Genomic DNA, 56,709 nt, shown 5'->3' on the forward strand with positions numbered 1-56,709 from the left:
GCGCGGAGCGTCTGGGTCTCGGGCGGACGGCCGTGGACGGAACCGGACTACCGGCCCACCCTCACCACCGCGGACACCGCGTCCGCCATCCGGCGGGTGACCAGCACCTGAGCCCGGCCAGAGCCCGGCCATGACCAGCGGCCGACGCCAACGCTGCTCGTGCCGGACGAGCCGGTACCGGCACCGTCCCCCTGCGCGGACATCCGTGGCGCGCAGGGGGTCGGGGCGCGGAGCGTCTGGGTCTCGGGCGGACGGCCGTGGACGGAACCGGACTACCGGCCCACCCTCACCACCGCGGACACCGCGTCCGCCATCCGGCGGCTGACCAGCACCTGAGCCCGGCCATGACCAGCGGCCGACGCCAACGCTGCTCGTGCCGGACGAGCCGGTACCGGCGCCGTCCCCCTCCGTCCGGGCCGGCGTCCTCACCCTGCTCGCCGACCGAGGTGCGTCGGCGCCGTGTCACGCGCGCGTGGCGGCCTCGATGACCTGCCGCAGGCCCTCCGTGAGGGTGTCCGCGTCGGGCGCGCTCTTCGGGTCGAAGCCCCACTGGCCGATGAGTCCGGTCATCAGCGCCAGGTAGAACCGGCCGAGGGTGTCGGCGGTCTCGTCCGTCACCTCCTCCTCCGGCACGCCCATGAGGATGGACACCAGACCACGCCCGCCCTCCCGCTGGGCACGGACCAACTGGTCGCGCACCTCGGGCAGCTGGTCACCCATGCCCATGACCTCCAGGCTGAGCCGCCAGATCGAGCCGGGCTCGCGCATGGTGTCGACGATGGTGGCCCACACCTCCCGGAACCGCTCCAGCGAGCCGGGCGCACCGGTGAATCCGTCGCCCCCCTCGAAGGGCACCTCCTCCACCAACGCGATGTACGCCTGGCCCAGAAGGGCGTCTTTCGAGCCGTAGTGATACCCGATGGACGCCAGGTTCGTCCCGGACTCCCTGACGATGTCCCGCGCGGTGGTGCGCAGGAACCCCTTCTCCAGCAGGCAGCGCTTGGCGCCTTCGAGCAGATCCTCGCGATGTCCCATGCCCTCAGCCTATCTAGACAAGCGATTTATACAAGCGTCATAGACAAGCGTTTAAGACGCTCGTATAGTCACCGGCATGACGAACCCGAATCCCGCCCATGCCCTGGCCGGCCGCCGCGAATGGACCGCCCTCGGCGTCCTGATGCTTCCGCTGCTCCTGGTCTCGATGGACGTCTCCGTCCTCTACTTCGCGATCCCCGCGATCAGCGCCGACCTGAAGCCGAGCGGCACCCAGCAGCTGTGGATCTTCGACATCTACGCCTTCGTCCTGGCCGGCCTGCTGATGACGATGGGCTCCCTGGGCGACCGCATCGGCCGCCGCAAGCTGCTGCTGATCGGCGCGGTGGCGTTCAGCGCGGCTTCCCTGGCGGCGGCGTACGCGAACAGCGCCGAGATGCTCATCGCCGCCCGCGCGGTGCTCGGCATCGGCGGCGCGACCCTGATGCCGTCGACGATGGCGCTGGTGCGCACGATGTTCACCGACTCCGGCCAACGCGCGAAGGCGATCGGCATCTGGTCCGGCGTGATGACGGCCGGCATCGCCCTCGGCTCGGTGATGAGCGGTGTGCTGGTCGAGTACTTCTGGTGGGGCTCGGTCTTCCTGGTCAACCTGCCCGCGATGGTGCTCCTGCTGGTCCTCGGCCCGATCCTGCTGCCCGAGTCCAGGGCCTCCGCGCCCGGCCGCTTCGACCGGCTGAGCGTCCCGCTGTCGATGGCCGCGGTGCTGCCCGTCGTCTACGGCCTGAAGGAGATCCCCTCCGACGGCTGGAACGTCCGTTACGTCGTCTCGATCACCGTCGGCCTGCTCTTCGCGGCTCTGTTCGTCCACCGCCAGCGCACGACCGCGAACCCGATGATCTCCCCGGCCCTGTTCCGGGGCCGCGGTTTCGGGCCGTCCGTCGCCCTGAACCTCATCTCCTCGTTCGCGATGATGGGCTCGGCCTACTTCACCACGCAGTACCTGCAGTCGGTGCTCGGCAAGAGCGCGCTGGAAGCGGCCCTGTGGGCGCTGCTGCCCTCGGTGCCGATCGGCGCCGCGGCCCCGTTCGCCACTTCCCTGGTCCAGAAGGGTGTCGACCGCGCCCACGTCATCACCGCGGGCTTCGCGATCGGCGCGGTGGGCTACGCGCTGCTGGCCTTCAGCGGCACGGACTCGATGTGGCTGGTCCTGACCGCGTGCGGCATCCTCGCCGTCGGCATCGTCACCGTGATCTCCCAGGTCACCGACCTCGCGATGGGCAGCGCCCCGGTGGAGCGGGCCGGCTCGGCGTCCTCCCTGATGGAGACCGGCGCGGAGTTCGGCGGCGCCCTCGGGATGGCGGTCCTCGGCTCCATCGGTACGGCGGTCTACCGCCACGAGATGCCGGGTTCGGCGCCGGACGCGGCCCGCGAGACCCTGGGCGGGGCGCTGGCGGTGGCCGACCGCTTCCCGGGCCTGGCGACGACGGCCAGGGAGGCGTTCACCAGCGGGATGCAGGGGGCGGCGATCGCGGGGGCGGTACTGCTCGCGGGGGCGGCGGTGCTGGCGGCGGTGACGCTGCGAGGAGTCGACGTGCGCAAGGAGACACCGGAGCCGGAATCTGAGCAGTCACTCGCATGAGAAGAGGCTGGGCGGACCGGGAGTCCCGGTCCGCCCAGCCTCTTGTCGTGACGCCTCAGACCAGGTTCACCGCGCGCGCCGACGTCGCCCCGATCTCCTCGGCCACCTCGGTCAGCACCCCGGCCGGAACCGTGTCGTCCACGGTGAGGACCGCCAGCGCCTCGCCACCGGCGATCGCCCGCGAGACCTGCATACCGGCGATGTTGATACCGGCCTCGCCGAAGATCCGGCCGACCGTGCCGACGACACCGGGACGGTCCTCGTACTTGAGGACGACCATGTGGTCGGCGAGGGCCAGATCGACGTCGTACTCGCCGACCGCGACGATCTTCTGGAGGTGCTTCGGCCCGGCCAGCGTGCCGGAGACCGACACCTCCTCGCCGCTGCCGAGCGTGCCGCGCACGGTGACCACGTTGCGGTGGTCGGCCGACTCGGAGCTGGTCGTCAACCGCACCTCGACACCGCGCTCCTGCGCGAACAGCGGGGCGTTGACGTACGACACCGTCTCGGCGACGACGTCCTCGAAGACACCCTTGAGGGCGGACAGCTCCAGCACCTTCACGTCGTGCTGGGTGATCTCGCCGTACACCTCGACGTCGAGGCGGACCGCGACCTCACCGGCGAGCGCGGTGAAGATGCGGCCGAGGCGCTCGGCGAGCGGCAGGCCCGGCTTGACGTCCTCGGCGATGACACCGCCCTGGACGTTCACCGCGTCGGGCACCAGCTCACCGGCGAGCGCGAGGCGCACGGAGCGGGCGACCGCGATACCGGCCTTCTCCTGGGCCTCGTCGGTGGAGGCACCGAGGTGCGGGGTGGCGACGACCTGGTCGAACTCGAACAGCGGGGAGTCCGTGCAGGGCTCCTTCGCGTACACGTCGAGCCCGGCACCGGCGACCCGGCCCTCCTTGAGGGCGGAGTACAGCGCCTCCTCGTCGACGATCCCGCCACGCGCCGCGTTGACGATCCGCACGCTCGGCTTGACCTTGCGCAGCGCCTCGTCGCCGATGAGACCCACGGTCTCGGGGGTCTTGGGCAGGTGGACGGTGATGAAGTCGGAGACCTCGAGCAGCTCGTCCAGCGACAGCACCTTGACGCCCATCTGGGCGGCGCGGGCGGGCTGGATGTAGGGGTCGTACGCGACGACCTTCATGCCGAAGCCGGACATGCGCTGGGCGACCAGCGCACCGATCCGGCCCAGACCCACGACACCGAGGGTCTTCTCGGCCAGCTCCACGCCCGTGTACTTGCTGCGCTTCCACTCGCCGTTCTTCAGCGCGGCGTTGGCCTGCGGGATGTGGCGGGCGGTGGCGACGATGAGCCCGCAGGCGAGCTCGGCGGCGGTCACGATGTTGGAGGTGGGGGCGTTGACGACCATCACGCCGGCCTTGGTGGCGGCGGAGACGTCCACGTTGTCCAGGCCGACGCCGGCTCGTGCGACGACCTTCAGCTTGTTCGCGGCGGCGATGGCCTCGGCGTCCACCTTGGTGGCGGAGCGGATCAGGATCGCGTCGACGTCGGCGATGGCGGGGAGCAGTTCGGCTCGGTCCGCTCCGTTGCAGTGCCGGATCTCGAAGTCCGGGCCAAGCGCGTCCACGGTCGCGGGCGACAGCTCTTCAGCGATGAGTACGACGGGTTTCGAGCTCACGTGAGTCCTCACAAGTCCATTGCGTGCGGACGGCCGTCCCGACGGCCGCAGGCGGTGGAGGGTACTGGCCGCGTGGAAGACGCACGACGCTGTGGGCCTGACGCGTATGTTGTGCGCCAGTGTAGTGGCGCGGCAGGGGTCGTCTTACGCCTCTGCGGAAGGATCACCCGTCCGTGCTGCGACGGGTTGGACAACGGGGCCGGAGCTGTCCGCTCCGGCCCCGTGGCCTGAGGCTTACGCCTCCTCGTCGACCCAGCTCATCAGCTTGCGCAGCTGCTTGCCGGTGGTCTCAAGGAGGTGCTCGGAGTCCTGCTGCTTGTACTCGTTGTACTTCTTCAGGCCGCCGTGGTACTCGGCCATCCACTCACGGGCGAAGGTGCCGTCCTGGATCTCGGCGAGGACCTTCTTCATCTCGGCCTTGGTGGCGTCGGTGATGATCCGCGGGCCGGTGACGTAGTCGCCCCACTCGGCGGTCTCGGAGATCGACCAGCGCATCTTCTCCAGGCCGCCCTCGTACATGAGGTCGACGATGAGCTTCAGCTCGTGCAGGCACTCGAAGTACGCGATCTCCGGCTGGTAGCCGGCCTCGGTCAGCGTCTCGAAACCGGCCTTGACCAGCGCGGCCGTACCACCGCAGAGAACGGCCTGCTCACCGAAGAGGTCGGTCTCGGTCTCCTCGGTGAAGGTGGTCTTGATGACGCCCGCGCGGGTGCCGCCGATGCCCTTGGCGTACGACAGCGCGAGCGCGAAGGCGTTGCCCGACGCGTCCTGCTCGACGGCCGCGATACACGGAACGCCGCGGCCCTCCTCGTACTGGCGGCGGACCAGGTGGCCCGGGCCCTTGGGGGCGACCATGCAGACGTCGACGCCCGCCGGCGGCTTGATGAAGTCGAAGCGGATGTTCAGGCCGTGGCCGAAGAACAGCGCGTCGCCGTCGTTCAGGTTGTCCTTGATGGACTCCTCGTAGACCTGGGCCTGGATCGGGTCCGGGACCAGGATCATGATGACGTCGGCCTCGGCGGCGGCCTCGGACGGCGTCACCACGCGCAGGCCCTGCTCCTCGGCCTTGGCCTTGGACTTGGAGCCCTCGTGCAGACCGACACGCACGTCGACACCCGAGTCACGGAGCGACAGCGCGTGGGCGTGGCCCTGGCTGCCGTAACCGATGACCGCGACCTTGCGGCCCTGGATGATGGACAGGTCGGCGTCGGCGTCGTAGAACAGCTCGGCCACTTTGGGTTCTCTCCTTGTGTGCAGGTGTTGCGTCCCACCGTATGACGGCGGGCTGAGATGAAGTTTCGGGGTCTCGGTATACGGGCGGCCCGGGCCGCCCGCACCCGGTGTCAGGCGCTGCGGTCGAGTGCGCGCAGCGAGCGGTCCGTGATCGAACGGGCGCCGCGGCCGATCGCGATGGTGCCGGACTGGACCAGCTCCTTGATGCCGAAGGGCTCCAGCATCTTGAGCATGGCGGACAGCTTGTCGCTGGAGCCGGTGGCCTCGATGGTGACGGCCTCCGGGGAGACGTCGACGGTCTTGGCGCGGAACAGCTGGACGATCTCGACGATCTGGGAGCGCGTCTCGTTGTCGGCGCGCACCTTCACCAGAACGAGTTCCCGCTGAACGGCCGAGCCGGGTTCCAGTTCGACGATCTTCAGCACGTTGACGAGCTTGTTGAGCTGCTTGGTCACCTGCTCCAGCGGCAGTTCCTCGACCACGGTCACCACGATGGTGATCCGGGAGATCTCGGGGTGCTCGGTGACACCGACCGCGAGCGAGTCGATGTTGAACCCGCGGCGGGAGAAGAGGGCGGCGATCCGGGCGAGGATGCCCGGGGTGTTCTCCACCAGGACGGAGAGCGTGTGCTTGGACATGATCTGCTTCCTTTACGGCTCTCAGTCGTCTTCGTTGTCGCCGAAGTCGGGGCGGACGTCCCGGGCGGCCATGATCTCGTCGTTGGAGGTGCCGGCGGCGACCATCGGCCACACCATCGCGTCCTCGTGGACGATGAAGTCCACGACGACGGGGCGGTCGTTGATGGAGTTGGCCTCCGCGATGACCTTGTCCAGGTCCTCCGGGCGCTCGCAGCGCAGACCCACGCAGCCCATCGCCTCGGACAGCTTCACGAAGTCCGGCACGCGCGTGCCCTTGGCGTCCGGGTTGATGTCCTCGGGGCCGCTGTGCAGCACGGTGTTGGAGTAGCGCTGGTTGTAGAAGAGGGTCTGCCACTGGCGGACCATCCCGAGGGCGCCGTTGTTGATGATGGCGACCTTGATCGGGATGTTGTTCAGGGCGCAGGTGGTCAGTTCCTGGTTGGTCATCTGGAAGCAGCCGTCGCCGTCGATCGCCCAGACGGTGTTGCCCGGCATGCCGGCCTTGGCGCCCATGGCGGCCGGGACCGCGTAGCCCATGGTTCCGGCGCCGCCGGAGTTCAGCCAGGTGGCGGGCTTCTCGTACTGGATGAAGTGCGCGGACCACATCTGGTGCTGGCCGACGCCCGCCGCGAAGATCGTGCCCTCGGGGGCGAGCTGTCCGATCCGCTCGATGACCTGCTGCGGGGAGAGCGAGCCGTCGGCGGGCAGGTCGTAGCCGAGCGGGTAGGTCTCGCGCCAGCGGTTCAGGTCCTTCCACCAGGCGCTGTAGTCGCCCTGGTGGCCCTCGCTGTGCTCCTTCTGGACGGCCTGGACCAGGTCGGCGATGACCTCGCGGGCGTCACCGACGATCGGCACGTCGGCGGCGCGGTTCTTGCCGATCTCGGCCGGGTCGATGTCGGCGTGGACGATCTTGGCGTGCGGGGCGAAGCTGTCCAGCTTGCCGGTGACGCGGTCGTCGAATCGGGTACCGAGGGCGACGATCAGGTCGGCCTTCTGCAGCGCGGTGACGGCGGTGACCGAACCGTGCATGCCCGGCATTCCCACGTGCAGCGGGTGGCTGTCGGGGAATGCGCCGAGCCCCATCAGGGTGGTGGTGACGGGGGCTCCGGTGAGTTCCGCGAGGACCTTCAGCTCGGCGGTGGCGCCGGACTTGATGACTCCGCCGCCGACGTAGAGGACGGGCCGCTTCGCCTGGGTGATCAGCTTGGCGCCCTCGCGGATCTGCTTGGCGTGCGGCTTGGTCACCGGGCGGTAGCCGGGCAGGTCCATGACGGGCGGCCAGGAGAACGTCGTCTTCGCCTGGAGCGCGTCCTTGGCGATGTCGACCAGGACCGGGCCCGGACGGCCGGTGGAGGCGATGTGGAAGGCCTGGGCGATGACCCGTGGGATGTCCTCGGCCTTGGTGACGAGGAAGTTGTGCTTGGTGATGGGCATGGTGATGCCGACGATGTCCGCCTCCTGGAAGGCGTCCGTGCCGATCGCCTTGGAGGCCACCTGCCCGGTGATCGCCACGAGCGGCACCGAGTCCATGTGGGCGTCCGCGATCGGGGTGACCAGGTTGGTGGCACCGGGTCCCGAGGTCGCCATGCAGACGCCGACCTTGCCGGTGGCCTGCGCGTATCCGGTGGCCGCGTGCCCCGCGCCCTGCTCATGACGGACCAGGACGTGCCGCACCCGGGTGGAGTCCATCAGCGGGTCGTACGCCGGAAGGATGGCACCGCCGGGGATACCGAATACCGTCTCGGCGCCGACCTCCTCGAGAGAGCGGATGAGGGACTGCGCGCCCGTGACGTGCTCGGGGGCGGACTGCTGTCCTCCGGATCGGGGCCGCGGCTGCGGATGGGCCCCGGTGGCCTGCTCGGTCATCGTCATTCTCTTCTCGATGCTGAGGGTGTGAAGCTGGGGTGGGGAGGCTGGGCAACAAAAAACCCCTCGTGCCGTAAGGCAAGCGAGGGGAGCGCGCCGGGTGGGGATCGCTGAGCGGTCAGTGGCTCAGCGTCAGCCGACGCGCTTTCCAAGTACGAGAATTCGGGTGCGCATGAGACTGACCCTCCCCCCGGCACGCACCCACTGTCAAGTGGGTGGGACGGGAGTCTCATTATGTGAGCGGAGGGTCGTCCCACCACCGAGGACCGCCGTCATGCTTCCGGTGTACACCCCCGAACCGCCCCCCGCGAACGCGGGCTCCGCGGGGCCGTGCGGCACCGGATAGTGCCCCGAGGCCAGCGCCCTGCGCAGCCGGTACTCGTCCAGCGGCCCCGAGAACGCCATGCCCTGCCCGTGCGTACAGCCCATCGCGCGCAGGGCGACCACCTGTTCGGGAAGGTCCACGCCGTCGGCCACGGACTGGAGTCCGAGGTCTCCGGCGATACGGAGCAGCCCGTTGGTGATCTTGTGCAGCCGGGCGGACTCCACGACGCCCTCGACCAGGCTGCGGTCGAGCTTCAGGACGTCCACGGGGAGTTTGCGCAGCGCGGTGATCGCCGCGTAGCCGCTGCCGAAGCCGTCCAGGGCGATGCGGACCCCGAGGCGCCGGATCGCGGTCAGCCGGCGCTCCAGCTCGTCCAGGGAGACCCGGGGGTCCGCGTCGGAGAGCTCGATGACCAGGGAGCCCGACGGCAGCCCGTGCCGGGTCAGCAGTGCCTCGACGGACCCCAGGGGCAGCGAGCGGTCCAGCAGCCGCTGGGCACTCATCCGGACGGCCACGGGCACGGTCAGCCCGTTCACCGCCCGCTCGGCGGCCTGCTCCACCGCCTCCTCCAGGATCCAGCGGCCCAGCTCCTGTGTCCGGTCGCTGTCCTCGGCCACGCGCAGGAACTCGGCGGGCGTGAACAGCACCCCCTGGGAGGAACGCCAGCGCGCCTGGGCGGAGACCGAGGTGATCCGGCCGTCGTCCAGACGGACGACGGGCTGGTGCAGCAGGGCGAACTCGCCGTCGTGCAGCGCGGCACGCAGGCGTGTGGCCAGTTCCGCCTTGCGTACGACGTCCTGCTGCATCTGGGGCGCGTACAGCTCGACCCGGCCCTTGCCGCCCGCCTTGGCGCGGTACATCGCGAGGTCCGCGTTGCGCAGGATCTCGCCCGCTCCGAGGCCGGGCTCGGCGAAGGCGACGCCGATGGAGGCGGCGACCCGGACATCGTTGCCGTCGATGAGGTACGGCTGCGAGAGCGTGACCCTGAGGCGGTCGGCGAGCTCCAGGATGTTGCCCTCGCGCGCGGTACGGTCCCGGGTGCCGTCCCCGACGATCAGCGCGGCGAACTCGTCCCCGCCGAGCCGGGAGGCGGTGTCCCCGTACCGGACCGCGTCCTGCAGTCTGCGGGCGGCCTGGACGAGCAGTTCGTCCCCGGCCTGGTGCCCGATCGTGTCGTTGACGGCCTTGAAGCCGTCCAGGTCGATGAAGAGGACGGCCGTGCCGCGGTCGGAGGAGCGGCGGCCGGACAGGGCCTGCTGGACGCGCCGGGTGAACAGGGCGCGGTTGGGCAGGTCGGTCAGCGGGTCGTGCTCCGCGTTGTGCTGGAGCTGCGCCTGCAGGCGCACTCTCTCGGTCACGTCCCGGCTGTTGAAGATGAGGCCGCCGTGATGGCGGTTGACGGTGGACTCGACGTTGAGCCAGCCGCCGTCGCCGGACCGGAAGCGGCACTCGATGCGGGTGGTGGGTTCTTCGAGCGGGTTGGCGGCGAGGAAGCGGCGCACCTCGTGCACCACGCAGCCCAGGTCCTCCGGGTGGATGAGACCGGCCAGTTCCGTGCCCACGAGGTCTTCGGCGGGGCGTCCGTAGACCCCGGCGGCGGCCGGGGAGACGTAGCGGAGGATGCCGTTGGGCGCGGCGATCATGATGACGTCGCTGGAGCCCTGCACCAGGGAGCGGAAGTGGTTCTCCTTCTGCGCGAGTTCCTGGGTGAGGGTGATGTTGTCGAGCAGCATGATGCCCTGGCGCACCACGAGGGCGAGCACCACGGTGCCGCCGGTGAGGAGCACCACGCGGTCCACGCTGCGGCCGTTGAGGACGTTGTAGAGGATCCCCAGGGTGCAGACGGCGGCGGCGAGATACGGGGTGAGCGCGGCCAGCGACCCGGTGATGGGGCGGGTGACCGGATACCGGCCGTGGTCACCGCCCTGCGCCCCCTGCGCGGACGGGTGGTGCTGGATCCCGAAGCGCTGCCTGGGCAGGTGTTCGTGCACCACACGCGTCTGCCCTGCCGGTCGCTGCCGGTCGGCGTCCGGCTGCCGGGGCGCGGCCCAGGGGGCGTAGGCGAGGAGCAGGGAGCCGGCGAACCAGCCGGCGTCCAGCAACTGGCCGGAGCGGTAGTTGTTGTGCAGCAGCGGCGAGGTGAACAGGGCGTCGCACATCACGGTCAGGGCGAGCGCGCCGATCGCGGTGTTCACCGCGGTGCGGTTGACCGCCGAGCGCCGGAAGTGCAGTGCGAGGACCATGCTGACGAGGGCGATGTCAAGGAGCGGGTACGCCAGGGACAGCGCGGTGTGCGCGACGCTCGGCCCCTCGGACTTCGCCGCCTGGGCGAGGGCGAGGCTCCACGCGAGCGTCAGCAGCGAACCGCCGATCAGCCAGGCGTCGAGGCCCAGGCAGACCCAGCCCGCCTTCGTCACCGGCCGCTTGGCGAGGACCAGCAGGCCCACGATGGCGGGCGGCGCGAAGCACAGGAAGAACAGGTCGGCGTAGCTCGGGTCGGGGACGTCCCGGCCCAGGACGACCTCGTACCACCCCCAGATCAGGTTGCCGAGCGACGCCATCGTCGAGGACAACGCGAAGAGCAGCCACGCGGGTCGAAAGCGGACCCGGCGGTTGCGGGCGTAGACGAAGCACGACACGGCGGCGGTGCCCGCCGCGGCGCTCAGCCCGAAGTCACCCATGATCAGGGCGGCTTCGCGGGTGCCCCAGCCGAACGCGGAACCGACGGCGTATCCCGCGCACACCAGGGCGAGGACGAGTTGGTGGACCAGGTTCGGCCGGCCACGGGAGGCCGGCGGCCGGGAGGGCAGCAGCGCCCCCCGTGCGGGCCGGGCCCGCAGCGCTCCGTCGAGCGTGGTCGTGGGAGACGGGGGCGAGCTCACCGGGTCCTCCCGGTCCGCGCCGCTCCGGGGTCCCGGGGGTCCGGGTGCGCCGGGTGCGCATGCCTCCTGCGGCTGTTGTGCCTGCGGTGATGATGGCTGTGGTGACCGCCGTGACCGGCGTGGTGGCCGCGTCTGCGCGCGGCTGTGTGCCAGGGTCGGAGCCGGCGGCCCCGCCGCGTCGGATCGTTGGTCCATAGGCCGTGCATCGCCCGTCGCCCCCCTCACAGTCTGCAATGTCCATCCCCGGCGCCGAACGGTGCGCGGCGCAGCCCCTGTCGGGACGATACACCAGTCTCGTCACTCAGGGACATAGTTCCTCTACGCTCCGTGACGACCAGCGGCGATGCGGGTACGGACCGCGTCCGAAAGATTGCGGAGGGTACCGGAAACGGATTACACGCCTGTTGCGCGCCCGCGCCCGGCAGCGCGCTTCGTACGCGTCACGCGCCGTCTGGTCCCGTCGTAAGGATCACGTTGCGCAGCGGCTCCTGGTTCACATAACGGTTCAACTGGTCCGCCAACAGGCGCTTGGCGCGCGGCATGAACGCGGACGTGGGTCCACCCACATGGGGACTGATGAGTACGCCCGGCGCCTGCCACAAGGGGTGACCCTGGGGCAGCGGCTCGGGATCGGTGACGTCGAGGGCGGCGGTGATGCGGCCGGTCTCCAGTTCGGCGAGCAGGGCCTTGGTGTCGACGACCGGCCCTCGGGCGACGTTGACCAGCAGGGCGCCGTCCTTCATACGGGACAGGAACTCCGCGTTCACCAGGCCGCGGGTGGTGTCGTTCAGCGGGGTGGAGAGGATGACGACGTCCGCCTCGGGGAGCAGGGCGGGGAGTTCGGCGAGCGGGTGCACGGGGCCGCGCTCCGTGGTGCGCGCGGAGCGCGCGACGCGCACCACCCGCGCGACCTCGAAGGGTACGAGCCGGTCCTCGATGGCGGCACCGATGGAGCCGTAGCCGACGATGAGGACGCTCTTGTCGGCGAGGGCGGGGCGGAACGCGCCCTGCCAGAGCTCCTGTTGCTGGGCGCGGACGAACTGGGGGATGCCGCGCAGCGAGGCCAGTGTCAGCGTGAGCGCGAGCTCGGCGGTGCTCGCCTCGTGGACACCGCGCGCGTTGCACAGCACCACTCCCGGCACGATGTCCGACAAACGCGCCAGGACGTCGTCGACCCCGGCCGTGAGCGTCTGGACCAGCTTGAGGCTCCGCATCTGCGGCAGCGGCCGGACCTTGACCGGCTGCCGCTTCATGTACGGCACGACGTAGATCTCGCAGTCCGCGGGATCGCCGGGGTACTCCTGGTCGCCGTCGTCACCCCCGTCCCAGAACAGGTAATTGGGCCCTTCGGGGAGCCCGGTGATCTCGTCCGGCGGGATGGGGAGCCACACGTCAGCAGTCATGCCTGGAGGCTATGTCAGGCGCCCGGGAGCCCAGAGGTTAGGTTGGGGGCCGGAAGAGGGAGGGTCACGAGCAGGTGGAGCGCAGGACGATCGGCGCGGCGGCGCTCGCGGTGGGAGCCGTCGGACTCGGGTGCATGCCGATGAGCTGGGCCTACAGCGGTTCGCGGCAACGGGGCGACGAGTCGGTCAGGGCCGTGCACCGGGCGCTCGATCTGGGCTCGACGCTGCTGGACACGGCCGACATGTACGGCCCGTTCACCAACGAGCTGCTGTTGGGGCGGGTGTTGAAGGAGCGGCGCGAGGACGCGTTCGTGTCGACCAAGGTCGGTCTGCTGGTGGGCGAGCAGCACATCGTGGCCAACGGCCGCCCCGGCTATGTGAGACGGGCCTGCGACGCGTCCCTCCGGCGGCTCCAGACCGATGTGATCGACCTCTACCAGCTGCACCGCGAGGACCCCGAGGTCCCGGTCGAGGAGACCTGGGGCGCGATGGCGGAGCTCGTACAGGCGGGAAAGGTACGGTCGTTGGGGCTGTGCGCGATGGGGGCGCGGGGCGGGCGCCGCTCCGGGACCCGGCTGTACGACGCGACGATCCGGCAGTTGCGGCGGGTCCAGCAGGTCTTCCCGGTCAGTGCGGTGCAGGCGGAGCTGTCGGTGTGGTCGCCGGAGGCTCTGGAGACGCTGGTGCCGTGGTGCGCCGCGCGTGGCATCGGCTTCCTGGCGGCGATGCCGCTCGGCAACGGCTTCCTGACCGGCACCCTCACCCCGGGCGAGGGCTTCGAACCGGATGACGTCCGTGCCCGCCATCCCCGCTTCACCGCCGAGATGATGGCCGCGAACCAGCCGATCGTCTCCGGCCTGCGCCGCATCGCGGCCCGCCACGGGGACGCCGTCACCCCGGCCCAGGTGGCACTGGCCTGGGTCCTGGCGCAGGGCGGCCACGTGGTCCCGGTACCGGGCACCAAACAGGAGCGCTGGGTGACCGAGAACGCGACGGCAGCCACCCTGCGCCTCACTGCACAGGACCTCACGGAGGTGGCGGAACTGCCGGCGGCGCAGGGGTCCTGGGACTAGCGGTTCCACGGAAGCCGGGGCCACGGACCGGCAGGCCTGCGGCTGAGCAGGGGGCCGGGACCGGCAAGCCCGAGGCTGGGCAGGGGCGTTGAGCCTTCGGCCGCCCCCGGCGCACGCCGCAGCCCCCGCGAGCCTGCCCGCCACGCACGGCGCGTGAACCACCGGCCTGCCCGACCAGGGACGGCCGCAGATCAACAAACCTGCATGGGATGAGCGGGCCCGCCCCCGGCACGCACCCCAGACCCCAGCGGCGCGCCGACCGGCCGCGGACAGCAAGCCCGCCGCCGGCACACCGGCGCGCACACGCACCGCGAGGCCCGCGGGAGCGGGTGTGCGCATCGGGTCCCGGAGATCGGGAACCTGTGAGGCGCGAGCGGTGTATGACAGGTAGAACCCGCCGCTGCGAAGGGACCATGATCGTGCATCGTCGAGCTGTGACGGCCGTGCTGGCCGCGACCACGCTCCTGCTGACGGCCGGCTGCTCCTCCGACGGCGGAGGTGGGGACGGCCCGCCGGGCGGCGGCGACAGCGCCTCATCGAGCACTGCGGCCCCGGGGTCCTCCCCCACCCGGCAGGCCGCGGAGGCGACCCCGCCGGCGAAGGGCTCCGTGAAGGTGGTGCGTACGGTCGCCCAGGGTCTGAAGACCCCCTGGGGCCTCGCCCCGCTCCCGGACGGCGACCTGCTCGTCTCCTCACGGGACGAGGGCACGATCACCCGGGTCGACGGGCAGTCGGGCAAGAAGACGGAGCTGGGCCGGGTCTCCGGGGTGTCCGCGGCCGGCGAGGGCGGCCTCCTGGGCATCGCCCTGTCCCCGGACTACGCGTCGGACCACATGGTCTACGCCTACTTCACCTCCGACTCGGACAACCGCGTCGTGCGGATGGTCTACGACGAGCGGAAAGCGTCCGGCGAGCAGTTGGGCGCCCCCGACACCGTCTTCAAGGGCATCCCGAAGGGCTTCATCCACAACGGCGGCCGGATCGCGTTCGGCCCGGACGGCATGCTGTACGCGGGCACGGGTGAGAGCGGCAACACCGGCCTGTCCCAGGACCGTGAGTCCCTGGGCGGCAAGATCCTGCGCCTGACCCCGGAGGGCGACCCGGCGCCGGGCGACCCGTTCCCGGACTCCCCCATGTATTCCTACGGCCACCGCAATGTGCAGGGCCTCGCCTGGGACCCCGAACAGCGGCTGTTCGCCTCGGAGTTCGGCCAGGACACCTGGGACGAGCTGAACGCGATCAAGCCGGGCGACAACTACGGCTGGCCGACCGTCGAGGGCAAGTCGGACGACAAGAGGTTCCACAATCCGATAGCGCAGTGGCACACCGACGACGCCTCCCCCAGCGGTCTCGCCTACGCCGAGGGCTCCCTCTGGATGGCCGGTCTGAAGGGTCAGCGCCTGTGGCGCGTCCCGTTGAAGGGCACGGCGGCCTCGGCCGACCCGCAGGCGTTCCTGAAGGGCGAGTACGGCCGGCTGCGCACAGTGGTCTCCGCGGGCGGGGACAAGCTGTGGCTCGTCACCAGCAACACCGACGGCCGGGGCAGCCCCAAGGCGGGGGACGACAGGATCCTGGAGCTACAGGTCAGCTAGCCGGACGCTCGCCCGAGTCCGAGTCCGAGCCCGAGCCCGAGTTCTCGCCGCCGCCCTCGTCCGGCCTGGGCCGGCGGACGACGACCTTTCCGGACGTGAGATCTATCGGTCCGCGTCCCGGGTCGCCGTCGCCGACGTCCTCACGGGTCAGTTCGAGCCGCTTCTGCTCGTCATGGCTGTGCTTGCGGCCGGGCGCGAACAGTTCCTCGAACATGTTGAACATGCGGCCTCCCTGCCGGTTCCCTACACCGTACGCCTCACTCTGTGACCGGCGCGTGGAGAGCCTCCGCCGGGAACAGCCCCCGCCGGTGCGCCACCGCCGCCGCTGCTCCCCTTCCGGAGACGCCGAGCTTGGCGAGGATGTTGGAGACGTGGACGCTGGCCGTCTTCGGGGAGATGAACAGTTCCTCGGCGATCTGCCGGTTGGTGCGGCCGAGGGCGACCAGGCGCAGGACGTCGCGCTCGCGGCCGGTGAGACCCAGCGAGCGGACCGGGTCGCCGCGGTGGGGCGCGGGGGCCGCGGTCAGGGTGAGGCGGGCGCGCTGGGCGAGGAGGGTGACCGCGTCGGCCAGGGGCCGGGCGCCGAGGTGGTCGGCCGCGGCGTGAGCCAGGCGCAGGAGTTCGGTGGCCCGGTCCCGTTCGGACTGCTCGGTGGCGCCGGGTGCCGACAGGAGGGCCTGGGCGAGCCGGTGGCGGACGCGGGCGAGGGCGTAGGGGCGTTCCAGGGGCTCGAAGGCGGTGAGGGCCTCGCACCAGTGGTCGGGGGTGTCGGCGCTCTCGGCGCGCAGCAGTTCGGCGCGCAGCCAGCGGTCGTGGGCCAGCCAGACCGGCGCGTTGGCGGCGAGGGGCCTGGCGGCCTCCCGGATGCGGTCCAGGATCTTCGTGCGGTCCTGTTCGGCGACGGGCAGACCGAGGCTGTCGGCCTCCATGGCGGCGGCGGCGAGGAGCAGGGGCCAGGCGTAGCGCTGGGTGCCGGGCGGGAAGCCGGCGTCCAGGACGCGTTCGAGTTCGGCGCGGGCGTCCAGGAGGCGGCCTTCGGCGGCGGCGATGCCGATGGCCAGTTCACGGAGGGGGAGGTCGTGTTGCGGAGCCAGGTCGTACGGGCCGAAGTGGGCGCGGGCTGCGGTGAGTTGACGTGCTGCCTCGGTCAGTTCGCCGCGGGCGAGGGCGAGTTGGGAGCGGGTGGCGGCGTGGAAGCCGCGGGCTTTGGCGCTCTGGCCGACGAGTTCGGCCTTGGTGGCGGCTTCCGCGGCCCGGTCCCAGTGCCCCAGGGAGCAGAGGGATTCGGCGAGGTTGCCCCAGATCCACGCCTCCTTGTCGGACAGGCCGAACTTCCGGGCGTAGTCGATGCCTTCTTCCAGGACGGACACGGCTTCCCGGGAACGCCCGATGGCTTCGAGGGCGTTCGGCAGATTCACGTAGACCCGGCTGGCGACGGCGGAGACACCGTCCTGGAGTGTCTGCCGCAGGATCTCGACCATCTCGTCGAGTCCGCTGTCGACGCCACCGGACTCGACGAACAGGCCCGCGTGGGTGAGGCGGGCGTTCATCTCGATCTCGTGGGCCCCCACCATGCGGGCGTACTCCACGGCGCGCTCGGCGGCCGAGATCGCGTCGGGGCCGGGGATATGGATCATGGACCAGTGGGCCACGTCGGCCAGCACCTCGGCGTGCACCTCGGACGGGGGCAGACCGCGGACCAGGTCCTCCGCGGTGGCCAGCTCGGTCCAGCCGTCGCCGCGGGCCAGCCCCTGGACGAGATGGGAGCGCTGGACCCAGAACCAGGCCGCGCGCAGGGGGTCCTCGTCGTCCTCCAGGATGTTCAGCGCGCGCTTGGTGATCTTCAGGGCGCGTTCGCGTTCCCCGCCCAGCCGGCCGGCGACGGCGGCCTCGGCCATCAGGTCGAGGTAGCGCAGCGGGGTGGTGGCCGGGTCGCAGCCGCTGGGGGTCCCCCCACGTCGTTCAGACAGTGACGGAGGGTAGACCTCGGTGTAGTCGACCGGGCGCAGGGCGGCCCTGACGTCCTCGGGGGCGGTGTCCCACAGCTCCATCGCGCGTTCCAGGAGCCGGAGTTGCTCGGAGTAGGCGTGCCGGCGGCGGGCGGTCACGGAGGCGTCGAGGACGGCGGGCAGGGCCTTGGCGGCGTCGTGGGCGTGGTACCAGTAGCTGGCCAGCCGCATGACCCGTTCGTCGGCCGGGACGAGCGTGGGGTCGGCCTCCAGGGCTTCGGCGTAGCGGCGGTTGAGGCGGGAGCGTTCGCCCGGCAGCAGGTCGTCGGCGACGGCCTCGCGGACCAGGGAGTGCCGGAAGCGGTAGCCGTCACCGTCGGGCGCCGGGATGAGGATGTTGGCGTTGACGGCGACCCGCAGCGCTTCGATGAGGTCGTCCTCGGCGAGCCGGGTGACGGCGGCGAGCAGCCGGTACTCCACGGTGGAGCCGCCCTCGGCGGCGACCCGGGCGACCCGCTGGGTGCTCTCGGGCAGCCCCTCGACGCGGACCAGGAGGAGGTCGCGGAGCGAGTCGGTGAGGCCGGTGCCGCAGCCCTCGGTGGCGCAGACGGCGAGTTCCTCGACGAAGAAGGCGTTGCCGTCGGAGCGTTCGAAGATGGCGTCGACCTGGGCGGGGTTCGGTTCGGTGGCGAGGATGCCGGCTATCTGGCGGCTGACCTCGTCCCGGTTGAAGCGGCCGAGTTCGATGCGGCGGACGGTGCGCAGCCTGTCGAGTTCGGCGAGCAGGGGGCGCAGCGGGTGGCGGCGGTGGATGTCGTCGGAGCGGTAGGTGGCGAGGACGACCAGGCGGCCGGTGCGCAGGGTGCGGAAGAGGTAGGCCAGGAGGTGGCGGGTGGAGGCGTCGGCCCAGTGGAGGTCCTCCAGGGCGACGACGACGGTGCGGTCGGCGGCGACGCGCTCCAGGAGGCGGGCGGTGAGTTCGAAGAGGCGGGCCAGGCTCTCCTCGTCGTGCCGGCCGGTCCCGCGGGCGGGGTGCGCCTCGCCGACCTCGGGCAGCAGCCTGGCCAGTTCCTCCTCCTGGCCCGCGGCCGCGACGGCCAGTTCGTCGGGCAGGGCGCGGCGCAGGGCGCGCAGGGCGGTGGAGAAGGGTGCGAAGGGCAGTCCGTCGGCGCCGATCTCGACGCAGCCGCCGAGGGCGACGACCGCGCCCTGCCGGCAGGCGGCGGTGGCGAACTCCTCGACGAGCCGGGTCTTGCCGACGCCGGCCTCACCACCGAGCAGCAACGCCTGCGGCTCTCCCGCGGCGGCGCGGGAGAGCGCTTCGTTCAGGCTGTTCAGCTCTTCGGCTCGGCCGACGAACACGGGACTGACGGACCTGGTCTCCACGGGCCCGAGCATGACACGCGGGTCCGACAGGACGGCACTCGTTTTCGGGGCGGGCCCGGGCTCTCCACTCGCCCCGGTCACGGGGAGGACGGCCGCGGTGGTGACCGCGGGGACGGGCAGAGCCGTACGGCCGTCCTCCCTCCCCCCGGCGCTCACGCCGTGCGCAGGAACCGGTGCCGCCGGGGGCGGCCGGTATGCGAGTCGGTCTCCGCGGTGCGTTCGGCGGCTTCGCGACGGGCGGCGCGGCGGCCGCGCAGGGTCTCGCGGACGAGCCGCTCGTGCTCGGCCTGGCGGATGAGTTCGGTGGAGCGGTACTGGGAGATCTCGTACTCGGGATACATGGCGTCGTCCTTGTCGGAGTCGGTTTCGGGCTTCGCTTTCCGCGATGCCTCTACCTTCGTCTCCGAGGCGGGTCCGCCACATCGGGAGAGTTCCGCATCTTCGGGGCCCGCGGGGGCCTTAGACGCGCAGGAGGGGCCTCAGGGGCTCCGTAAGGTACCTACGGATGTCCTGAGACCCCTTGGGTTCTGCGGTTACTCAACCGGCCGACGGCACGCTGACCAGCACATCGACGTACTTGAGGACGGCGATCAGCAGCCCGATGACACCGAGCGAGACGCCCGCCCAGGAAACCGACTTGATCCAGCCGGCCTGCGGCTTGCCGGGCGCCCCGAAGGCGGGCCGGATCAGCACGAACACGCCGACGAGCAGGGCGACGAGGGCGAAGATGCCGGCGTAGACGGCCTGGGTGTTCCAGACGTCGCCGTAGCCCTCCTTCAGCAGGGTGTCGACGTTCGACGTCTGGGAGTTGTGCATCTGGCTCAGAAGGCTCTCCTTCTGAGCGGCCAAGGTGCCGATCCAGCTGCCGGTCAGCGAGACGAAGCCGAGTGCCGCGGAGACGACGGCGCCCGCGCCCTGGCCTACGCCGGTGGGGCCCTGCTCCGGGGCGGCCTCGGACAGGTCGTCCTCGTCGTCGATCTCGTCGGCAGCGGTCTCGTCGGCCGGGGTGGCCTCCGCCTCCGTCACCTCGTCGGTCGTGGCGACGCTCTCCTTCTTCTCTTCGGTCGTGGCCTCGGCGCCCGTCTCGGCGCCGGTCTCGTCAGCTGTCTTCGTTCCCATGTCGGGCACCGTACGGATCCTGTCTGAGAGGGTTCTTAATGATCGTTCCGGGCTGCACGCGCGCGTGCCTCACGCCACTCGGGGGCGAGAATCGACCACACCTCGAGGTCGTGCCGTACGCCACGATAGGGGTGCGCCTCACGGCGGACTCCGTCGCGGGTCATCCCGAGGCGCCGGGCGACGTTGATGCTGGGCGTGTTTCCGGCCGCGGCGACCCATTCGACCCGGTGGATTCCGCGTGCCTCGACCACCCAGTCGATCAGCACCCGCATGGCCCGGGTGACCAGTCCGCGGCCGGTCGCGGCGGGCTCCAGCCAGCAGCCGACCTCGCAGTTGCCCTGCGCGGCGTCGAAGTTCAGGGTGAGGACTCCGCCGACGAGCTTTCCGTCCAGCCAGATGCCGTGGTAGCCGCCGGTGTCGTCGGCGCGCATCCGGGCGTACCGCTGGAGTGTCTCGCGCGCGGAGGCCACGTCGACGGCCTGGGAGCCGAAGGGGATGAACCGTCCGATGAACTCACGGCCCCGTTCCAGGTTGGCCAGGAACTCCTCCGCGTGCCACGGCTCCAGGGGCCGCATTTCGGCTCCGTCGTCACCCAGGGATGTCGCGTACATCCTCGTCCCGCTCCCTCTCCATCTGCTGCACGACGTCCTGCTCCAGGACGTCGGTGAGCCTCTCATGCGCGGCGCGGCGCTCGGGAGGTTCGATGCTGATGCGGGGCATCCGGCGGTCCAGCCAGCCCGGCAGCCACCAGTTGGCGCCGCCGAGCAGATGCATGAGGGCGGGGACGAGGAGCGTGCGCAGGACGAAGGCGTCGAGGGCGACGGCGGCGGCGAGCGCGATACCGAACATGGCGATCACGCGGTCGCCGCTGAGGACGAAGGCGAGGAAGACGGAGATCATGATGACCGCGGCGGAGTTGATCACCCGGCTGGTCTCGGCGAGGCCGACGCGGACGGCCCGCCGGTTGTCGCCGGTCTCCAGCCACTCCTCGTACATGCGGCTGACCAGGAAGACCTGGTAGTCCATGGAGAGCCCGAAGAGGACCGAGACCATGATCACGGGCAGGAAGGGCTCGATGGGCCCGGCGCGGCCGAGTCCCAGCAGCTCGCTCCCCCAGCCCCACTGGAAGATCGCCACGACCACTCCGAAGGCGGCGGCGACGGCGGCCACGTTCATCGCGGCGGCCTTCAGCGGGATGCCGACGGAGCGGAACGCGAGCAGGAGCAGCAGACAGCCCAGGCCGATGACGACACCGACGAACAGGGGCAGCTTGCCGACGATGACGTCCGCGAAGTCGTCGTAGGAGGCGGTCATCCCGCCGACGTGGATGTCGAGGGAGGTGCCGTGCTCGGCGCGTGGCAGCACCTCGGTGCGCAGCCGGTCCACGAGGTCGCTGGTCTGCCGGGACTGCGGGGCGGAGTCGGGGACGACCGTGAAGTAGGCGAGATCGCCACCGGTGTCGTAGGTCACCGGGGTGGTGGACGCGATGCCCTCGGTGGTGCGCAGGGTGGCGTCGAGGTTGTCGAGGAGGAGCTTGTCCTCGGCGCCGTCGACACGGGTCACCAGGGTGAGCGGGCCGTTGACTCCGGGGCCGAAGCCTTCGGCGAGGAGGTCGTAGGCCTGCCGGGTGGTCGCGGACCGCGGGTCGTTGCCCTGGTCGGAGGTGCCGAGGCGCAGGCCCAGGGTGGGCAGGGCGAGGACGGTGATCACCACCAGGGCGATCGCGCCGAGCAGCTTGGGGTGCCGTTCCACGAACGCGGACCAGCGGTGGGCGAACCCGGTCGGCAGTTCCGGCTCGGGCCCGTGCTCGGCGAGGCGGCGCCGCTCGCGCCGGCTCAGGGCGCGCATGCCGATGAGGGAGAGCAGGGCGGGCAGCAGGGTGACGGACGCGGCGACCGTGAGGACGACGGTCAGGGAGGCGGCGATCGCGACGCCGTTGAGGAAGCCGAGCCGGAGGATCAGCATGCCGAGCAGGGCGATGCAAACGGTGGCACCGGCGAAGACGACCGCGCGCCCGGTGGTGCTGACGGCGTTCTCCACGGACTCGGCGACGCTCAGCCCGCGTTTCAGGCCGCGCCGGTGTCTGGTGACGATGAAGAGCGCGTAGTCGATGCCGACGCCGAGCCCGATCAGCATGCCGAGCATGGGCGCGAAGTCGGCGACGGTCATGGCGTGCCCGAGCAGCACGATCCCGGCGTACGCGGTGCCCACGCCGACCAGGGCGGTGGCGATGGGCAGCAGCGAGGCGGCGAGCGAGCCGAAGGCGAGGAACAGCACGAGGGCGGCCACGAGCACGCCGACGATCTCGGCGACATGCCCGCCCGAGGACTCGGTGAGGGCGACGGCGCTGCCGCCCAGCTCCACCTGGAGCCCGTCGGCCTCGGCGTCCTTGGCGGTGTCCACCACGGCCCGCGCCTCGGACGGGTCGATGTCCTCGGCGGAGTGGGCGAAGGTGACGGTGGCGTACGCGGTGTGCCCGTCGGGGCTGACCAGGCCGCCGCGGGCGTCGTCGTACGGGCCGACCACGGCGGTCACCCCGGGCAGGTCCGCGATCTTGTCCAGGGTCGCGGTCATCGTCTGCTCGACGTCGGCGTCGCGGACCGAACCCGAGCTGACGTGCCAGACGACCGTGTCGCTGTCACCGCCGAGGTCCGGGAAGCCGTCCTGGAGCAGCTGGGTGGCGCGGCCCGACTCGGTGCCGGGGACCTCGTAGTCGTTCGAGTACGCGGACCCGACGACGGCGGCGGCCGTGCTCACGCCGCCGAGGGCGAGGAGCCACAGGAGGACGACGATGAGGCGTCGTCGGACACACCAGCGTGCGAGGGCTGCCACGAACGTGCTCCCAGGGTGGTGAATTGTGGATCTTTGACCGGGAACAGTCGTTCATGACCTTCATGAGGTGAACGGCCCGCAAAGAACGCATGAGCAATGCGTAGTCCACTCTCGCAGGCAAAAGTGATCGTTTATCGCGATCGTGCCCTTATTCACAGGAGTGGGAGACAGATCACAGGACAGTAACGGTCACTCTGTCACGCCCGCCGCGCCTCAGTCGAACTGGTCGCCCAACGCCATCACCATCACACCGACGATCAGCAGCCACAGCGCTCTGCGGGTGCGCCCGCGGGAGCCCAGGAAGGCCGCGAGCGCGCACACGACGGCGCCCAGGGCGTAGGCCGCCGGCACCAGCGCGGGGGCGGAGCCGGCCGCGCGCAGCGTGGCCGCGGCCAGGCCGGCGAGGGCCAGCAGCACGCCCGTGCCGGAGGCCGTCCAGCGGGCCCGCCGGGCGTCCAGCACCTGACCGTCGTACTCCTCCTGTATGTCGGATGGCTCGGAATTCGCAGGACCGTTCATGGCGGGCGAGCGTAGCGTGTTCCGCCGAGCGACTCCGGGCCCGTCCGGCCCCCGACCGAAGCAGGTGCGTTGTTTGAGCGTCCGACCGAGCTCCGCCGTATCCCCTTCCGCCTCCCAGGACTCAAGGAGCCCGTTCACCGATGCCAGACGACATCACCCCGAGGACATCGAAGACCTCGAAGACCTCGAATGAGGACCTCGCCCGGCGCCTGACCCAGGCCCGCTACCCGCGCAGCAACAGCTACGACGTCCGCTGGGTCATCGAGAACCAGATGGGCCCGAACGCGCTGTGGCTGCTGGAGTGGCTCGCGCCCGCCCTGGGCCTGGACACCCTGCGGCCCTGTGCCCGTGTGCTCGACCTGGGCTGCGGCCGGGCGATGACCTCGGTCTTCCTGGCCAGGGAGTACGACGTCCAGGTCACCGCGGCCGACCTGTGGGTCAAGCCCGACGACAACGCGCGGCGCATCGCCGAGGCCGGTTTCGCCGACCGGGTGCTGCCCGTGCACACCGAGGCGCACGACCTGCCGTTCGCCGAGGCGAGCTTCGACGCGATCGTGAGCATCGACGCGTACCAGTACTTCGGCACGAACGACCTGTATCTGCCCACGCTGACCCGGCTGTTGAAGCCGGGCGGGCGGATCGGGATCGTCGTACCGGCACTGCGCGAGGAGATCGACGGCGTGGAGCCGCCGGAGCACCTCGCGCAGTGGTGGCAGCCCGACTTCTGGTGCTGGCACACCGCCGACTGGTGGCGGCGCCACTGGACCCGCGGCGGGGCCGTCGAGGTCGAGACGGCCGACTGGCAGCCGGACGGCTGGCGGGACTGGCTGCTGTGGTGCGAGGTGATCGCCGAGGAGAGCCCCGAGGAGTTCCACCGCACGATGGCCCGCGAGGTCGGCGAGATGGTCCGGGCCGACGAGGGCCGGGCGCTGGGTTTCGTACGGCTCGTAGGACGCCGTAAGTAGCCGTACGGCCCCGGAGGACATGTCCTCCGGGGCCGTACTCGGCGCTCTGGCTCAGCCCTCGCTGACGCCCAGCTTCTCCAGGATCAGCTCCTTGACGCGGGCCGCGTCCGCCTGACCGCGGGTGGCCTTCATGACCGCGCCGACCAGGGCGCCGGCCGCGGCGACCTTGCCGGAACGGATCTTGTCGGCGATGCCCGGGTTGCCGGCGATGGCCTCGTCGACGGCGGTGCCGAGGGCGCCCTCGTCGGAGACGACCTTCAGACCGCGCTTGTCGACGACCTCGTCCGGGGTGCCTTCGCCCGCGAGGACGCCTTCGATGACCTGGCGGGCCAGCTTGTCGTTCAGGTCGCCCTTCGAGACCAGCTCGGTGACCCGGGCGACCTGCGCCGGGGTGATCGAAAGCTCGTCGAGCGACTTGCCCGACTCGTTGGCGCTGCGGGCGAGTTCGCCCATCCACCACTTGCGGGCGGAGGCCGCGTCCGCGCCGGCGTCGATGGTGGCGACGATCAGGTCCAGGGCACCGGCGTTCAGGATCGCCTGCATGTCCAGGGCCGTGATGCCCCACTCCGCGACGAGCCGGTTGCGGCGCACCAGCGGCAGCTCGGGCAGAGCGGCCCGGATCTCCTCGACCCACTCGCGCGAGGGGGCCACCGGGACGAGGTCCGGCTCGGGGAAGTACCGGTAGTCCTCGGCCTCCTCCTTCACGCGGCCCGAGGTCGTCGACCCGGTGTCCTCGTGGAAGTGCCGGGTCTCCTGGATGATCGTCCCGCCGGACGACAGGACGGCCGCGTGCCGCTGGATCTCGAAGCGGGCCGCGCGCTCCACGGACCGCAGCGAGTTGACGTTCTTGGTCTCCGAACGGGTGCCGAACTTCTCGGTGCCGTGCGGGCGCAGCGACAGGTTCACGTCGCAGCGCATCTGGCCCATCTCCATGCGGGCCTCGGAGACGCCGAGCGCCTTGATGACCTCGCGCAGCTCACGGACGTACGCCCGCGCGACCTCGGGAGCGCGCTCGCCGGCGCCCTCGATCGGCTTGGTGACGATCTCGATGAGCGGGATGCCGGCGCGGTTGTAGTCGAGGAGCGAGTGCGAGGCGCCGTGGATACGGCCCGTCGCGCCGCCCACGTGGGTCGACTTGCCGGTGTCCTCCTCCATGTGGGCGCGCTCGATCTCCACGCGGAAGGTCTCGCCGTCCTCCAGCTGGACGTCGAGGTAGCCGTTGAAGGCGATCGGCTCGTCGTACTGGGAGGTCTGGAAGTTCTTCGGCATGTCCGGATAGAAGTAGTTCTTCCGGGCGAAGCGGCACCACTCGGCGATCTCGCAGTTCAGCGCGAGACCGATCTTGATGGCCGACTCGATGCCGATCGCGTTGACGACCGGGAGCGCGCCGGGCAGGCCGAGGCAGGTGGGGCAGGTCTGCGTGTTGGCGTCCTGACCGAGCTCGGTCGAACAGCCGCAGAACATCTTGGTCTTGGTGCCGAGTTCGACATGGACCTCGAGGCCCATGACGGGGTCGTACGACGCCAGAGCGTCCTCGTACGACACCAGGTCGGTCGTGATGGTCACGGTGTTACTTCCCTCTCAGCCCAGCAGGACGTCGTCGTCGCCCAGCCGCTTCAGCTCGCGGTACAGGACGGCGAGGCCGGTGACGACGGCGACGGCGGCCACGGTGGCGTCGACCAGAACGAGCGTGTCGTTCTCCGCGCGCGCCTTCTTGAGTCGCTTGGCGACACCGATGGCGCCGAACGCCGTGGTGGCGATGGACAGGTACGTGCCGGACTTGGACTTCTTGAAGTCCTTCGCCTTGGTCAGCTTGCTCACAGCGACGGTGCCTCCTCCAGGAGCGGGTGGCCCCACCTTTCCACGAAGGCGGCCTCGACGGCGGCGCCGACCTTGTAGAGCCGGTCGTCCTTCAGGGCCGGGGCGATGATCTGCAGACCGACCGGGAGGTTGTCCTCCGGGGCCAGACCGCAGGGCAGCGACATGGCCGAGTTGCCCGCCAGGTTGGTCGGGATGGTGCACAGGTCGGCCAGGTACATCGCCATCGGGTCGTCGGCGCGCTCGCCGATCGGGAAGGCGGTGGTCGGGGTCGTCGGGGAGACGATCACGTCGACCTGCTCGAAGGCCTTCTCGAAGTCGCGCGTGATGAGCGTGCGGACCTTCTGCGCGGAGCCGTAGTAGGCGTCGTAGTACCCGCTGGAGAGGGCGTACGTACCGAGCATGATCCGGCGCTTGACCTCGGGGCCGAAGCCCGCCTCACGGGTGAGGGAGGTGACCTCCTCGGCGGAGTGCGTGCCGTCGTCGCCGGTCCGCAGGCCGTAGCGCAGGCCGTCGAAGCGGGCGAGGTTGGAGGAGCACTCCGAGGGCGCGATCAGGTAGTACGCGGACAGCGCCAGGTCGAAGGACGGGCAGTCCAGCTCGACGATCTCGGCGCCCAGTTCCTTGAGGAGGGCGACCGACTCGTCGAAGCGCTGGATGACACCGGCCTGGTAGCCCTCGCCGCGGAACTGCTTGACGACACCCACGCGCATGCCCTCGACGCTGCCGTTGCGGGCGGCCTCGACGACCGGCGGGACCGGGGCGTCGATGGAGGTGGAGTCCAGCGGGTCGTGCCCGGCGATGACCTCGTGGAGCAGGGCCGCGTCCAGGACCGTACGGGCGCAGGGACCGCCCTGGTCGAGGGAGGAGGAGAAGGCGACCATGCCGTAGCGGGAGACCGCGCCGTACGTCGGCTTCACACCGACCGTGCCGGTGACGGCGGCCGGCTGGCGGATGGAGCCGCCGGTGTCGGTGCCGATGGCGAGCGGGGCCATGTGCGCGGCCAGCGCGGCGGAGGAGCCGCCGCCGGAGCCGCCCGGGATCCGGGTGAGGTCCCAGGGGTTGCCGGTCGGGCCGTAGGCGCTGTTCTCGGTCGACGACCCCATGGCGAACTCGTCCATGTTGGTCTTGCCGAGAATGACCACGTCGGCGGCCTTGAGCCGCTTGGTGAGGGTCGCGTCGTACGGCGGGATCCAGCCCTCGAGGATCTTCGAACCGACGGTCGTCGGGATGCCCTCGGTGGTGAAGATGTCCTTCAGCGCGAGCGGGACGCCGGCGAGCGGGCCGAGCTTCTCGCCCCGCTCCCGCTTCTCGTCGACGGCGCGGGCCTGCGCGAGGGCGCCCTCGCGGTCGACGTGCAGGAAGGCGTGCACCTTCTCGTCGACGGCCTCGATCCGGGCCAGGTGGGCCTCGGCGACCTGCACGGCCGTGAGCTCACCGGACGCGATTTTCGCGGCGGTCTCGGCGGCGGTCAGCTTGATGATGTTGACGTTGTCCGTCATGGCGGTTAGTCCTCCCCCAGGATCTGCGGCACCTTGAAACGCTGCTGCTCCTGGGCCGGGGCGCCGGAGAGCGCCTGCTCGGGGGTGAGCGACGGACGGACCTCGTCCGCCCGCATGACGTTCGTCAGCGGGAGCGGGTGCGAGGTCGGCGGTACGTCTTGGTCGGCGACCTCACTGACGCGTGCGACCGCGCCGATGATGTCGTCCAGCTGTCCCGCGAAGTGCTCGAGCTCTTCGGGCTTCAGCTCCAGACGCGCCAGCCGTGCGAGGTGGGCGACCTCCTCGCGCGTGATGCCAGGCATGCAGCGATCCTCTGGGGTGAGTGCGTGTGGTTTGGGGCGGGGCTGGCCGTCACATTCCCGTCGTCCGTCCGAAGGGCGGGTCGCGCGGCGTCTGGTGCGTGCGATCGCAAGGCGCCGGAGCGGCTTCGTGGCGGAGCCACGTGGCCGGTTCGGCAACGCGGCGAGCGTGCGTGCCAGGCGTCGCGCGACAGACGGGAATGTGACGGCTAGCCCCAATCCTATGGGTCCCGGCCGGATGGCCGTTAAACGGTTTCCCGCAGCCGGCGGCAACGGGCGGTGCCCATACCGCGCCAAAGGATGCCTGGACGGGTCACTCCGCCGCGGGCAGCGCCGCCCTCGGCCGCTGCCAGCCGCGCGACCCGCGCGCCAGGAGCCACGCCGTCGTCTCCTCCGGCGGCATCGCCGCCGCGACCAGCCAGCCCTGTACGGCGTCGCAGCCCATGTCGCGCAGCCGCTCCCAGGTCTCGTCGTCCTCGACGCCCTCGGCCACGACCAGGAGGCCCAGGGAGTGGGCGAGGTCGACCGTGCAGCGGACGATCTCCGCGTCCTCGGTGTCGACGGCCAGCTTGGCCACGAAGGAGCGGTCGATCTTCAGTTCGCTGACGGGGAGGCGGCGCAGGTGGACCAGGGAGGAGTAGCCGGTGCCGAAGTCGTCCAGGGACATCTTCACGCCGTGCCCGGTCAGCGCGGCGAGGGTGTCCGCGGCCCGCGAGGGGTCCTCGAGCAGGACGTGCTCGGTGATCTCCAGCTGGAGGGCGCCCGCAGGGACGCCGTGCCGGGCGAGGCGCGCGGCGACCGAGCCGGCGAAGCCCGGGGTGTGGACGTCACGCGGGGAGACGTTGACCGCGACCGGGACGTGCAGGCCCTGGGCCCGCCACTCGGCGACCTGGGCGAGGGCCGTGTCGAGGACGTACTCGGTGAGGTGGGGCATCAGCCCGGACGACTCGGCGATGGCGATGAACTCGTCCGGCGGGACCTTCCCGCGCTCCGGGTGCACCCAGCGCACCAGGGCCTCGAGTCCCGCGACCTGGCCGTCGAAGCGGACCTTGGGCTGGTAGTGCAGCTGCACGTCGTGCGCGTCCAGCGCCCGGCGCAGATCGCCGAGGAGGCCGAGCCGGTCGGGGGTGTTGGAGTCCCGCTTGGACTCGTAGACCTCTACGCCCGTACGGTCCCGCTTGGCCTGGTACATCGCCACGTCCGCCCGCCGCAGCAGCCCCTCGGCGTCCAGGGCGTGGTCGGGGAAGACGGCGACGCCGGCGCTGGCCTCCAGGACGAGGGTGAGGCCGTCGAGGTCGAGCGGGGAGCTGAGGGCGGCGACCAGGTTGCGGGCGACCCGGGACGCGGAGGTCGTGGAGTCGGCGACCGGCAGTAAGACGGCGAACTCGTCGCCGCCGAGCCGTGCCGCCTCCGCCCCGCGCGGCAGGGCGATCCGCAGCCGGTCGGCGATCTGGAGGAGCAGCCGGTCACCGGCGAGGTGGCCCAGGGTGTCGTTGACCGAGCGGAAGCGGTCGAGGTCGATGAGCATCAGGGCGGACCGGGCGCCGATGCGCTCGGCGTCGTCCAGTGCGGTCCAGATGCGCTCCAGGAGCCACTGCCGGTTGGGCAGTCCGGTCAGCGGGTCGCGCAGCTGCTCCTCGGCGCGGGCCCGGGCCATCCACAGGGTGGAGTCGAGGGCGATGAGGGGGATCGCGAACAGCGGGAGCAGCAGGGGCTTGGCGGCGGCGACCACGCAGACCAGCGGGGCGATGCCGAGCAGTGCGACCGCGACCAGGCCCTGTCTGACGAGGGCGGTGCGGGCCACGGTGGGCAGGCCGTGGCGGGAGGAGTGCAGGTACCAGCCCAGGGCCCGGGTGACCGCGAGGTAGGCCATGGCGACCAGGACCACCTCGGGGCCGGTGTAGAAGGACCAGGTGTCGGGGTTCCAGGGGGTCTCGACGGACGGCGACTGACCGAACGCGGCGAGGACCAGGGCGCCGGTGCCTATGCCGAGGATGTCCACCGCGCCGTGCAGGATGCCCTGCCGCCAGCGGTGGCGCCTGGCTATGCCGACCAGCAGGACGACGGTGAGGCTGACCATGCCGGCGGGCACCCAGCCGTACAGCAGCAGGACCGCGAGGGTCAGGGCGGCGCCCGAGCCGGTGCCGCCCCACCAGCGGGCCCGTCCGAGGGCGACGAGGTGGCCGACGATGACGCCGGTCAGCACGGCCAGCGACCAGCCGACGGTGCCGGACGGGAAGAGGGCGTGGCCGCCGGTGAACGCCCGGTAGAAGCCCGCGCCCAGGACGAATCCGGCCGCCGCGACGAGGGCCGTGGGCAGTGCGGGCCAGGAGAGCTGCCGGTCGGGTTCGGCGTCCGGGCCGCCGGGGGCGCGCTCGGCGGTGAGCTGTGCGGCACCGGGGCCGCCGGCCGCGGTGTACTGTCCGGCGACCCGTCCCTCCGCGCCCGGACGCTCCGAAGGCCGCCCGGCCCACCGGCTCGCCCATGCGCCGGTGAGCCGGCGCAGCCGTGAGTCCGGGGCGGCGCTCTCGGTCGGTTCCATTCCCGTCCCTCTCACAGCCGGCGGTGCCCACGCCACGCGGCTCGTTCGCCCGACAAAACCCTCGACGGCGCCGCGTTGGAAAACCCTTCCCCTTGCTCTTCAGGAGCAAGGGAATGCCCCGACCGCAGCTGGGCACGGCAGGCGCACATCTCAACATTAGGCCGCAGAAGGCTTCCACGGGCAGCGGTCGTCGACGGTTGCCCGAATGCGCCCCGGCCACCCGTATGCATCTGGTATGCGCCGATCGGGTGGCGTTCAACCGCCGCTTTCCGCTACTCCTCCGTGGGAAGCGCCACATCGGTGGCTGCTTCCGGACCCTGTTCCAGCAGGACGTCGAAGCCGTCCTCGTTCAGAACTGGCACCTTGAGTTGCATCGCCTTGTCGTACTTGGAACCAGGATTGTCACCTACGACGACGAATGACGTCTTCTTAGAAACCGAACCGGTTACTTTCGCCCCTCTGGTCTGCAGGGCCTCCTTGGCGCCGTCGCGGGTGAAGCGCTCCAGGGTGCCGGTGACGACGACGGTGAGCCCTTCGAGGGGACGCGGGCCCTCGTCCTCCCCCGAGCCCTCCTCCTCCATGCGCACACCCGCGGCCTTCCACTTGCGCAGGATCTCCTGGTGCCAGTCCTCCGCGAACCACTCCTTGAGGGACTTCGCGATGATCGAGCCGACGCCGTCGGTGTTCGCCAGCTCCTCCTCGCTCGCCTGCTCGATGCGGTCGATGGAGCGGAAGTTGCGCGCGAGGGCCTCGGCGGCGACCGGGCCGACGTGGCGGATGGACAGGCCGGTCAGGACGCGGGCGAGCGGGCGGTCCTTGGCGGCCGCGATGTTGTCCAGCATGGCCACCGCGTTCTTCTTGGGCTCGCCCTGCTGGTTGGCGAAGACCGTGGCGACCTTCTCCTCGCCGGTCTTCGGATCCCGCTTGGGCAGACCGCTGTCCTGGTCGAGGACGTACGCCTTGATGGGCAGCAGCTGTTCGATGGTGAGGTCGAACAGGTCGCCCTCGTCGGCCAGCGGCGGGTCCGAGGGCTCCAGCGGCTTGGTGAGCGCGGCCGCGGCCACGTACCCGAAGTGCTCGATGTCCAGCGACTTGCGGCCCGCCAGGTAGAACAGGCGTTCACGCAGCTGGGCGGGGCAGGTGCGGGCGTTGGGGCAGCGCAGGTCGACGTCGCCCTCCTTCATGGGCCGCAGCGCGGTGCCGCACTCGGGGCACTCGGCCGGCATCACGAACTCGCGCTCGCTGCCGTCGCGCAGGTCGACGACCGGGCCGAGGATCTCGGGGATGACGTCACCGGCCTTGCGCAGCACCACGGTGTCGCCGATGAGGACGCCCTTGAGCTTGACGACGTCCTGGTTGTGCAGGGTGGCGAACTCGACCTCGGAGCCGGCCACCGTCACCGGCTCCACCTGGGCGTACGGCGTGACCCGGCCCGTACGGCCCACGCCCACGCGGATGTTGATCAGCTTGGTGTTGACCTCCTCCGGCGCGTACTTGTACGCGATCGCCCAGCGCGGGGCGCGGGAGGTCGAGCCGAGGCGGCCCTGGAGCGGGATCTCGTCCAGCTTGACGACGGCCCCGTCGATCTCGTGCTCCACGGAGTGCCGGTTCTCGCCGAAGTACGCGATGAACTCCCGGACGCCGTCGAGGCCGTCGACCACCTTGTTGTGCTTGGCGGTGGGCAGGCCCCAGGACTTGAGGAGGTCGTACGCCTGGGAGAGACGGGTCATGCCGTCGAAGCCCTCCAGGGCGCCGATGCCGTGCACGACCATGTGGAGGGGGCGCGTGGCGGTGACGCGCGGGTCCTTCTGGCGCAGCGAACCGGCCGCCGCGTTGCGCGGGTTGGCGAAGGGCTTGTCGCCGGCCTCGACGAGACGGGCGTTGAGCTCCTCGAACTTCTCCATCGGGAAGTAGACCTCGCCGCGGATCTCCACGAGGTCGGGGACCTTGTCGCCGGTGAGGCGGTCCGGGATCTCGGTGATGGTGCGGACGTTGGGCGTGATGTCCTCGCCGGTGCGGCCGTCGCCGCGGGTCGCCGCGCGGGTGAGGCGGCCGTGCTCGTAGGTGAGGTTGACGGCAAGCCCGTCGACCTTGAGCTCGCACAGCAGGTGGTAGTCGGTGGTGCCGACGTCCTTGGCCACCCGCTCCGCCCAGGCCGCCAGCTCCTCGTCACTGAAAGCGTTGTCCAGGGAGAGCATCCGGGAGCGGTGCTGGACGGACGTGAACTCGGTCTCGTACGCCCCCGCGACCTTCTGAGTCGGCGAGTCGGGGGTGCGCAGCTCGGGGTACTCCTCCTCCAGCGCCTCCAGGGAGCGCAGGAGCTTGTCGAAGTCGGCGTCGCTGATGACCGGCGCGTCGTTCACGTAGTACCGGAAGCGGTGCTCCTCGATCTGCTCAGCGAGCTGCGCGTGCTTCTCCCGTGCCTCCGAGGGCACCGTCGTCTCCGCTTGCTTGTCGCCGGCCACCGTGTTGTCCTCCCGTTACTCTGGGTTGTCCGCGAGGGATCTCGCCGCCTGGACGCAGTGGGCGAGAGCCTTGCGCGCGTACTCGGGGGAGGCCCCCGCGAGTCCGCACGACGGAGTGACCGTGACCGCCTCCGCGAGAAGTCCCGGATGCAGCCCCAGCCTGCGCCACAGCGTCCTGACACCCATGACGCTACCGGCAGGGTCTGACAATGCCGTGTCCGTGCCGGGCACGACACCGGCGAAGAGCCTCGTCCCCCCTTCCACCGCCTCCCCGATCGCGTCGTCGTCACGCTCGGTGAGGAGCGAGAAGTCGAAGGAGACCGCCGCCGCGCCCGCCCTCCGCAGCAGGGCGAAGGGGACATCCGGTGCGCACGAGTGGACCACGACGGGGCCGCCCGCGTGAACCCCGACGACATCGCGCAGGCCGGCCTCGACGACCTGCCGGTCGACGGCCCGGTGGGTCCGGTAGCCACTGGCGGACCTCACGTGCCCCCGCAGCACGGCGATGAGGGAGGGCTCGTCGAGCTGGAGCACGATCTGCGCGCCGGGGATCCTCTTGCGGACCTCCTCCAGGTGCAGCCGCAGCCCCTCCGCGAGTGAGGCGGCGAGGTCCCGGCAGGCGCCGGGGTCGGAGAGGGCGACCTCGCCGTTGCGCAGTTCCAGCGCGGCGGCGAGCGTCCAGGGCCCGACGGCCTGCACCTTCACCTGTCCCTCGTACCCCTGGGTGAACTCCTCCAGCGCGTCGAGGTCCTCCCCCAGCCAGGACCGGGCCCGCTTGGTGTCCCGGCCTGGCCGGTCCCCGAGCCGCCAGCCGCTGGGCTCCACGCGCGCGTACAGCTCGACGAGCATGCCGGCGGTACGGCCGATCATGTCGGCGCCGGGGCCGCGGGCGGGCAGTTCGGGCAGGAACGGGAAGTCCTCGAAGGAGCCGGTGGCGGCCTTGGCGGCCTCTCTGGCGTCGCCGCCGGGGAGGGAGCCGATGCCGGTGGCGGGGGCGAAGCGGATGTCTGCGGTCACGTGTGAAGCCTACGTAGGTGACCGGACGGTTCTCGCCCCCGTGGGGGCCGTCAGCGACCGGGCCTGACCGTCAGGTCGTTGATCTCCGCGTCCCTCGGCAAATCGATCGCCGTCACGATCGCCGTCGCCACCGACTCCGGGTCGATCCACCGGGAGGCGTCGTACTCCTTGCCCTCCTGCTGGTGGACCTTGGCCTGCATCGGGCTCGCCGTGCGGCCGGGGTAGACCGAGGTGACGCGGACGCCGTTCTCGTGCTCCTCGTGGCGCAGGGAGTCCGCCAGGGCCTTCAGGCCGTGCTTGGAGGCGGCGTACGCGGACCAGTCGGCGTGCGCGTTCAGTCCCGCGCCCGAGTTCACGAACACCACATGGCCACGGGTCGCCCGGAGTGGGGGCAGGAAGTGGCGGGTCAGCTCGGCGGGGGCGATCAGGTTGACGTTCAGCTGGTGGCGCCAGGACTTCGGGGTGAGGTCGCCGACCGGGCCGAGGTCGACCACGCCGGCGACGTGCAGCAGGGAGTCCACCCGGTCCGGCAGCGTCTGGTGCGAGAAGGCCCAGCTCAGCTTGTCCGGATCGGCCAGGTCACCGACCAGCGTCCGCGCCCCGGGGAACTGCGCCGCCAGCTCCTTCGCTCGGCCCGCGTCCCGCGCGTGCAGGACGAGTTCGTCCCCGCGGGCGTGCAGACGCTGGGCCACCGCCGCGCCGATGCCGGAGCCCGCTCCGGTGATCACATGTGTAGCCATGCCGCCATGCTCGCATCACGGCGTCACCGGGTACCGAGCGACTCCTCCAGGTAAGCCAGCGCCCCCACCGGCTCCTCCGCGAAGAACACCAGGTCGGTGAGCGGGCGGGGCAGGAAGCCCTCGTCCTCCATGCGCCGGAACTGCTCCTTCAGCCCGTCGTAGAAGCCGGCGGTGTTCAGCAGCACGACGGGCTTCTCCGTGTGCCCGTGCTTCTTCAGCTCCAGGATCTCGGTCGCCTCGTCGAGCGTGCCCGTGCCACCCACCATGATCACCACGGCGTCGGCCTTCTCCAGGAGCAGCTTCTTCCGTTCGGCGAGGTCCTTCGCGATCACCATCTCGTCGACCCCCGGACGGACCTTGGCGGCCAGGAACTCCACCGAGACCCCGACGAGCCGCCCGCCCGCCTCCTGCACCCCGTCCGCGACGACCTTCATCAGGCCCACGTCCGAACCGCCCCACACCAGCGTGTGACCGCCCTTGCCCAGCAGCTTCGCGAACTCCCGCGCGGGGCGCGTGTAGCGGTCGTCGAGGTCGGCGGCGGAGAGGAAGACGCAGATTCGCATGACGTCACCGTACGCGGGAAGAACCGGGGGCCCGCGAGTGCTTTTCCGGTATGGCCGAAGGACACACGATCACCATCGAGCAAGCAGACCAGCACGTGCGCGTGGTGCACGGCGAGCAGGTCCTCGCGGAGAGCGAACGGCCCCTCGTGCTGCGCGAGACGGGCTGTCCCCCGCGGTACTACCTCCCCGCCGAGGACGTACGACTCGACCTGCTGACCCCCTCCGACACCCGCACCTACTGCCCCTTCAAGGGCACCGCCTCCTACTGGTCCCTGCCGGACGCGCCCGACCTGGTGTGGTCCTACCCGGAGCCGAAGCCCGCCGTCGCCGAGATCAAGGACCACCTCTGTTTCTACGAGGTCGACGTGTCCTGACCGATGATTCCCGTGCTGTGGGGCAGTCTCCAGAGGCATGGACAAGAAGACCCTCTCGCGCGACGGCACACCGATCGCCTTCCAGCGCACCGGGCAGGGCCCGGCCGTCATCCTCGTCAGCGGCGCGATGTCCACGGGCGGCACGGTCGCGCCCCTGGCCGTGCCGCTGTCCGAGCGGTTCGACGTCCTCGTGTACGACCGCCGGGGCCGCGGCGCGAGCGGCGACACGGCCCCCTACACGGTGGCCCGTGAGGTCGAGGACCTCGCCGCGCTCGTCGAGGCGGCGGGCGGCGAGGCGTGCCTGTGCGGCGTCTCGTCCGGCGGTGCGCTGGTCCTGGAGGCCGCGGCGAGCGGACTGCCGGTGCGCAAGGTCGCCGTGTACGAGACGCCGTACGCCGACTTCCTGGACGGCGGCGCCGAGCGGATGGCCGAGTACACCGAGAAGTTGACGGCCGCGCTCGACGAAGGCCGGCGCGGGGACGCGGTGGAGCTCTTCCTGCGGCTCACCGGCATGGGCGAGGACATGATCCAGGGCGCCCGCCAGTCCCCCATGTGGCCCGGCATGGAGGCGGTCGCCCCGACGCTCGCCTACGACAACGCGGTCATGGCCGGCGGCCTGGTCCCCCGGGACCGGCTGGCGTCGGTCACGGTCCCGGTGCTGGCGGTCGCGGGCGGCGCGAGCCCCGAGTGGATGCGCGAAGGCACGAGGGCGGTCGCGGAGGCGGCCCCGAAGGGCGCGTACCGCGTCCTGGAGGGCCAGACCCACATGATCGACCCGACCGCCCTCGCGCCGGTCCTGACGGAGTTCTTCGCGGCGTGACGGCCCGGCCACGCGCGCGCGGCCGGGAGACGGGTCAGGCCACGCCCGCCGTCGCGCGCGTGGTCGTCGCGATCGTCGCCGAGCCCACCACGCGCGTGCCGTCGTACAGCACGATCGTCTGCCCCGGGGCGACTCCGCGGACGGGCTCGGTGAACGACACCCGCAGCTCCCCGTCGACCAGCTCCGCCGTGACCTCGGTCTCGCCGCCGTGGGCGCGGAGCTGGGCGGTGTAGGTGCCGGGGCCGGCCGGGGCCGTACCGCACCAGCGGGGCTTGATCGCGCTCAGGGCCGTGACGTCCAGGGCCGCGGCCGGGCCGACCGTCACCGTGTTGTTCACCGGCGAGATGTCGAGGACGTAGCGCGGCTTGCCGTCGGCGGCCGGGGTGCCGATGCGCAGCCCCTTGCGCTGGCCGATCGTGAAGCCGTACGCGCCCTCGTGGGTGCCGAGCTTCGCGCCGGACTCGTCGACGATGTCGCCCTCCGCCTTGCCGAGGCGGGAGGCGAGGAAGCCCTGGGTGTCGCCGTCGGCGATGAAGCAGATGTCGTGGGAGTCGGGCTTCTTGGCGACGGCGAGGCCCCGGCGCTCGGCCTCTGCGCGGATCTCGTCCTTGGTGGTGACCGTGTCGCCGAGCGGGAACAGGGCGTGTGCCAGCTGCTTCTCGTCCAGGACGCCGAGGACGTACGACTGGTCCTTCGCCATGTCGGAGGCGCGGTGCAGCTCACGGGAGCCGTCCTCGCCCACCAGGACCTTCGCGTAGTGGCCCGTGCACACCGCGTCGAAGCCCAGCGCCAGCGCCTTGTCGAGCAGGGCGGCGAACTTGATCTTCTCGTTGCAGCGCAGGCAGGGGTTGGGGGTGCGGCCGGCCTCGTACTCGGCGACGAAGTCCTCGACCACGTCCTCGCGGAAGCGGTCGGCGAGGTCCCAGACGTAGAACGGGATGCCGATGACGTCGGCGGCGCGGCGGGCGTCGCGGGAGTCCTCGATGGTGCAACAGCCACGCGCGCCCGTGCGGAACGATTGCGGATTCGCGGAGAGGGCGAGGTGGACGCCCGTCACGTCATGGCCGGCTTCGGCGGCGCGGGCGGCGGCGACGGCGGAGTCCACTCCTCCGGACATGGCGGCGAGAACGCGAAGGGGGCGCGGCGAGGTGTCAGTCATAACCCCTCAAGAGTACGGGGGCGCGGGAACCGAAGCCCACGAGTATCCGTTGACGATCACATGGGGGCGAAAGAGGCATCCGAGGACGGCGACCGGCGCATCGGTCGCCGCGCGCTGCTGATCGGCGGGACGGCGGCCGCCGTGGGCTCCGCGGTGCTGGCCCGGGACGAGCTGGCGCGGCTGTGGTGGCGGGCGCCCGGGGTGGAGAAGCCGCGGGTCGAGGGCGCGGTCGACTTCGGCGGCGCGCAGTGGGTGGCGGCCTCGGACGCGAACTGGCGGCGCGCGGACCGGCCCGACGACTACGGCATAGACATGGTGGTCATCCATGTCACCCAGGGCAGTTTCGCCAGCGCGGTGAAGGTGTTCCAGGATCCGGGGCACGGGGCGGCCGCGCACTACATCGTGCGCAAGGACGGCCACATCACACAGATGATCCGCGAGCTGGACGTGGCGTACCACGCGGGCAACCGCGCCTACAACGAACGCAGTGTGGGCATCGAGCACGAGGGATTCGTGGACCGGCCGGAGGACTTCACGGACGCGATGTACGCGGCCTCGGCGCGGCTCACGGCCCGGATATGCGCGCGGTACGACATCCCCGTCGACCGCGAGCACATCATCGGCCACGTGGAGGTGCCGGGGACGGACCACACCGACCCGGGCGAACACTGGGACTGGGACCGGTACATGAAGCTGGTGAAAGCGGCGCGTACGGCCTCCGGCCAGGCACGGACCTCCGGCGGCGATCAGGACGCTCGGCGCTAGACCAGACCCTCGGCGCTAGACCTGGGTCACGGCCGCGGGCAGGGCGAAGCCTGCGATACGAGGTTCACGCCCGGAGTGTCCCGCCGCGGGGGGGTTACGTCAGGCCTGCCGCGCGGGCGCGTTCCACGGCCGGGCCGATGGCCTTCGCGACGGCCTCGACGTCCGCCTCGGTGGAGGTGTGGCCGAGGGAGAAGCGCAGGGTGCCGCGGGCCAGGTCGGGGTCGGTGCCGGTGGCCAGCAGGACGTGGCTGGGCTGGGCGACGCCCGCGGTGCAGGCGGAGCCGGTGGAGCACTCGATGCCCTGCGCGTCCAGGAGCAGGAGCAGGGAGTCGCCCTCGCAGCCGGGGAAGGTGAAGTGGGCGTTGGCCGGAAGCCGGCCCCCGGGCGCCGGGTCGCCGCCGAGGATCGCGTCAGGGACGGCCGTACGGACCGCTTCGACCAGGGCGTCGCGCAGGGCGCCGATCTCGGTGGCGAACCACTCGCGCTGTTCGGCGGCGAGGCGGCCGGCCACCGCGAAGGAGGCGATGGCGGGGACGTCGAGGGTGCCGGAGCGGACGTGGCGCTCCTGGCCGCCGCCGTGCAGGACGGGGACGGGGGTCCACTCGCGGCCGAGGACGAGCGCGCCGATGCCGTACGGGCCGCCGATCTTGTGCCCGGACACCGTCATCGCGGCGAGCCCGGAGGCGGCGAAGTCGACGGGGATCTGGCCGAAGGCCTGGACGGCGTCGGCGTGCAGCGGGACGCCGTACTCGGCGGCGACGTCGGCGAGTTCGCGGACCGGCAGCACGGTCCCGATCTCGTTGTTGGCCCACATGACGGTGGCCAGGGCGACGTCGTCGGGGTTCTGGGCGATGGCCGCGCGCAGGGCGTCGGGGTGGACCCGGCCGTGCTTGTCGACGGGGAGGTACTCGACGGTGGCGCCCTCGTGTTCGCCGAGCCAGTGGACGGCGTCGAGGACGGCGTGGTGTTCGACCGGGCTCGCGAGCACCCGCGTCCTTGCGGGGTCCGCGTCGCGCCGGGACCAGTACAGGCCCTTCACGGCGAGGTTGTCGGCCTCCGTGCCGCCGGAGGTGAAGACGATCTCGCTGGGGCGGGCGCCGAGCGCCTCCGCGAGGGTCTCGCGGGATTCCTCGACCGTGCGGCGGGCCTTGCGGCCGGATGCGTGGAGGGAAGAGGCGTTGCCGGTGGCGCCGAGGTGGGCGCTGAGTGCCTCGACCGCCTCGGGAAGCATCGGGGTGGTCGCGGCGTGGTCGAGGTATGCCATGGTGACGCCGATTCTACGGGTCGCGGGTGGGCGCCCTCAGGCCAGGACCGGCCGCCGCCGTGGACCTCAGAAGCTCCAGGACGGCGTGCTGTCCAGCTGCATGAAGGCCACCAGGACCAGGAGGTCGGCGACGCCGAGGCCGAGGCCCAGGTAGGCGCGGCCGCGGCGGGCGGTGCCGCGCCACAGGGCCACCGAGGCCAGGACGATGGCGATCGGGCCCAGGAAGACGTTGAGGACCAGAAGGCCGATGAGGCCGAGGATGAAGGACGCCACGGCCATGCCGTCGGCGTCGCGGGCGCCGGTACGGGGGCCGGCCTGCGCGGTGAGCTGCATGGTGATCAGTGCTCCTGGGGACGGTGGGGCGGCGGTCAGTGGGACGGGGTGCGGCGGCGGGCGTGGCGCTCGCGGAGCGCGAAGATGCCCAGCCAGGCGGCGATCACGACGGCGGCGACGGCGGTGAAGGTGAACGGCGCGTGGGCGACGGTGCCCAGGACGACGCCGAGCAGCATGAGTGCGGCGACGAGGAACAGCATGGGACGGATCCCCCTCCGATACGGCTGTCGTTACGTGGGTCGTTACATTTGGGTGAACAGTTGTGGTTACAGTTGTTCACTGACTCCAGAGTCTAGCGTGCTGTACGGCTTCCCAATTACGGAGAACAGTTGTTAACTGGATGACATGAGTCACACCCTCGGTATCCGGCAGGCACAGAAGCAGAAGACCCGACAGGCGCTCCTGGACGCGGCGTTGGGCCTGCTGGAGGAACAGAGCCTGAGCAGCCTGGGCCTGCGCGAGGTCACACGGGCCGTGGGCGTCGCGCCGACCGCGTTCTACCGGCACTTCCGCTCCACCGCGGACCTCGGTGTGGCCCTGGTCGAGCAGGCGCTGGGCAGCCTGCACCCGATGATCCGGACGACGGTGTCCACGGCCGACGACCACGGTCAACGCATTGAGCGCGCTATCGAGTTGATCGCCGGTCATGTGGACGCGTACCCCGCTCATGTCCGTTTTATCGCCCGGGAACGGCATGGCGGTGTCCAGCCGGTCCGGGAGGCCATCCGGGACCAACTGGCCCGGTTCGGGCAGGAGGTGAAGGACGAGCTGGCCAAGGACCAGGTGGCCGAAGGCTGGAGCGACGACGACCTGCTGATGCTGGCCAATCTCTACGTCGACCAAATGCTGATCACGGCCTCCCTGTTCCTGGAGGCCCTGGAGGCGCCCGCGGAGGAACGGGACCGTGTGTGCCAGGTGGCGGAGCGTCAGATGCGACTGATCAGCATCGGCCGCCAACACTGGCTGGATTAGACACCACACACAGGGGCGGCACCCCCTTTCACCGGGAGTACCGCCCCTGCCGTACGGCGCCCTACGCCATGTCAGCTCTTCGTCGCCGCCGCGCTCGGCGCACCACTGGGCGCGCCGCTCGGGGCCGCGCCGCCCGCGCCGCCGCCGGGACCGCCGCAGCCGCCCATGCCGCCGCCGGGGCCGCCCTGGCCGCCCTGGCCCCCCTGGCCGCCGCCAGGCCCACCGCTCGGGCTGCCGGAGGGGGTGCCGCCGCCGGGCGCGCCCGAAGGCCGGGCGGTCGCGTTGCCGGTGGGGGCGCCCGAGGGGGCGCCGCTGGGCATGCCGGACGCGTTGCCGGTGGGGGCCTGACAGTTCTGCCCGCCCGTGGTGCCGCTGTTCGAGGTCGACGACGAGTCGCCCGAGCCGCAGGCCACCAGGGCGAGGGGCGAGAGCGCCAGCAGGGCCACGGCGGGGAGGAGACGCACACGCTTCATGAGAGACAGCTCCGGGGAAGATGAGGAAGTCCTGAGGCCGGGAACTGTCGCAACCGCTCCTGAGCCTTCGTTGGGCCCGGCCTGTCCCCCGCCTGTGCGGGAGGCAAAGCGCGACTAAAGCAGCCCGTCTGAGCTGGGGTTCCGCGAGGACCGCCCACTCACCCGCTGGTACAGGTCCGTGACAGAAGCGGCCGCGCGGGCCACCTCGTCGCGCACCTCGGGCGGTAAAAGAACCTCCACGCGGTCGGAGAACTGCAGGAGTTGGCGGGCCTCGCCGATCTCGCCGAGGGAGAGCCGGGCCGTCACCCACGCGTTCTCGCCGTCGTCCTCGGGGAGTTGGGACAGGTACGGGGCCATCAGCCGCAGAAACAGGTCGAGTCGGTCGCGGCGGACCCGCACGGTGACGTCGATGCCGCCGGGTCGCTCCTCGACCTGGCGGCGCAACGCCTCCCAGACGTCGGCGAGTTCGACGCCGGGCCGGCGCCTGACGGGGTCGTCCAGTACAGCCGCGGTGTGCACCCGGTCGGCACGGAACAGGCGCGGCAGCCCCCGCCGGTCGGCGACCAGGTACCAGACACCCGCCTTGGCGACGAGGCCGTACGGGTCGACGGTGTACGTCCGTGTCTCCCGCTCCCCGCTGTGCCGGTAGCGCAGCCGCAGTCGGCGGTCGGCGAAGACGGCGTCCTGAAGGGCCGCCAGGTCCACGGACCGCTGTGGTCCGCCCTTCCAGCGGGTGGCGTCGACCAGGATGCGACGGGAGGTGGCCTCGGCGGCCGGGCGGTGCGGGGCGGGCAGCGCGGCCATCACCTTGCGCAGCGCCGAGCCGAGGGCGGAGTCCAGGCCGAGGGCCGCGTGGGCGCCCTGGGCGGCCAGGATGAACAGGGCGCGGGACTCGTCGGCGGTCAGGCCGGTGACGTCGGTGCGGAAGCCGGCGAGGAGTTCGATGCCGCCGTGTCGCCCGCGCTCGGCGTAGACGGGCACACCGGCGGCCGACAGGGCCTCCACGTCCCGGTAGATGGTGCGCACGGACACCTCAAGCCGGTCGGCGAGTTCGTGCGCGGGCACCCGGCCGCGGGTCTGCAGGAGCAGGAGGATCGACAGGAGGCGGTCGGACTTCACGGGTCAAGGATCCATGACCCCGCCCCCTGGGTGGGTCCGGCCGGGCCCGCCCGTCAGCCGAGCCGCACCCGCGCCAGTTGCCGCGACTGTGCGACCAGTCGGTCCTCGCTGTCCCAGACCTCGGCGTCCTCCTCCAGGAAGCCGCCGGCGAGGTTGCGGGTGGTGATGGAGACGCGGAGGGGGCCCGGGGCTGGGCGATGCCTGACGTGGACGGTCAGTTCGACCGTGGGCACCCAGCCCTTGAGGCCGATCTCGAAGGCCGTGGGCGGCAGCGCGTCCACCGCGAGGAGCAGCGAGAGGGGGTCGGGGTCCCGGCCGTCGGCGAGCCCGAACCAGGAGCGCATCTCGCCCTTGCCGGAGGGCGCGCCGAGGGCCCAGCCCAGGGTCGACGGGTCCAGCTTGAGCATCAGCCGGTCGGTGATGGCGGAGCTGCCCTCGACGGGGGCGGGTCCGTCCTCGGGGCCGAAGCACTGGTCCATGGGCGGGAAGGCGGGCGGCCTGGCCGTCGTACGGACGTCGTCGGGGAGGGAGTCGAGGTCGCCGTAGGAGGCGAGGACGCGGATGCGTTCGACCTCCCTGCCCTCGTCGTCGTACTGGAGGAGCGAGGCCTGGCCGGTGGAGAGGGTGCGGCCGGTGCGGACCACGTCCGTGCGGATCACCGCCGGTCCGGGCCGGGACGCGGTCAGGTAGTGCGCGGAGATCGTGAACGGGTCGGCGTGCGGCAGGGCGTCCGCGAGGGCGCGGCCCAGGACGGCCAGGAGGTAGCCGCCGTTGACCGCGCTGATGATCGTCCAGCCCGCGGAGAGGTCGATGTCGTAGACGCCGGGTGCGCGGCGGGTGACCGCGGTGTCCCGGTCGAACTCGCTGTCGCCGATCGTGGCACGCGTGGCGGAGGCTGCTTCTGGCATGCCTGAACGGTACAACAAGACACTACTAAGCGGTAGCTTTCTCACTCTCGGCGACCAGGTGAGACGCGGCTAATTTCTCGGTAAGTGTCCGTACTCGTCCGTAAACCCACGCCCCGGAACCCCCCTCTACAGGGACATGAGCCTCACCGGGACCACGTTCCTCTACACGCTGATCGTGCTGTCCGTCCTCGCCCTCGTCCTGCCGCTCGCCCTGTGGTCGCGGCTGCGGGGACCCCGGATCGCACGCGCCGCCGCCCGCGTACTGATGGTGCTGTTCGCCCAGGGAACGGCCGTCGGCCTCGTCTTCGTGCTGGTCAACAACCAGAACAACCTGTACGACAACTGGGCCGACCTGCTCGGCACCGGCAACCACGTCCAGCAGGCCGCCAACCTCGGCGCCGACGGCACCGGCGGCATCTCGCTGAAACGGTTGCCCAGGGTGAGGCAGCACTTCACGGACGCCTCCGGCCCCGGCATGAAGGGCGTGCGGGTCACCCAGCTCAAGGGCCGGGTCTCAGGGGTGAACGCCGAGGTCTACGTCTGGCTGCCGCCGCAGTACGGGGAGCCCGCCTACCGGCACCACAGGTTCCCCGTGGTGGAGCTGCTGTCGGGCTATCCCGGCTCGGCGAAGGCCTGGTTCGGGTCGCTGCACGCGGTGAACCAGCTGCGCCCCCTGATGCGGGACGGCACGGTGGCGCCCTTCATCCTGGTCGCCCCGCGCATGAACCTGCTGGCCGGGGTGGACACCGGCTGCGCCAACATCACGGGCACGGTGAACGCCGACACCTGGCTCAGCGTCGACGTGCCGAAGATGGTCACGGACAACTTCCGCGCCCAGTCCGGCCCTGCGGGCTGGGCCGCGGCCGGGTACTCCGCGGGCGGGCACTGCGCGACCAAGCTCGCGGTCGCCCACCCCGACCGCTACCGGGCCGCGGTCAGCATGTCCGGCTACAACGACCCGATCGGCGAACGCAACTCGCTGGCCTCGGAGACCCCCGCCCTGCGCCGCGCCAACAACCCCTATGTCCTGCTGCGCGAGGCCCGTACCCCGCCCGCGATCGCGCTCTACCAGTCCGGCCAGCCGGGCGACGGCTACGAGGCGGCCGTGGGCCTCGAACAGGTCGCGAAGGCACCGACGACCGTGCACGTCGTCTACATCCCTAAGAGCGCCGGCGGCCACAACATGAAGTTGTGGATGCCGCAGGTGGTGCCGGCGTTCCGCTGGCTGACCGAGGAGATGGGGCTGCTGCACGGCCGGGCGGGCGCTACTCCTCACGCACGGTCGACCGGCGGTTCCAGGCCCGCGGAGCTCGCCAGTGGAACCGCATCGCGAGCAACCGCAGTACGAAGGCCGTGAGCGCGGCCAGGCCGCTCGTGACCGGGCTGAGGACGTCGTAGCGGATGCACAGGACGACCATGGTGGCGCCGACGATCGCCGGGACCGCGTACAGGTCGCGGTCCCAGCGCAGCAGTGACGGCACCTCGTTGGCGAGCACGTCCCTGAGCACACCGCCGCCGACGGCGGTGGCCAGTCCCAGGGTCGCGGACTGGGTCAGGCCGAGCCCGTACTCGTACGCCTTCGTCGTCCCGGCGACGCAGAACAGACCGAGTCCGGCCGCGTCGAAGACGTTCACGCCCACCTGGATGCGCTCCACGTGCGGGTGCAGGAAGACGACCAGGAGGGCGGCGAGCAGCGGGGTGAGGAAGTAGCCCAGGTCCGTGAAGGCGGCGGGTGGTACCGCGCCGATGATCAGGTCCCGGAAGAGCCCTCCGCCCAGCGCCGTGACCTCGGCGAGTACGGCGATGCCGAAGACGTCGAAGTTCTTGCGGACGGCCAGCAGCGCGCCGGAGATCGCGAACACGAAGATGCCGACGAGGTCGAGCGTGTGCTGGACGGAGGGACTGAACAGTTGCTGGAGCACACCGCATTCTTGCGCAGCGGCTTTTACCGGGCGGGCTTGCCCGTCGTGAAGAGCCAGGTCCGGAACAGGTCGTCGAGCTGCTGTCCGCTGACCTTCTCGGCGAGGCGGATGAAGTCGGCGGTGTTCGCGTTGCCGTAGCGGTGGAGCTTCGTCCAGGCCGGCAGCAGCTCGAAGAAGGCCTTGTCGCCGATGCGTTCGCGCAGCACCTGGAGGGTCATCGCGCCGCGCTGGTAGACGGCGGAGGCGAACATCGTGTCGCGCTGCGGGTCGCCGACGGTGATCTGCCAGAAGGGGCTGTCGGCGGGGCGGGAGTCGTAGCCGGCGACGAAGGAGTCGTGGGCGGAGCGGGTGCCCTTGTGCTCGGCCCACAGCCACTGGGCGTAGGTGGCGAAGCCCTCGTTGAGCCAGATGTCCTTCCAGCGCTCGACGGAGACGCTGTCCCCGAACCACTGGTGGGCCAGCTCGTGCACGATCGTCGTCTCGTTGCGCACCGCCGAGTACACCGGCTTCGACTGCACCTCCAGCGAGAACCCCGCCTGCGGCATGTCGTCGACGATCGCGCCGGTCTCCTCGAAGGGATACGGCCCGAAGACCTGCGACCAGTAGTCGGTGGCCTCGGCGGTGACGCCGTACACGTCGACGTTGTTGCTGTTGCTGAGGACCGGGTCGATGGCGGTGTAGATGGGGATGCCGCCGGGGGTCGTCCCGGTGCGGACGTCGAACTTCCCGATGGTCGCGGTCGCGAGGTAGGTCGCCATCGGCTTCTTCTCGCGCCAGTGGGTGTACGTCGAGCCGCCCTTGTCGTACGTCGACACGAGCCGGCCGTTGGAGACCGCGGTCAGGCCCTTGGGGGTCTTGATGCGGATGTCGTAAGTGGCCTTGTCGGCGGGATGGTCGCTGGACGGGAACCAGGTGGAGGCCGCGTTGGGTTCGCAGGCGACGAAGACTCCGTCGGGGGTCTTCATCCAGCCGTAGTCGGAGCCGAAGACGATCGGGCCGCTGAGAGGCTCCGGGATGCCGCCGTAGGTGACGGCGACGGTGAAGTCCTTGCCCTTGCGCAGGGATTGGCGCGGGGTGATGCGGATCTCGTCGCCGTCGCGCGTGAACTGGGCGCGTCTGCCGTTCACCTCGACTCCGGTGACCTCCAGCTTCTGGAGGTCCAGGTCGAAGGACGAGAGGTTCTGGGTGGCGCGGGCCGTGAGTGTCGTACGGCCGTCCAGACGGTCGGTGTCCGGGTTGTACGCCACGTCGAGGGTGTAGTGGCGGGCGTCGAAGCCGCCGTTGCCGAGGTCCGGGAAGTAGGGGTCGCCGATGCCGGGGGCACCGGGGTTCGGGCCCGGGGCGGCCGCGATGACAAAGAAGGAAGCCACCGCGGTGACGGTGGCTCCTGAGCGTGCCGAACGGGAGAGTTTCATGAGCCGTCCCTTTCGAGCGTGTGCCGATCAGTCGGACACGGACGACTCTTCACTCTCCCGTTCGGGCATGTGCATGACTTTGCCAACTTGTCATGCGTTACTTGTCGGTTGGCTCCTGACCGTCGGCTTCCGGTTCCGGCGAGGCGGGAGTGTCGGAGACGGGCGCCTCGGCCGCGGCCGGTTCCTGGAGTCCGGATGCGGGCGTGGTCTTCGCCCCCGGGCCGGTCTTGCCGGCCGTGGCCTCGGCGTCCGCCGTGACCTCGACCGCGGACTTCTCGGCCGCCCCCTCGGAGGGCGCGGCCTCCTGGGAGCCCGCCGCCTCCGCCGCCACCGCCGCCGACGTCTCCGCGGACTCCGCCCGGACGTCCTCGGCGACCAGCGCGGCCGCCTCCTTGGCCGCCGACAGGAGGACCGTGTCCTGGGGAGCCTGGTCCGCGAAGTTCTCCGGGTGGTGGCAGGCCACGCGCTGGCCGGGACGCAGCTCGATCAGCGCGGGCTCGGTCGTCCGGCAGATCTCCGTCGCCTTCCAGCACCGCGTGTGGAAGCGGCAGCCGGAGGGCGGGGAGATCGGGGAGGGGACGTCGCCGCGGAGCAGGATGCGCTCGGACTTGGCGCCGCGGCGCTTGGGGTCGGGCACCGGGACGGCCGACATCAGGGCCTTGGTGTACGGGTGCATCGGCGCCTCGTACAGCGAGGTGCGGTCGGCGAGTTCGACGATCTTGCCGAGGTACATCACCGCGATGCGGTCCGAGACGTGCCGTACGACGGACAGGTCGTGCGCGATGATCACGTACGTGAGGCCGAGCTCCTTCTGGAGGTCGTCCATCAGGTTCACGACCTGCGCCTGGATCGACACGTCGAGGGCCGAGACCGGCTCGTCCGCGACCACCAGCTTCGGCTTCAGGGCCAGCGCGCGGGCGATGCCGATGCGCTGGCGCTGGCCGCCGGAGAACTCGTGCGGGTAGCGGTTGTAGTGCTCGGGGCTCAGACCCACCAGCTCCAGCAGGCGCTGGACCTCCCGCTTCACCCCGCCCTCGGGCTCCACGCCCTGGAGCCGGAACGGCGCCGAGACGATCCCGCCGATGGTGTGCCGGGGGTTCAGGGAGCCGTACGGGTCCTGGAAGATCATCTGGATGTCCCGCCGCAGCGGACGCATCCCGGCCGCGTTCAGCCGTGTGATGTCCTGGCCCTCGAAGTGGATCGAGCCGCCGGTCGGTTCCTGGAGACGGGTGATGACCCGGCCCATGGTCGACTTGCCGCAGCCCGACTCGCCGACCACGCCGAGGGTCTCGCCCTTGCGCACCTCGAAGTCGATGCCGTCGACCGCCTTGACCGCGCCGACCTGGCGCTGGAGGACGCCCTTGCGGATCGGGAAGTGCTTCTGCAGGCCCTCGACCTTGAGCAGCACCTCGCGCTCGGCGGGGGCGGCGGCCGCACCCGCGTCCGTCTTCTTCGTCTCACTCACAGCTTCGGCGTCACTCACAGCTTCGGCGCAATCTCTTCGGTCCAGATCCGCGTGCGGTCCTCCGGCGAGAGGTGGCACGCGGAGAAGTGCCCGCCGCCGACCTGCTGGAGCTCCGGGCGCACGGTACGGGTGACATCGCCCTTGGGGATGTCCGCGTACGGGCAGCGGGGGTGGAAGGCGCAGCCCGAGGGGACGTTGATGAGGCTCGGCGGCTGTCCCTTGACGGGGATGAGCCGCTCGGAGGTCTCCCGGTCGATGCGCGGCATCGAGCCGAGCAGCCCCCAGGTGTACGGGTGCTGCGGGCGCTCGAAGACGTCGTCGACGCTGCCGCGCTCCACGCACCGGCCGCCGTACATCACGAGCACGTCGTCGGCGATCTCGGCGACCACACCCAGGTCGTGGGTGATGAGGACGACCGCGGAGCCGAACTCCTTCTGCAGGTCCCGGATGAGGTCGAGGATCTGCGCCTGGACGGTGACGTCGAGGGCGGTCGTCGGCTCGTCCGCGATGAGCAGTTCGGGGTTGTTGACCAGCGCCATGGCGATCATCGCGCGCTGGCGCATACCGCCGGAGAACTCGTGCGGGTAGCCGTCCACGCGCTTGTCCGGCTCGGGGATGCCGACCCGGTCGAGCATCTCGACGGCCCGCTTGCGCGCGACCTTCTTGCTGACGTCGTTGTGGACCCGGTACGCCTCCACGATCTGGTTGCCGATCGTGTAGTACGGGTGCATCGCGGACAGCGGGTCCTGGAAGATCATCGCCATCTCGCGGCCGCGCAGCCGGCGCACCTCGTCCGGGTCGGCGGAGACCAGTTCCTTGCCGTCCAGCCAGATCTCGCCGGACATCTGCACGTGCTTGCCCTGTGCCCCGAGCCGGTGCAGGCCCATGATCGCCAGCGAGGTGACGGACTTGCCGGAGCCCGACTCACCCACGATGCAGAGGGTCTTGCCCTTCTCCACCTGGAAGCTGAGCCCGTCGACGGACTTGACCAGGCCGTCGTCGGTCGGGAAGTGCACCTTGAGGTCGCGGACCGCGAGGAAGGCGTCGGGGGCGTTCCCCGGAGCCGGCTCGCCCAGGGCGGCACCGGTCTTGGAGAGTTCGGTCACGAGAGCCTCACCCGCGGGTCGGCGGCGGCGTACAACAGGTCCACCAGGAGATTTGCGATCACGACGAAGAGGGCGGCGAGCAGGGTGACGCCGAGGATCGGGGGCAGGTCGTTGGCGGTGATGCCCTGCACCGCGTACTGGCCGATGCCGGGCAGCGAGAACACCGTCTCGGTGATCACCGCGCCGCCGAGCAGCAGACCGAGGTCCATGCCGAAGACGGTGATGATCGGGGTCAGCGCGGCCCGCAGCCCGTGCCGGGTCACCACGTTGCGCTCCCGCAGGCCCTTGGCGCGGGCCGTGCGGATGAAGTCCTCGTTCATCGTCTCCAGCATGCCCGAGCGGGTCAGCCGCGCGTAGATGGCGGAGTACAGGAGCGCGAGCGAGCACCAGGCCGGGAAGAGCGTGTTGGCCCACTGGGCCGGGTTCTCGGTGAACGGTACGTAGGTGCGGCCGAAGATCGGCCAGTGGTAGGTGAAGAGCAGGATCGCCAGGCTGCCCGTGAAGAACATGGGCAGCGAGACGCCGGCGAGCGCGACGCCCATGAAGGTGCGGTCGAAGAAGCTGCGGGGCTTGAGCGCGGAGATCACGCCGATCACCACACCGGAGACCAGCCACAGCACGGCGGCACCGGCCGCCAGCGAGAAGGTCACCGGAATGCGTGAGGTCAGCTGCGGCCAGACCGCCTGGTGGGTCTTGAAGGAGTAGCCGAAGCACGGCGCGTCACAGTGCGCCGTCGTGGGCCCCAGGTTGTAGGTGGCTCCGGCCACGATCCCCTTGATGAAGTGCCAGTACTGGGCATACAGGGGCTCGTCCAGACCGAGGTTCTGCTTGACCGCGGCGATGTCGGCCTTCGTCGGACTCTTTCCGATGTACTGCTGCGCGAGCTGGTCGGCGGTCTGGCCGGCCATCCGCGGCAGCAGGAAGAAGATCGCGAAGGTGACCGCGGTGACGACCAGCAGCAGGATCACTGCCGCGAACGTCCGACGGAGGATGTACGAGATCACGGGGACCGGCGCTGGTGCCCGCGGGCCGCGAGGCCCACGGGCACCAATGCCTTCACCTGCCTTCCGGGGCTACTTCTTGGTCGTGCCGATGTTGAGGTAGTCGTACTGACCGCTGAAGGCCGCCGTGGACACCAGGTTGGTGAAGCCCGCGGGACGGTACAGCAGGACCTTGAAGTAGGTCAGCGGGACCAGCGCCGCCAGGTCCATCGCACGCTTGTCGATCTCCCCGTACAGGGCGTTGCGCGCGGTGTCGTCCTCGGTGGCGATGGCCTTCTCCAGCATCTCGTTGATCTGCTTGTCGTTCAGATACGAGAGGTTGGTGTTGCCGGACGTGCCGATCGCGTCACCGTGCAGGATCTGCTGGAGGAAGCCGTAGCCGGAGTTCCAGTCGGCACCCCACTGCATCATGTGCAGGCCGATGTTCTGCTGCTTGTCGAACGTCGGCACACCCGCGTAGTCGGTGAAGTACTTGCCCGACGGGTACTGCTTCAGGCTGGCGTTGATGCCGACCTTCTTCAGCGAGGCGATGATCGCGGTGGCCGCGTCGATCTCCTGCGGGCGGTCGCTGCGCGCCGAGATGTTGGTGTTGATCGACGTCTTGCCGCAGGCCTTCAGCTGCTCCTTGGCCTTGGCGACGTCACCCTTGTTGCCGGGGGTCGCGTAGACGTCGGCCTTCGAGTAGCCCTTGATGTCCGGGGGCAGGACCGTGGTGGCGACGTCACCGCGGATCGGACCGCCCTCGGCGGTCTGCACGGAGACCTTGTCGACGGCGTACTCGACGGCCTTGCGGCACTCGACCTTGTCGAACGGCGCGACCTGGTTGTTGATCGCCATGTAGACCAGACGGCCACCGTAGGTGTTGTCCGTGTTGGCCTTCAGGTCGGCGCTGTTGACGACCTTCGCCTGGGTCGCGGCCTGGACACCGGTACCGCCGAGGTCGATCGCGTCGCCGGCCTGGACGTCCTGGTCGATCGTCTCGGCGTTGACCTTGAGCTTGATGACGATCTTGTCCGGGTACTGCTTGCGCAGCGGGTCGGTCTTCGGGTCCCAGTTCTCGTTCCTGACGAGGACGGCCTGCTTGCCGTCGTCGTAGCTCTGGAACTTGTACGAGCCCGAGGACACGATGCTCTTGACGTAGTCGATGCCGGTGTCCTTGGCCTGCGGCACCGGAGCCGTCTGCGGCGTCGCGACCAGGTAGTCGAACTCCTGGAAGGGACGGTTCAGCTTGAAGACGATCGTGGTGTCGTCCGGCGTCTCGATGGACTTCAGGCCCTCGGGGCTCTTGTCCTTGTAGGGGCCCTTGTAGGCCTTGCCGCCCTGCATGAACTGCTGGAAGTAGTTCGGGCCGAGCGAGAGCACGTCACGCGCGAAGTTGGAGCGCTCGACGGCGTACTTGACGTCCTTCGAGGTGATCGGCGTGCCGTCCTGGTACTTCAGACCCGAGCGGATCTTGTACGTCCAGGTCTTGCCGCCCTCGCTCGGCTCGCCCGCCTTCTCGGCGAGGTCCGGGACCAGCGTGTTGCCCTCCTCGCCCGGACCGGGCTTGAAGGTCATCAGCGGGCGGGCGTACAGCCGGCTGAGGTTGTACATGTAGGCGTAGTACGTGTTGCCGGGGTCGAAGGAGTCCGGGACGTCGGAGTACTCGTACGTGACCGTCCCACCCTTCTGGGTGGAGGCGTTGACGACACCCTTGGTCGCTGCGTTGGCCCCAGCCGACTTGCTTCCGTTATCACTGTTGTCATCGGCCTTGCTGCAAGCCGAGAGCAACAGGCTCGCACTGCCGATGGCCGCCACCGCGGCCAGCGCTGACCTTCGCATGATGGTCTGCTTCCCCTTTTTGTCGGAAATCTTTGGACTCTCGCGGCAGCCGCGGTCAGCGGCTGCGCGGGTCGAGAGCGTCGCGGAGACCGTCGCCGAGCAGGTTGAACGCCAGGACGGTCACGAAGATGGCCAGACCAGGCACGATCATGAACTGCGGGTCGACCTGGTAGTAGGTGACGGCCTGGTTGAGCATGCCGCCCCAGGAGGCCTGGGGAGGCTGGATGCCGACGCCGAGGAAGCTCAGCGACGCCTCGAAGAGGATGTTGGTCGGGATGAGCAGCGTCGAGTAGACGATGATCGGGCCGACGAGGTTCGGCAGCAGCTCCCGGAAGAGGATGTACGGCCCCTTGGCCCCCATCCCGCGCGAGGCGTCGACGAACTCCCGCTCGCGCAGGGCCAGGGTCTGGCCGCGCACGATGCGGCCCAGGTAGGGCCAGTTGAAGAAGCCGATGACGAAGATCAGCACGCTGATGTGCAGCGGCAGACCCTCCAGGCCGAAGGCGCCGCCCTGGAGCGTGGCCGAGATGGCGATGGCGAACAGCAGGAGAGGGAACGCCAGGAAGGTGTCCATCAGCCGGCTGATGATCGTGTCGACCCGTCCGCCGTAGTAGCCGGCGACCACGCCGAGCACCGCGCCGATCGTGTTGGACAGGATCGTGGCGCCGAAGGCGACGACCAGCGAGACCCAGGAGCCCTCGAGGATGCGGGTGGCGATGTCGCGGCCGAACTTCGGCTCCACACCGAGCGGGTGGTCCCAGCTCATGCCGCCGAAGTCGCCCTTGGGCAGCGAGGTGTTCGGGTCGATCAGATCCTGGTGCAGGGCGTTGGGGTCCAGGCCGAACATGGCCTGGATGGGGCGGGAGAGCACCGCGAGCAGGATCAGCAGGATGACGATCACGCCACCGGCGACCGCCACCTTGTCCTTCTTGAACCGGGACCAGGCGATCTGCCCCAGGGAACGGCCCTCGATCTGCCCCTTGTCGACGCCGACGAGGACAGCCTCCGGCTGCGCCTCGGCCTGCGCCCCGGTGGTCTCGATCGGTGCGGTCACAGTGACCCGACCCCTCTCGCCGGTGGTGACCGGCCTACACCCGCCGTGGATTACGGCTTTGTCGACTTGCTCAGTTCACAGGAACGTCCGATCCTGCGTCTGACTCGGGAGTCTTCAGCTTCGCTGCGATCACCCGCCAGGCCTGGCGAGGAAAGTATGCGTAACCGTGATGCAGTACGAGGGATTCCGTTATCCGAACAGTGGGTAACGCCCCTCGGACACCCGCCAGTTGGGACAGAACGGCACAATAGGCGACGTTCGGGATGATCTGCCGGTATCTACGCGCGAAGAAACGTGGCTGTTACGTAAACCAGCCGAATGGTGGTCATCGCTCTCAGTAACCGCCGCGCGCCGGGGGGTAGCCGTACCCTGCCACCGGTGCCTGGGCGGGGGATCCGTGGGCCTCACGGTCGTAGAACGGACGCGCCCCGGCACGCATCCACAGCGCCACCGGGTCGTACTCGTCGGACATCGCCACGGTCGACACCGGCAGCCCCTCCGGGACGGCCCCGATGGACTGCTGCATCATCGCGCGCACCGAGTCCACCGCCGAGGGGCTGGTCTCGTACACGTCGAGACCGATGGCGAGATACGGCGCCCCGAGCGCCGGCTGCACCCAGGCCCGGCGCAGCGAGCGGACCGCCGGGGTGCGGTGGGCGTTCTGCACGAGCAGGGCGTAGAACTGGGGGATCTCGATGCCGGGTTCGGAGAGCCGGAGCGGCCCCGCGGGCTGGCGCTCCAGGCCCGTCGCGATGCGCCGCAGGTCGAGCCAGGGGATGCCGACCCCGCCGCCGGGGGCGTGCGGGTTGAGCCAGAGGCCGTAGTGGTCGGGGTAGAGGGTGCGGGCCACGTCGATGCCGTCGGCCACCTCGTACGAACGGTTCCAGCCGCTGGCACTCAGCTCCTGGGCCGAGGTCACACAGGGGGCGTAGCCGTAGCCGTCGACCTCCATGGTCCCGTACTGGGCGTCCGGGGAGCCGGACTGGCCGTGCCACAGGAGCATCCAGATCTGGCCGGAACCGGGGGTCGCGAGTGCCTTGAGCAAGGCCTCGTAGGCGTCGTAGCGCCCGGGCGTCACCTGGCGCAGCATGTGCTCGACCGTGCCGGTCGCGGTGCCCGTGCCGCTGGCGCTCACCTGGACCGCCCCTTCCTTGTTCGTCACCCCGAGTACGGGAACAGCTTAAGCGCCCGGGGGCCGGTTCCCGCGCCCCTGGGGAGGTCAGGTCCCCTGTGTGTAGAAGGGGCGTACCTGCCCTCGCATCCAGTGGCCCACCGGGTCGTCCGCCACGTCCAGCAGCACCAGGTTGACCGGCCACCGCACCGGGGTGTGCCCGAGGGCCCGGCCCAGGGCGTCCATCGGCAGGGTGCGCAGGTCGCCCTCCCACTGGGAGAGTTCCACGCCCACGAACATCACCGGGTCGGCCGTCTCGATGGCGGCCAGGCAGCGGCGGGCCGTGAGGACCACCCCGGTGGCCGCGAACTCGGCGGACGCGGCCGCCAGGAAGTCGACCGGGTCGTCCTGCCAGTCCGGCTCGTAGAGCTTGACCCGGCCGCCGGTGTTGGGCCCGTCCAGCGGGGTGCGGCCCACCCGGCACAGGTCGGCGACGGCGGCGGGCGGGAGGGGGACGCCGACCACCCCGTCGGGGTTCACGGCGATGCCCACGTGCGGGGGCAGACCGCGGGCGAACTCGACCGCCGGGGCGATGGTGTACGACAGATGGCTGCCGACGACCTGGCGGAACTGCTCCTCGGAGCTGAAGACCGGGACGAACGCCTGGCCCTGGATCTCCAGGGTGGGCAGGTCGAGGGGGCCGCTGTGCGGGCCGCCGCCGTTCGGCAGGGGGACCCACACGAAGCTGCGGCCGAGCACCTCGATGATCCGGCCACCCGCCGAGGGCATGCCGAGGGAGGCCGAGAGCACCTCCTCCAGCTCGTTGCCGGGCCATCCGCCGTGCGGATGGGGGTGCGGGTGCGCCTGCCCTGGAAAGTCCGCGGGAAGATCCGCCGGGAAGTCCATCTGTCTGACCGCCTGCTGTGAACCGCTGTTGATGTGGCTGAAGGCTAGCGGGTGCGGCGCCCGGGTGGCTCAGCCCGGCGAGGCCCGCCCGCTCAGCCCGTGAACCCGATCCGCCGCAGCACGTCCGCCGCGTCCCGGTCGATCAGCACCGCCGAACCGCAGCCCGGGGGCAGGTCACCGCGCTCCACGGCGCGGATCAGCCGGGCGGCCGCGCCCCGGTGGCGCAGGAAGGCGTACCGCGAGACACCCCGGCCGCGCTCGCGCTGGCCCTCGAGCGCGGTGTCCGCCGTGACGTCGAGCAGCAGCAGGTGCAGGGTGCCGCCCCGGCGCCGGGCCTCCCGGGCCAGCCATCCGCGCACCCAGGCCTGTGTCCCGCAGTCGTGCACCACGACCCCTTCGCCGGAGCGCAGCGCGCGACGCAGTCCGGCGTAGTGCGCGAGCCGGACCAGGGGGCGGTAGAGGGCGTACGGCAGTAAGCGGGACAGCCGGGCGTCGAAGCGGTCGCGGGTGTCCTGGGAGTCGATCCGGATCCCCTTGACCGCACGCTTCATCAGCGTGGACTTGCCGCTGCCGGGCAGGCCGGTGATGACGACGAGATCCCTCGGGGCGAAGAGCAGGGCGTGCGGACCGTGGCCCGCGCGGTCGCGCAGGTCACGGACGACCGGGCGCGCGCCGCGGGCCTCGACGGCCGGGGCCGCGGGCTGCTTGGGCAGCGCGAGACCCGAGGTCGTCGCGTACGCCGAGGTCCTGTTCACCGTCATCGTCCTCCTCCGGGGTCGGGGTTCCCCTCCCCACCGAGCGTAAAGAGAAGGTAATGGACGATCTCTCGCGTTTCTGTACGCGTACCGCCACAAGCCGGTTACAGAAGGGAGGGGCCGAGGCAGCCCTGCCGTCGGCGTCCGGGGCGTGCAATGATGTCGGCGCCAACTGCATACCGGCCGCTTGAATCCGCGCGGGAGAGTCCCGGGGTACGTGTACCCGGGCGCCGAAGGAGCAAGTCCCTCCCTTGAATCTCTCAGGCCCCGTTACCGCGCGGGCGAGGCACATCTGAAAAGCGGGCCCCCTTCGTGGCGGCCCCACCCACGGTGCAAGCCATGTTCTTCATGGCGAACCTCTCAGGTTCCGATGACAGATGGGGAGGAATACCTCGCCCGTCACACCCATGTCCTGGGATCCTTGGAGACGACCGTCCGATGAGCAGTCCTGAACTCCGTCTCACCGCGCTCGATGCCCTGCACCGCTCGCTCGGTGCGACCATGACCGACTTCGCCGGCTGGGACATGCCCCTGCGGTACGGCTCCGAGCGCGACGAACACAACGCGGTACGCACGAAAGCCGGGCTCTTCGACCTCTCCCACATGGGTGAGATCACCGTGACCGGACCGCAGGCCGCACAGCTGCTGAACTTCGCCCTCGTCGGCAACATCGCCTCGGTCGGTGTCGGCCGGGCCCGCTACACCATGATCTGCCAGGCCGACGGCGGCATCCTGGACGACCTGATCGTCTACCGGCTCGGCGAGACCGAGTACATGGTGGTCGCCAACGCCTCCAACGCCCAGGTCGTGCTCGACGCGCTGACCGAGCGCGCGGCCGGCTTCGACGCCGAGGTGCGTGACGACCGGGACGCCTACGCCCTGATCGCCGTACAGGGACCGCAGTCCCCCGGGATCCTCGCTTCCCTGACCGACGCGGACCTCGACGGCCTCAAGTACT

51 protein-coding genes and 1 riboswitch (1 of these 52 cut by a window edge) are annotated in these 56,709 nt (G+C 70.8%); of the genes, 11 read left to right on the forward strand and 40 right to left on the reverse strand.

Annotation, left to right across the window (positions count from 1 at the left end; all coding sequences use genetic code 11):
• Positions 1-159 precede the first annotated feature (159 nt).
• The gene (locus tag ACFYZ8_RS10405) at positions 160-336 is read left to right on the forward strand and encodes a hypothetical protein (protein WP_389049791.1); all 177 of its coding nucleotides are present in this window, start codon (positions 160-162) and stop codon (positions 334-336) included.
• Between the two features lie 126 nt (positions 337-462).
• On the opposite strand, the gene ACFYZ8_RS10410 is transcribed toward ACFYZ8_RS10405, so the two are convergent.
• Entirely contained in the window at positions 463-1,035 is a 573-nt protein-coding gene (locus tag ACFYZ8_RS10410; protein WP_359030950.1) for a TetR/AcrR family transcriptional regulator, read from the reverse strand.
• A 76-nt stretch (positions 1,036-1,111) separates the two neighbouring features.
• Between ACFYZ8_RS10410 and ACFYZ8_RS10415 the strand changes: the two genes are divergently transcribed.
• Positions 1,112-2,635, forward strand: a complete 1,524-nt coding sequence (locus ACFYZ8_RS10415; RefSeq protein ID WP_388534184.1) for an MFS transporter — start codon at positions 1,112-1,114, stop codon at positions 2,633-2,635.
• A 55-nt stretch (positions 2,636-2,690) separates the two neighbouring features.
• Here ACFYZ8_RS10415 and serA read toward each other — a convergent pair whose 3' ends face one another.
• From serA to ACFYZ8_RS10445, 6 genes are all read right to left on the reverse strand, one after another.
• Complete coding sequence (gene serA / locus ACFYZ8_RS10420) at positions 2,691-4,280, reverse strand: phosphoglycerate dehydrogenase (RefSeq protein ID WP_359030948.1); 1,590 nt, start codon at positions 4,278-4,280, stop codon at positions 2,691-2,693.
• A 234-nt stretch (positions 4,281-4,514) separates the two neighbouring features.
• Positions 4,515-5,513 (reverse strand): ketol-acid reductoisomerase, encoded by a 999-nt coding sequence (gene ilvC / locus ACFYZ8_RS10425; RefSeq protein ID WP_030315968.1) that lies wholly within the window; start codon positions 5,511-5,513, stop codon positions 4,515-4,517.
• Between the two features lie 110 nt (positions 5,514-5,623).
• Complete coding sequence (gene ilvN / locus ACFYZ8_RS10430; RefSeq protein WP_033526862.1) at positions 5,624-6,151, reverse strand: acetolactate synthase small subunit; 528 nt, start codon at positions 6,149-6,151, stop codon at positions 5,624-5,626.
• A 21-nt stretch (positions 6,152-6,172) separates the two neighbouring features.
• The gene (locus tag ACFYZ8_RS10435; protein ID WP_359030947.1) at positions 6,173-8,017 is read right to left on the reverse strand and encodes an acetolactate synthase large subunit; all 1,845 of its coding nucleotides are present in this window, start codon (positions 8,015-8,017) and stop codon (positions 6,173-6,175) included.
• Positions 8,018-8,224: 207 nt separating this feature from the next.
• The gene (locus ACFYZ8_RS10440) at positions 8,225-11,224 is read right to left on the reverse strand and encodes a putative bifunctional diguanylate cyclase/phosphodiesterase (protein WP_389049793.1); all 3,000 of its coding nucleotides are present in this window, start codon (positions 11,222-11,224) and stop codon (positions 8,225-8,227) included.
• A 440-nt stretch (positions 11,225-11,664) separates the two neighbouring features.
• Positions 11,665-12,627: a 2-hydroxyacid dehydrogenase gene (locus ACFYZ8_RS10445; RefSeq protein ID WP_388534191.1), complete on the reverse strand. Its 963-nt coding sequence runs from the start codon at positions 12,625-12,627 to the stop codon at positions 11,665-11,667.
• A 74-nt stretch (positions 12,628-12,701) separates the two neighbouring features.
• On the opposite strand from ACFYZ8_RS10445, the gene ACFYZ8_RS10450 reads away from it, so the two are divergent.
• Together ACFYZ8_RS10450 and ACFYZ8_RS10455 are read left to right on the forward strand one after the other, a co-directional pair.
• On the forward strand, positions 12,702-13,700 hold the full coding sequence (locus ACFYZ8_RS10450; RefSeq protein WP_388534194.1) for an aldo/keto reductase: 999 nt from the start codon (positions 12,702-12,704) through the stop codon (positions 13,698-13,700).
• Between the two features lie 413 nt (positions 13,701-14,113).
• Complete coding sequence (locus ACFYZ8_RS10455) at positions 14,114-15,292, forward strand: PQQ-dependent sugar dehydrogenase (RefSeq protein ID WP_388534197.1); 1,179 nt, start codon at positions 14,114-14,116, stop codon at positions 15,290-15,292.
• Here the strand turns inward: ACFYZ8_RS10455 and ACFYZ8_RS10460 are convergent.
• The 7 genes from ACFYZ8_RS10460 to ACFYZ8_RS10490 all read right to left on the reverse strand — a co-directional run bounded on the left by ACFYZ8_RS10460 (position 15,285) and on the right by ACFYZ8_RS10490 (position 23,097).
• Positions 15,285-15,515, reverse strand: a complete 231-nt coding sequence (locus ACFYZ8_RS10460) for a DUF6191 domain-containing protein (RefSeq protein WP_388534200.1) — start codon at positions 15,513-15,515, stop codon at positions 15,285-15,287. The two genes, ACFYZ8_RS10455 and ACFYZ8_RS10460, sit on opposite strands and share 8 nt — an antisense overlap.
• Before the next feature lie 34 nt (positions 15,516-15,549).
• Entirely contained in the window at positions 15,550-18,639 is a 3,090-nt protein-coding gene (locus ACFYZ8_RS10465) for an AAA family ATPase (protein ID WP_388534203.1), read from the reverse strand.
• A gap of 140 nt (positions 18,640-18,779) precedes the next feature.
• Entirely contained in the window at positions 18,780-18,968 is a 189-nt protein-coding gene (locus tag ACFYZ8_RS10470; protein WP_359030940.1) for a hypothetical protein, read from the reverse strand.
• Positions 18,969-19,164: 196 nt separating this feature from the next.
• Positions 19,165-19,746, reverse strand: coding sequence for a hypothetical protein (locus tag ACFYZ8_RS10475; RefSeq protein ID WP_359030939.1), 582 nt, complete (start codon positions 19,744-19,746; stop codon positions 19,165-19,167).
• Positions 19,747-19,781: 35 nt separating this feature from the next.
• Complete coding sequence (locus ACFYZ8_RS10480; protein ID WP_359030938.1) at positions 19,782-20,357, reverse strand: GNAT family protein; 576 nt, start codon at positions 20,355-20,357, stop codon at positions 19,782-19,784.
• Complete coding sequence (locus ACFYZ8_RS10485) at positions 20,335-22,578, reverse strand: MMPL family transporter (protein ID WP_388534205.1); 2,244 nt, start codon at positions 22,576-22,578, stop codon at positions 20,335-20,337. The genes ACFYZ8_RS10480 and ACFYZ8_RS10485 overlap by 23 nt, the downstream gene beginning before the upstream one ends.
• A 213-nt stretch (positions 22,579-22,791) precedes the next feature.
• Positions 22,792-23,097: a hypothetical protein gene (locus ACFYZ8_RS10490; RefSeq protein WP_388534208.1), complete on the reverse strand. Its 306-nt coding sequence runs from the start codon at positions 23,095-23,097 to the stop codon at positions 22,792-22,794.
• Positions 23,098-23,237: 140 nt separating this feature from the next.
• Here ACFYZ8_RS10490 and ACFYZ8_RS10495 point away from each other — a divergent pair, with 140 nt between their 5' ends.
• On the forward strand, positions 23,238-24,062 hold the full coding sequence (locus ACFYZ8_RS10495; protein ID WP_388534210.1) for a methyltransferase domain-containing protein: 825 nt from the start codon (positions 23,238-23,240) through the stop codon (positions 24,060-24,062).
• Between the two features lie 51 nt (positions 24,063-24,113).
• Here the strand turns inward: ACFYZ8_RS10495 and gatB are convergent, their stop codons facing one another.
• From gatB to ACFYZ8_RS10540, 9 genes are all read right to left on the reverse strand, one after another.
• Positions 24,114-25,628 carry an Asp-tRNA(Asn)/Glu-tRNA(Gln) amidotransferase subunit GatB gene (gene gatB / locus ACFYZ8_RS10500; protein WP_359030934.1) on the reverse strand — a complete coding sequence of 505 codons (1,515 nt, stop codon included), beginning with the start codon at positions 25,626-25,628 and terminating at the stop codon, positions 24,114-24,116.
• Between the two features lie 15 nt (positions 25,629-25,643).
• A complete protein-coding gene (locus ACFYZ8_RS10505; protein ID WP_330264301.1) occupies positions 25,644-25,883 on the reverse strand; it encodes a hypothetical protein in 240 nt (79 codons plus the stop codon).
• Positions 25,880-27,382: an Asp-tRNA(Asn)/Glu-tRNA(Gln) amidotransferase subunit GatA gene (gene gatA / locus ACFYZ8_RS10510; RefSeq protein ID WP_359030933.1), complete on the reverse strand. Its 1,503-nt coding sequence runs from the start codon at positions 27,380-27,382 to the stop codon at positions 25,880-25,882. The genes ACFYZ8_RS10505 and gatA overlap by 4 nt, the downstream gene beginning before the upstream one ends.
• A gap of 5 nt (positions 27,383-27,387) precedes the next feature.
• Positions 27,388-27,684, reverse strand: coding sequence for an Asp-tRNA(Asn)/Glu-tRNA(Gln) amidotransferase subunit GatC (gatC, locus tag ACFYZ8_RS10515; RefSeq protein WP_007384860.1), 297 nt, complete (start codon positions 27,682-27,684; stop codon positions 27,388-27,390).
• Between the two features lie 310 nt (positions 27,685-27,994).
• Positions 27,995-30,223: a bifunctional diguanylate cyclase/phosphodiesterase gene (locus tag ACFYZ8_RS10520; protein ID WP_359030932.1), complete on the reverse strand. Its 2,229-nt coding sequence runs from the start codon at positions 30,221-30,223 to the stop codon at positions 27,995-27,997.
• Between the two features lie 272 nt (positions 30,224-30,495).
• Positions 30,496-32,688 carry an NAD-dependent DNA ligase LigA gene (gene ligA, locus ACFYZ8_RS10525; protein WP_359030931.1) on the reverse strand — a complete coding sequence of 731 codons (2,193 nt, stop codon included), beginning with the start codon at positions 32,686-32,688 and terminating at the stop codon, positions 30,496-30,498.
• A 15-nt stretch (positions 32,689-32,703) separates the two neighbouring features.
• Positions 32,704-33,705, reverse strand: a complete 1,002-nt coding sequence (locus ACFYZ8_RS10530) for a methionine synthase (protein WP_359030930.1) — start codon at positions 33,703-33,705, stop codon at positions 32,704-32,706.
• A gap of 50 nt (positions 33,706-33,755) precedes the next feature.
• The gene (locus tag ACFYZ8_RS10535) at positions 33,756-34,445 is read right to left on the reverse strand and encodes an SDR family oxidoreductase (protein WP_388534216.1); all 690 of its coding nucleotides are present in this window, start codon (positions 34,443-34,445) and stop codon (positions 33,756-33,758) included.
• Positions 34,446-34,468: 23 nt separating this feature from the next.
• Positions 34,469-35,008 (reverse strand): TIGR00730 family Rossman fold protein, encoded by a 540-nt coding sequence (locus ACFYZ8_RS10540; RefSeq protein ID WP_057616347.1) that lies wholly within the window; start codon positions 35,006-35,008, stop codon positions 34,469-34,471.
• 50 nt (positions 35,009-35,058) lie between these two features.
• Between ACFYZ8_RS10540 and ACFYZ8_RS10545 the strand changes: the two genes are divergently transcribed.
• On the forward strand, positions 35,059-35,382 hold the full coding sequence (locus tag ACFYZ8_RS10545; protein ID WP_359030928.1) for a DUF427 domain-containing protein: 324 nt from the start codon (positions 35,059-35,061) through the stop codon (positions 35,380-35,382).
• Positions 35,383-35,419: 37 nt separating this feature from the next.
• Complete coding sequence (locus tag ACFYZ8_RS10550) at positions 35,420-36,202, forward strand: alpha/beta hydrolase (RefSeq protein WP_359030927.1); 783 nt, start codon at positions 35,420-35,422, stop codon at positions 36,200-36,202.
• Between the two features lie 34 nt (positions 36,203-36,236).
• Here the strand turns inward: ACFYZ8_RS10550 and mnmA are convergent, their stop codons facing one another.
• Positions 36,237-37,361: a tRNA 2-thiouridine(34) synthase MnmA gene (gene mnmA / locus ACFYZ8_RS10555; protein WP_388534220.1), complete on the reverse strand. Its 1,125-nt coding sequence runs from the start codon at positions 37,359-37,361 to the stop codon at positions 36,237-36,239.
• 60 nt (positions 37,362-37,421) lie between these two features.
• Here mnmA and ACFYZ8_RS10560 point away from each other — a divergent pair, with 60 nt between their 5' ends.
• Positions 37,422-38,126: an N-acetylmuramoyl-L-alanine amidase gene (locus ACFYZ8_RS10560; protein ID WP_359030925.1), complete on the forward strand. Its 705-nt coding sequence runs from the start codon at positions 37,422-37,424 to the stop codon at positions 38,124-38,126.
• A 94-nt stretch (positions 38,127-38,220) separates the two neighbouring features.
• Here ACFYZ8_RS10560 and ACFYZ8_RS10565 read toward each other — a convergent pair whose 3' ends face one another.
• The 3 genes from ACFYZ8_RS10565 to ACFYZ8_RS10575 form a co-directional block, all read right to left on the reverse strand.
• A complete protein-coding gene (locus tag ACFYZ8_RS10565) occupies positions 38,221-39,390 on the reverse strand; it encodes a cysteine desulfurase family protein (RefSeq protein ID WP_359030924.1) in 1,170 nt (389 codons plus the stop codon).
• Between the two features lie 66 nt (positions 39,391-39,456).
• Positions 39,457-39,723, reverse strand: a complete 267-nt coding sequence (locus ACFYZ8_RS10570) for a DUF4190 domain-containing protein (protein WP_359030923.1) — start codon at positions 39,721-39,723, stop codon at positions 39,457-39,459.
• Between the two features lie 35 nt (positions 39,724-39,758).
• Entirely contained in the window at positions 39,759-39,923 is a 165-nt protein-coding gene (locus ACFYZ8_RS10575) for a hypothetical protein (RefSeq protein WP_359030922.1), read from the reverse strand.
• A gap of 145 nt (positions 39,924-40,068) precedes the next feature.
• Here ACFYZ8_RS10575 and ACFYZ8_RS10580 point away from each other — a divergent pair, with 145 nt between their 5' ends.
• Positions 40,069-40,695, forward strand: a complete 627-nt coding sequence (locus ACFYZ8_RS10580) for a TetR family transcriptional regulator (protein ID WP_388534225.1) — start codon at positions 40,069-40,071, stop codon at positions 40,693-40,695.
• Positions 40,696-40,766: 71 nt separating this feature from the next.
• Here ACFYZ8_RS10580 and ACFYZ8_RS10585 read toward each other — a convergent pair whose 3' ends face one another.
• The 3 genes from ACFYZ8_RS10585 to ACFYZ8_RS10595 all read right to left on the reverse strand — a co-directional run bounded on the left by ACFYZ8_RS10585 (position 40,767) and on the right by ACFYZ8_RS10595 (position 43,195).
• Positions 40,767-41,168: a hypothetical protein gene (locus tag ACFYZ8_RS10585; protein ID WP_388534226.1), complete on the reverse strand. Its 402-nt coding sequence runs from the start codon at positions 41,166-41,168 to the stop codon at positions 40,767-40,769.
• A 114-nt stretch (positions 41,169-41,282) separates the two neighbouring features.
• Positions 41,283-42,287: a helix-turn-helix transcriptional regulator gene (locus ACFYZ8_RS10590; protein ID WP_388534229.1), complete on the reverse strand. Its 1,005-nt coding sequence runs from the start codon at positions 42,285-42,287 to the stop codon at positions 41,283-41,285.
• A 53-nt stretch (positions 42,288-42,340) separates the two neighbouring features.
• Entirely contained in the window at positions 42,341-43,195 is an 855-nt protein-coding gene (locus ACFYZ8_RS10595) for a thioesterase family protein (protein ID WP_359030918.1), read from the reverse strand.
• A gap of 136 nt (positions 43,196-43,331) precedes the next feature.
• Here ACFYZ8_RS10595 and ACFYZ8_RS10600 point away from each other — a divergent pair, with 136 nt between their 5' ends.
• Positions 43,332-44,552, forward strand: coding sequence for an alpha/beta hydrolase (locus ACFYZ8_RS10600; protein ID WP_388534232.1), 1,221 nt, complete (start codon positions 43,332-43,334; stop codon positions 44,550-44,552).
• Here ACFYZ8_RS10600 and ACFYZ8_RS10605 read toward each other — a convergent pair.
• The 10 genes from ACFYZ8_RS10605 to ACFYZ8_RS10650 form a co-directional block, all read right to left on the reverse strand.
• Positions 44,461-45,117, reverse strand: coding sequence for a trimeric intracellular cation channel family protein (locus tag ACFYZ8_RS10605; RefSeq protein ID WP_359030916.1), 657 nt, complete (start codon positions 45,115-45,117; stop codon positions 44,461-44,463). The two genes, ACFYZ8_RS10600 and ACFYZ8_RS10605, sit on opposite strands and share 92 nt — an antisense overlap.
• Positions 45,118-45,140: 23 nt before the next feature.
• A complete protein-coding gene (locus ACFYZ8_RS10610) occupies positions 45,141-46,532 on the reverse strand; it encodes a M1 family metallopeptidase (protein ID WP_388534235.1) in 1,392 nt (463 codons plus the stop codon).
• A gap of 97 nt (positions 46,533-46,629) precedes the next feature.
• Positions 46,630-47,997, reverse strand: coding sequence for a dipeptide ABC transporter ATP-binding protein (locus ACFYZ8_RS10615; protein WP_359030914.1), 1,368 nt, complete (start codon positions 47,995-47,997; stop codon positions 46,630-46,632).
• Positions 47,998-48,011: 14 nt separating this feature from the next.
• On the reverse strand, positions 48,012-49,103 hold the full coding sequence (locus tag ACFYZ8_RS10620) for an ABC transporter ATP-binding protein (RefSeq protein ID WP_388534238.1): 1,092 nt from the start codon (positions 49,101-49,103) through the stop codon (positions 48,012-48,014).
• Positions 49,100-50,107: an ABC transporter permease gene (locus tag ACFYZ8_RS10625; RefSeq protein ID WP_359030913.1), complete on the reverse strand. Its 1,008-nt coding sequence runs from the start codon at positions 50,105-50,107 to the stop codon at positions 49,100-49,102. The genes ACFYZ8_RS10620 and ACFYZ8_RS10625 overlap by 4 nt, the downstream gene beginning before the upstream one ends.
• A 69-nt stretch (positions 50,108-50,176) precedes the next feature.
• The gene (locus tag ACFYZ8_RS10630) at positions 50,177-51,925 is read right to left on the reverse strand and encodes an ABC transporter substrate-binding protein (RefSeq protein WP_388534241.1); all 1,749 of its coding nucleotides are present in this window, start codon (positions 51,923-51,925) and stop codon (positions 50,177-50,179) included.
• A gap of 55 nt (positions 51,926-51,980) precedes the next feature.
• Positions 51,981-52,979: an ABC transporter permease gene (locus tag ACFYZ8_RS10635; protein WP_359030910.1), complete on the reverse strand. Its 999-nt coding sequence runs from the start codon at positions 52,977-52,979 to the stop codon at positions 51,981-51,983.
• Between the two features lie 334 nt (positions 52,980-53,313).
• Complete coding sequence (locus ACFYZ8_RS10640) at positions 53,314-54,114, reverse strand: enhanced serine sensitivity protein SseB C-terminal domain-containing protein (protein WP_359031056.1); 801 nt, start codon at positions 54,112-54,114, stop codon at positions 53,314-53,316.
• A gap of 84 nt (positions 54,115-54,198) precedes the next feature.
• Complete coding sequence (locus ACFYZ8_RS10645; protein ID WP_359030909.1) at positions 54,199-54,996, reverse strand: enhanced serine sensitivity protein SseB; 798 nt, start codon at positions 54,994-54,996, stop codon at positions 54,199-54,201.
• 92 nt (positions 54,997-55,088) lie between these two features.
• A complete protein-coding gene (locus ACFYZ8_RS10650; protein ID WP_388534244.1) occupies positions 55,089-55,757 on the reverse strand; it encodes an AAA family ATPase in 669 nt (222 codons plus the stop codon).
• A 182-nt stretch (positions 55,758-55,939) separates the two neighbouring features.
• Positions 55,940-56,037: riboswitch (glycine riboswitch) on the forward strand.
• 152 nt (positions 56,038-56,189) lie between these two features.
• Between ACFYZ8_RS10650 and gcvT the strand changes: the two genes are divergently transcribed.
• A protein-coding gene (gene gcvT, locus ACFYZ8_RS10655; RefSeq protein WP_388534246.1) for a glycine cleavage system aminomethyltransferase GcvT crosses the window boundary here: on the forward strand, positions 56,190-56,709 show its beginning. The gene runs 599 nt beyond the window's last position; the window shows 520 of its 1,119 coding nt (coding positions 1-520); its start codon is at positions 56,190-56,192; the stop codon falls past the right edge of the window.

Source organism: Streptomyces sp. NPDC001668 (assembly GCF_042893155.1).
Lineage (GTDB): Bacteria > Actinomycetota > Actinomycetes > Streptomycetales > Streptomycetaceae > Streptomyces.

Bases quoted from the DNA above. Each gene is read 5' to 3' on its own strand.
- ACFYZ8_RS10465 (WP_388534203.1), bottom strand. From the start codon at position 18,639: ATGCTCGGGCCCGTGGAGACCAGGTCCGTCAGTCCCGTGTTCGTCGGC.
- ACFYZ8_RS10475 (WP_359030939.1), bottom strand. From the start codon at position 19,746: ATGGGAACGAAGACAGCTGACGAGACCGGCGCCGAGACGGGCGCCGAG.
- ACFYZ8_RS10415 (WP_388534184.1), top strand. From the start codon at position 1,112: ATGACGAACCCGAATCCCGCCCATGCCCTGGCCGGCCGCCGCGAATGG.
- ACFYZ8_RS10495 (WP_388534210.1), top strand. From the start codon at position 23,238: ATGCCAGACGACATCACCCCGAGGACATCGAAGACCTCGAAGACCTCG.
- ilvN (WP_033526862.1), bottom strand. From the start codon at position 6,151: ATGTCCAAGCACACGCTCTCCGTCCTGGTGGAGAACACCCCGGGCATC.
- ACFYZ8_RS10535 (WP_388534216.1), bottom strand. From the start codon at position 34,445: ATGGCTACACATGTGATCACCGGAGCGGGCTCCGGCATCGGCGCGGCG.
- ACFYZ8_RS10455 (WP_388534197.1), top strand. From the start codon at position 14,114: ATGATCGTGCATCGTCGAGCTGTGACGGCCGTGCTGGCCGCGACCACG.
- ACFYZ8_RS10610 (WP_388534235.1), bottom strand. From the start codon at position 46,532: ATGAAACTCTCCCGTTCGGCACGCTCAGGAGCCACCGTCACCGCGGTG.
- ACFYZ8_RS10560 (WP_359030925.1), top strand. From the start codon at position 37,422: ATGGGGGCGAAAGAGGCATCCGAGGACGGCGACCGGCGCATCGGTCGC.
- ACFYZ8_RS10565 (WP_359030924.1), bottom strand. From the start codon at position 39,390: ATGGCATACCTCGACCACGCCGCGACCACCCCGATGCTTCCCGAGGCG.
- ACFYZ8_RS10480 (WP_359030938.1), bottom strand. From the start codon at position 20,357: ATGTACGCGACATCCCTGGGTGACGACGGAGCCGAAATGCGGCCCCTG.
- gatA (WP_359030933.1), bottom strand. From the start codon at position 27,382: ATGACGGACAACGTCAACATCATCAAGCTGACCGCCGCCGAGACCGCC.
- ACFYZ8_RS10580 (WP_388534225.1), top strand. From the start codon at position 40,069: ATGAGTCACACCCTCGGTATCCGGCAGGCACAGAAGCAGAAGACCCGA.
- ACFYZ8_RS10600 (WP_388534232.1), top strand. From the start codon at position 43,332: ATGAGCCTCACCGGGACCACGTTCCTCTACACGCTGATCGTGCTGTCC.
- ACFYZ8_RS10460 (WP_388534200.1), bottom strand. From the start codon at position 15,515: ATGTTCAACATGTTCGAGGAACTGTTCGCGCCCGGCCGCAAGCACAGC.
- ACFYZ8_RS10445 (WP_388534191.1), bottom strand. From the start codon at position 12,627: ATGACTGCTGACGTGTGGCTCCCCATCCCGCCGGACGAGATCACCGGG.
- ACFYZ8_RS10630 (WP_388534241.1), bottom strand. From the start codon at position 51,925: ATGCGAAGGTCAGCGCTGGCCGCGGTGGCGGCCATCGGCAGTGCGAGC.
- ACFYZ8_RS10490 (WP_388534208.1), bottom strand. From the start codon at position 23,097: ATGAACGGTCCTGCGAATTCCGAGCCATCCGACATACAGGAGGAGTAC.
- ACFYZ8_RS10650 (WP_388534244.1), bottom strand. From the start codon at position 55,757: ATGACGGTGAACAGGACCTCGGCGTACGCGACGACCTCGGGTCTCGCG.
- ACFYZ8_RS10595 (WP_359030918.1), bottom strand. From the start codon at position 43,195: ATGCCAGAAGCAGCCTCCGCCACGCGTGCCACGATCGGCGACAGCGAG.
- ACFYZ8_RS10520 (WP_359030932.1), bottom strand. From the start codon at position 30,223: ATGGAACCGACCGAGAGCGCCGCCCCGGACTCACGGCTGCGCCGGCTC.
- ACFYZ8_RS10550 (WP_359030927.1), top strand. From the start codon at position 35,420: ATGGACAAGAAGACCCTCTCGCGCGACGGCACACCGATCGCCTTCCAG.
- ACFYZ8_RS10585 (WP_388534226.1), bottom strand. From the start codon at position 41,168: ATGAAGCGTGTGCGTCTCCTCCCCGCCGTGGCCCTGCTGGCGCTCTCG.
- ACFYZ8_RS10545 (WP_359030928.1), top strand. From the start codon at position 35,059: ATGGCCGAAGGACACACGATCACCATCGAGCAAGCAGACCAGCACGTG.
- ACFYZ8_RS10410 (WP_359030950.1), bottom strand. From the start codon at position 1,035: ATGGGACATCGCGAGGATCTGCTCGAAGGCGCCAAGCGCTGCCTGCTG.
- mnmA (WP_388534220.1), bottom strand. From the start codon at position 37,361: ATGACTGACACCTCGCCGCGCCCCCTTCGCGTTCTCGCCGCCATGTCC.
- ACFYZ8_RS10570 (WP_359030923.1), bottom strand. From the start codon at position 39,723: ATGCAGCTCACCGCGCAGGCCGGCCCCCGTACCGGCGCCCGCGACGCC.
- ACFYZ8_RS10540 (WP_057616347.1), bottom strand. From the start codon at position 35,008: ATGCGAATCTGCGTCTTCCTCTCCGCCGCCGACCTCGACGACCGCTAC.
- ACFYZ8_RS10575 (WP_359030922.1), bottom strand. From the start codon at position 39,923: ATGCTGTTCCTCGTCGCCGCACTCATGCTGCTCGGCGTCGTCCTGGGC.
- ACFYZ8_RS10470 (WP_359030940.1), bottom strand. From the start codon at position 18,968: ATGTATCCCGAGTACGAGATCTCCCAGTACCGCTCCACCGAACTCATC.
- ACFYZ8_RS10435 (WP_359030947.1), bottom strand. From the start codon at position 8,017: ATGACCGAGCAGGCCACCGGGGCCCATCCGCAGCCGCGGCCCCGATCC.
- ACFYZ8_RS10645 (WP_359030909.1), bottom strand. From the start codon at position 54,996: ATGGACTTCCCGGCGGATCTTCCCGCGGACTTTCCAGGGCAGGCGCAC.
- gatC (WP_007384860.1), bottom strand. From the start codon at position 27,684: ATGCCTGGCATCACGCGCGAGGAGGTCGCCCACCTCGCACGGCTGGCG.